Origin of the sequence: Polaromonas jejuensis NBRC 106434 (genome assembly GCF_001598235.1) — a bacterium.
Classification (GTDB): Bacteria; Pseudomonadota; Gammaproteobacteria; order Burkholderiales; family Burkholderiaceae_C; genus Polaromonas; species Polaromonas jejuensis.
In genome coordinates, this window is the sequence record NZ_BCYO01000023.1 from 1 (window position 1) to 57074 (window position 57074).

The 57074-nt window shown below is 65.6% G+C and carries 50 protein-coding genes and 1 pseudogene (1 of these 51 running past the window's edge); 25 read left to right on the forward strand and 26 right to left on the reverse strand.

Going from position 1 to position 57074, the window contains the following annotated elements; all coding sequences use genetic code 11:
* The coding region (locus tag PJE01S_RS19330; RefSeq protein ID WP_068835290.1) for an NAD(P)(+) transhydrogenase (Re/Si-specific) subunit beta at positions 1-1279 on the forward strand (1279 nt) is incomplete at its 5' end.
* A gap of 99 nt (positions 1280-1378) precedes the next feature.
* Here the strand turns inward: PJE01S_RS19330 and PJE01S_RS19335 are convergent.
* Positions 1379-1690, reverse strand: coding sequence for a DUF3579 domain-containing protein (locus PJE01S_RS19335; RefSeq protein ID WP_068835291.1), 312 nt, complete (start codon positions 1688-1690; stop codon positions 1379-1381).
* A 241-nt stretch (positions 1691-1931) separates the two neighbouring features.
* Between PJE01S_RS19335 and PJE01S_RS19340 the strand changes: the two genes are divergently transcribed.
* Positions 1932-3152 (forward strand): aspartate aminotransferase family protein, encoded by a 1221-nt coding sequence (locus tag PJE01S_RS19340; protein ID WP_068835292.1) that lies wholly within the window; start codon positions 1932-1934, stop codon positions 3150-3152.
* Positions 3149-4081 carry an ornithine carbamoyltransferase gene (gene argF, locus PJE01S_RS19345; protein WP_068835293.1) on the forward strand — a complete coding sequence of 311 codons (933 nt, stop codon included), beginning with the start codon at positions 3149-3151 and terminating at the stop codon, positions 4079-4081. The genes PJE01S_RS19340 and argF overlap by 4 nt, the downstream gene beginning before the upstream one ends.
* Before the next feature lie 141 nt (positions 4082-4222).
* On the opposite strand, the gene PJE01S_RS19350 is transcribed toward argF, so the two are convergent.
* Complete coding sequence (locus tag PJE01S_RS19350) at positions 4223-5179, reverse strand: LysR substrate-binding domain-containing protein (RefSeq protein WP_068835294.1); 957 nt, start codon at positions 5177-5179, stop codon at positions 4223-4225.
* 130 nt (positions 5180-5309) lie between these two features.
* Between PJE01S_RS19350 and PJE01S_RS19355 the strand changes: the two genes are divergently transcribed.
* The 7 genes from PJE01S_RS19355 (at position 5310) to PJE01S_RS19385 (ending at position 14217) form a co-directional block, all read left to right on the forward strand.
* The gene (locus PJE01S_RS19355) at positions 5310-6314 is read left to right on the forward strand and encodes a tripartite tricarboxylate transporter substrate binding protein (RefSeq protein ID WP_068835340.1); all 1005 of its coding nucleotides are present in this window, start codon (positions 5310-5312) and stop codon (positions 6312-6314) included.
* 27 nt (positions 6315-6341) lie between these two features.
* A complete protein-coding gene (locus PJE01S_RS19360) occupies positions 6342-7874 on the forward strand; it encodes a UxaA family hydrolase (protein ID WP_068835295.1) in 1533 nt (510 codons plus the stop codon).
* 71 nt (positions 7875-7945) lie between these two features.
* Entirely contained in the window at positions 7946-9415 is a 1470-nt protein-coding gene (locus PJE01S_RS19365; protein WP_068835296.1) for an NAD-dependent succinate-semialdehyde dehydrogenase, read from the forward strand.
* A gap of 87 nt (positions 9416-9502) precedes the next feature.
* Positions 9503-10501, forward strand: coding sequence for a Bug family tripartite tricarboxylate transporter substrate binding protein (locus PJE01S_RS19370; protein WP_068835297.1), 999 nt, complete (start codon positions 9503-9505; stop codon positions 10499-10501).
* Positions 10502-10505: 4 nt separating this feature from the next.
* Positions 10506-11465, forward strand: a complete 960-nt coding sequence (locus PJE01S_RS19375) for an NAD(P)-dependent oxidoreductase (RefSeq protein ID WP_068835298.1) — start codon at positions 10506-10508, stop codon at positions 11463-11465.
* 43 nt (positions 11466-11508) lie between these two features.
* A complete protein-coding gene (gene hpaI, locus PJE01S_RS19380) occupies positions 11509-12312 on the forward strand; it encodes a 4-hydroxy-2-oxoheptanedioate aldolase (protein ID WP_068835299.1) in 804 nt (267 codons plus the stop codon).
* A 444-nt stretch (positions 12313-12756) separates the two neighbouring features.
* Complete coding sequence (locus tag PJE01S_RS19385) at positions 12757-14217, forward strand: NCS1 family nucleobase:cation symporter-1 (protein WP_068835341.1); 1461 nt, start codon at positions 12757-12759, stop codon at positions 14215-14217.
* A 94-nt stretch (positions 14218-14311) separates the two neighbouring features.
* Here PJE01S_RS19385 and PJE01S_RS19390 read toward each other — a convergent pair whose 3' ends face one another.
* Positions 14312-15064, reverse strand: a complete 753-nt coding sequence (locus tag PJE01S_RS19390) for an SDR family oxidoreductase (protein WP_068835300.1) — start codon at positions 15062-15064, stop codon at positions 14312-14314.
* Positions 15065-15275: 211 nt separating this feature from the next.
* On the opposite strand from PJE01S_RS19390, the gene kynB reads away from it, so the two are divergent.
* Genes kynB through kynA form a run of 3 tightly spaced genes read left to right on the forward strand, consistent with a single transcriptional unit; the run spans position 15276 to position 18194 of the window.
* The gene (gene kynB / locus PJE01S_RS19395; RefSeq protein WP_281178628.1) at positions 15276-15938 is read left to right on the forward strand and encodes an arylformamidase; all 663 of its coding nucleotides are present in this window, start codon (positions 15276-15278) and stop codon (positions 15936-15938) included.
* 22 nt (positions 15939-15960) lie between these two features.
* Positions 15961-17319 (forward strand): kynureninase, encoded by a 1359-nt coding sequence (gene kynU / locus PJE01S_RS19400; RefSeq protein ID WP_068835302.1) that lies wholly within the window; start codon positions 15961-15963, stop codon positions 17317-17319.
* A gap of 2 nt (positions 17320-17321) precedes the next feature.
* A complete protein-coding gene (gene kynA / locus PJE01S_RS19405; RefSeq protein ID WP_068835303.1) occupies positions 17322-18194 on the forward strand; it encodes a tryptophan 2,3-dioxygenase in 873 nt (290 codons plus the stop codon).
* 17 nt (positions 18195-18211) lie between these two features.
* On the opposite strand, the gene PJE01S_RS19410 is transcribed toward kynA, so the two are convergent.
* The 9 genes from PJE01S_RS19410 to PJE01S_RS19450 form a co-directional block, all read right to left on the reverse strand.
* On the reverse strand, positions 18212-19129 hold the full coding sequence (locus PJE01S_RS19410) for an SMP-30/gluconolactonase/LRE family protein (RefSeq protein ID WP_068835342.1): 918 nt from the start codon (positions 19127-19129) through the stop codon (positions 18212-18214).
* Between the two features lie 17 nt (positions 19130-19146).
* Entirely contained in the window at positions 19147-20037 is an 891-nt protein-coding gene (locus PJE01S_RS19415) for an amidohydrolase family protein (RefSeq protein ID WP_068835304.1), read from the reverse strand.
* 6 nt (positions 20038-20043) lie between these two features.
* Positions 20044-21000 (reverse strand): tripartite tricarboxylate transporter substrate binding protein, encoded by a 957-nt coding sequence (locus PJE01S_RS19420; protein ID WP_068835305.1) that lies wholly within the window; start codon positions 20998-21000, stop codon positions 20044-20046.
* A gap of 169 nt (positions 21001-21169) precedes the next feature.
* Entirely contained in the window at positions 21170-22180 is a 1011-nt protein-coding gene (locus tag PJE01S_RS19425; RefSeq protein WP_068835306.1) for a tripartite tricarboxylate transporter substrate binding protein, read from the reverse strand.
* A 116-nt stretch (positions 22181-22296) separates the two neighbouring features.
* Positions 22297-23232 carry an NAD(P)-dependent oxidoreductase gene (locus PJE01S_RS19430; protein WP_068835307.1) on the reverse strand — a complete coding sequence of 312 codons (936 nt, stop codon included), beginning with the start codon at positions 23230-23232 and terminating at the stop codon, positions 22297-22299.
* Positions 23229-23915, reverse strand: a complete 687-nt coding sequence (locus tag PJE01S_RS19435) for an RraA family protein (RefSeq protein ID WP_068835308.1) — start codon at positions 23913-23915, stop codon at positions 23229-23231. The genes PJE01S_RS19430 and PJE01S_RS19435 overlap by 4 nt, the downstream gene beginning before the upstream one ends.
* A 55-nt stretch (positions 23916-23970) precedes the next feature.
* Positions 23971-24990, reverse strand: a complete 1020-nt coding sequence (locus PJE01S_RS19440) for a Bug family tripartite tricarboxylate transporter substrate binding protein (protein WP_068835309.1) — start codon at positions 24988-24990, stop codon at positions 23971-23973.
* Between the two features lie 21 nt (positions 24991-25011).
* Positions 25012-25920: an amidohydrolase family protein gene (locus PJE01S_RS19445; protein WP_068835310.1), complete on the reverse strand. Its 909-nt coding sequence runs from the start codon at positions 25918-25920 to the stop codon at positions 25012-25014.
* A 46-nt stretch (positions 25921-25966) separates the two neighbouring features.
* Positions 25967-26971: a tripartite tricarboxylate transporter substrate binding protein gene (locus PJE01S_RS19450; RefSeq protein ID WP_068835311.1), complete on the reverse strand. Its 1005-nt coding sequence runs from the start codon at positions 26969-26971 to the stop codon at positions 25967-25969.
* A gap of 207 nt (positions 26972-27178) precedes the next feature.
* Here PJE01S_RS19450 and PJE01S_RS19455 point away from each other — a divergent pair, with 207 nt between their 5' ends.
* Together PJE01S_RS19455 and PJE01S_RS19460 are read left to right on the forward strand one after the other, a co-directional pair.
* Positions 27179-27937 carry an IclR family transcriptional regulator gene (locus PJE01S_RS19455; protein ID WP_068835343.1) on the forward strand — a complete coding sequence of 253 codons (759 nt, stop codon included), beginning with the start codon at positions 27179-27181 and terminating at the stop codon, positions 27935-27937.
* 141 nt (positions 27938-28078) lie between these two features.
* Entirely contained in the window at positions 28079-28480 is a 402-nt protein-coding gene (locus PJE01S_RS19460; RefSeq protein ID WP_068835312.1) for a cupin domain-containing protein, read from the forward strand.
* A gap of 4 nt (positions 28481-28484) precedes the next feature.
* On the opposite strand, the pseudogene PJE01S_RS26325 reads toward PJE01S_RS19460, so the two are convergent.
* The 4 genes and pseudogenes from PJE01S_RS26325 to PJE01S_RS19475 all read right to left on the reverse strand — a co-directional run.
* Positions 28485-28619 (reverse strand): annotated as a pseudogene (locus PJE01S_RS26325) (EamA family transporter); the annotation flags it as partial.
* A 216-nt stretch (positions 28620-28835) separates the two neighbouring features.
* Positions 28836-30041 (reverse strand): FAD-dependent monooxygenase, encoded by a 1206-nt coding sequence (locus PJE01S_RS19465; protein WP_068835313.1) that lies wholly within the window; start codon positions 30039-30041, stop codon positions 28836-28838.
* A complete protein-coding gene (locus PJE01S_RS19470) occupies positions 30038-32974 on the reverse strand; it encodes an aconitate hydratase (protein WP_068835314.1) in 2937 nt (978 codons plus the stop codon). Before PJE01S_RS19470 ends, PJE01S_RS19465 begins: the two co-directional genes overlap by 4 nt.
* A gap of 157 nt (positions 32975-33131) precedes the next feature.
* A complete protein-coding gene (locus PJE01S_RS19475) occupies positions 33132-33545 on the reverse strand; it encodes a hypothetical protein (RefSeq protein ID WP_068835315.1) in 414 nt (137 codons plus the stop codon).
* Between the two features lie 163 nt (positions 33546-33708).
* Between PJE01S_RS19475 and PJE01S_RS19480 the strand changes: the two genes are divergently transcribed.
* Together PJE01S_RS19480 and PJE01S_RS19485 are read left to right on the forward strand one after the other, a co-directional pair.
* On the forward strand, positions 33709-34545 hold the full coding sequence (locus tag PJE01S_RS19480; RefSeq protein WP_068835316.1) for a helix-turn-helix domain-containing protein: 837 nt from the start codon (positions 33709-33711) through the stop codon (positions 34543-34545).
* Between the two features lie 58 nt (positions 34546-34603).
* Complete coding sequence (locus tag PJE01S_RS19485) at positions 34604-36814, forward strand: molybdopterin oxidoreductase family protein (protein ID WP_068835317.1); 2211 nt, start codon at positions 34604-34606, stop codon at positions 36812-36814.
* 180 nt (positions 36815-36994) lie between these two features.
* Here PJE01S_RS19485 and PJE01S_RS19490 read toward each other — a convergent pair whose 3' ends face one another.
* The 10 genes from PJE01S_RS19490 to PJE01S_RS19535 all read right to left on the reverse strand — a co-directional run bounded on the left by PJE01S_RS19490 (position 36995) and on the right by PJE01S_RS19535 (position 49771).
* Positions 36995-38575 (reverse strand): MFS transporter, encoded by a 1581-nt coding sequence (locus tag PJE01S_RS19490; RefSeq protein WP_068835318.1) that lies wholly within the window; start codon positions 38573-38575, stop codon positions 36995-36997.
* Positions 38576-39069: 494 nt separating this feature from the next.
* Entirely contained in the window at positions 39070-39432 is a 363-nt protein-coding gene (locus PJE01S_RS19495; RefSeq protein WP_068835319.1) for a DUF1428 domain-containing protein, read from the reverse strand.
* Positions 39433-39760: 328 nt separating this feature from the next.
* Entirely contained in the window at positions 39761-40864 is a 1104-nt protein-coding gene (locus PJE01S_RS19500) for an ABC transporter ATP-binding protein (protein WP_068835320.1), read from the reverse strand.
* The gene (locus PJE01S_RS19505; RefSeq protein WP_084389645.1) at positions 40861-42480 is read right to left on the reverse strand and encodes an ABC transporter permease; all 1620 of its coding nucleotides are present in this window, start codon (positions 42478-42480) and stop codon (positions 40861-40863) included. Before PJE01S_RS19505 ends, PJE01S_RS19500 begins: the two co-directional genes overlap by 4 nt.
* A gap of 93 nt (positions 42481-42573) precedes the next feature.
* Positions 42574-43611: an iron ABC transporter substrate-binding protein gene (locus PJE01S_RS19510; RefSeq protein ID WP_068835321.1), complete on the reverse strand. Its 1038-nt coding sequence runs from the start codon at positions 43609-43611 to the stop codon at positions 42574-42576.
* 230 nt (positions 43612-43841) lie between these two features.
* Positions 43842-44336: a BON domain-containing protein gene (locus PJE01S_RS19515; RefSeq protein WP_084389646.1), complete on the reverse strand. Its 495-nt coding sequence runs from the start codon at positions 44334-44336 to the stop codon at positions 43842-43844.
* A 29-nt stretch (positions 44337-44365) separates the two neighbouring features.
* A complete protein-coding gene (locus tag PJE01S_RS19520; protein ID WP_068835322.1) occupies positions 44366-46981 on the reverse strand; it encodes a bifunctional aconitate hydratase 2/2-methylisocitrate dehydratase in 2616 nt (871 codons plus the stop codon).
* 65 nt (positions 46982-47046) lie between these two features.
* Positions 47047-47637, reverse strand: a complete 591-nt coding sequence (locus tag PJE01S_RS19525; protein WP_068835323.1) for a hypothetical protein — start codon at positions 47635-47637, stop codon at positions 47047-47049.
* A gap of 26 nt (positions 47638-47663) precedes the next feature.
* Complete coding sequence (locus PJE01S_RS19530; protein WP_068835324.1) at positions 47664-48653, reverse strand: HpcH/HpaI aldolase/citrate lyase family protein; 990 nt, start codon at positions 48651-48653, stop codon at positions 47664-47666.
* Between the two features lie 131 nt (positions 48654-48784).
* A complete protein-coding gene (locus PJE01S_RS19535) occupies positions 48785-49771 on the reverse strand; it encodes a malate dehydrogenase (protein WP_068835325.1) in 987 nt (328 codons plus the stop codon).
* A 272-nt stretch (positions 49772-50043) separates the two neighbouring features.
* Here PJE01S_RS19535 and PJE01S_RS19540 point away from each other — a divergent pair, with 272 nt between their 5' ends.
* From PJE01S_RS19540 to PJE01S_RS19575, 8 genes are all read left to right on the forward strand, one after another.
* Positions 50044-50841, forward strand: coding sequence for a GntR family transcriptional regulator (locus PJE01S_RS19540; protein ID WP_068835326.1), 798 nt, complete (start codon positions 50044-50046; stop codon positions 50839-50841).
* 123 nt (positions 50842-50964) lie between these two features.
* Positions 50965-51411 (forward strand): succinate dehydrogenase, cytochrome b556 subunit, encoded by a 447-nt coding sequence (gene sdhC, locus PJE01S_RS19545; RefSeq protein ID WP_068835327.1) that lies wholly within the window; start codon positions 50965-50967, stop codon positions 51409-51411.
* Positions 51412-51427: 16 nt separating this feature from the next.
* Positions 51428-51793, forward strand: a complete 366-nt coding sequence (gene sdhD, locus PJE01S_RS19550; protein ID WP_068835328.1) for a succinate dehydrogenase, hydrophobic membrane anchor protein — start codon at positions 51428-51430, stop codon at positions 51791-51793.
* Between the two features lie 42 nt (positions 51794-51835).
* Positions 51836-53632, forward strand: coding sequence for a succinate dehydrogenase flavoprotein subunit (gene sdhA, locus PJE01S_RS19555; RefSeq protein WP_068835329.1), 1797 nt, complete (start codon positions 51836-51838; stop codon positions 53630-53632).
* Between the two features lie 35 nt (positions 53633-53667).
* On the forward strand, positions 53668-54372 hold the full coding sequence (locus tag PJE01S_RS19560) for a succinate dehydrogenase iron-sulfur subunit (protein ID WP_068835330.1): 705 nt from the start codon (positions 53668-53670) through the stop codon (positions 54370-54372).
* 22 nt (positions 54373-54394) lie between these two features.
* Complete coding sequence (locus PJE01S_RS19565; protein ID WP_068835331.1) at positions 54395-54703, forward strand: FAD assembly factor SdhE; 309 nt, start codon at positions 54395-54397, stop codon at positions 54701-54703.
* Positions 54704-54746: 43 nt separating this feature from the next.
* A complete protein-coding gene (gene gltA, locus PJE01S_RS19570; RefSeq protein ID WP_068835332.1) occupies positions 54747-56057 on the forward strand; it encodes a citrate synthase in 1311 nt (436 codons plus the stop codon).
* A 269-nt stretch (positions 56058-56326) separates the two neighbouring features.
* Positions 56327-57074, forward strand: partial view of a LysR family transcriptional regulator gene (locus PJE01S_RS19575; protein WP_068835333.1) — the 5' portion only. The gene runs 227 nt beyond the window's last position; only the first 748 of its 975 coding nucleotides appear in the window; its start codon is at positions 56327-56329; the stop codon falls past the right edge of the window.

A 57074-nucleotide genomic window follows, 5' to 3' on the forward strand; every position in this document is an offset into this window, starting at 1 on the left:
GGCACTGATCGTCGAAATCGCAGGCGGCAAGGCCTTGGGGCTGGGCTGGGTGCTGCTGGGCCTGGTGGTCGGCGGGGGCTACGGCGCCTGGCGCGCCAAGACGGTCGAAATGACCAAGATGCCCGAGCTGGTCGCCTTCTTCCACAGCATGATAGGCCTGGCCGCGGTGTTCATCGCCGTGGCGGCCGTCGCCGAACCCTACGCCTTTGGCATTGCGGCCAAGGGCAGCCCCATCCCCACCGGCAACCGGCTCGAGCTGTTCCTGGGCGCGGCCATTGGCGCCATCACCTTCAGCGGCTCGGTGATCGCCTTCGGCAAGCTGTCGGGCACCTACAAGTTCCGCCTGTTCCAGGGCGCGCCGGTGCAGTTTGCCGGCCAGCACAAGCTGAACCTGGTCCTGGGCCTGCTGACCATCGCCCTGGGCGGGGTCTTCATGTTCACCGGCAACTGGCCCGCGTTCTTCGCGATGCTGGCGCTGGCCTTCGTGATGGGCGTGCTCATCATCATCCCGATCGGTGGCGCCGACATGCCGGTGGTGGTGTCCATGCTCAACAGCTACTCCGGCTGGGCGGCCGCAGGCATCGGTTTCAGCCTGAACAACAGCATGCTGATCATCGCCGGCTCGCTGGTGGGCTCCTCGGGTGCCATCCTGTCCTACATCATGTGCAAGGCGATGAACCGCTCCTTCTTCAACGTGATCCTGGGCGGCTTCGGCGGCGAGGCCGCAACGGCGGCGGTCGGCGCTAAAGAGCAGCGCCCGGTCAAGTCGGGCTCGGCCGATGATGCGGCCTACATCCTGGGCAATGCCGAGACCGTGATCATCGTGCCGGGCTATGGCCTGGCGGTGGCGCGCGCCCAGCATGCGGTCAATGAACTGGCCGAAAAACTCCTCCACAAGGGCGTCAACGTCAAGTACGCGATTCACCCGGTGGCCGGCCGCATGCCGGGCCATATGAACGTGCTGCTGGCCGAGGCCGAGGTGCCCTACGACCAGGTGTTCGAGATGGAAGACATCAATGCCGAGTTCGGCCAGGCCGATGTCGCCATCATCCTGGGGGCCAACGACGTGGTCAACCCGGCCGCGCTCACCAAGGGCAGCCCGATTTACGGCATGCCTATCCTGGAGGCCTACAAGGCCAAGACCATCATCGTCAACAAGCGCTCCATGGCGGCCGGCTATGCCGGGCTGGACAACGAGCTGTTCTACATGGACAAGACCATGATGGTCTTTGGCGACGCCAAGAAGGTCGTCGAGGACATGGGCAAGGCGATTGAGTGATGCTTCCCATGAACGGGGCGCCGGACTGCTGGGCATTCACACCCTACGCCGCAGAACAAAACCGCCCCGGATGCCGGATACTCAAAAAAGCCCTTAGCTTTATGGATTATCCGGCAGCAGACAAGCCTCGGCCATCTGCAGGTCGTTGTCCCTGGCGAAGTTGATCGCGAAATCCCAGGCCATGGGCTCGGCATCGCGCAAGTGCGCATTGACGACCACGCACTTGACCCCATTGATGACCGTGGGGACACACCAGGGCGAGTAGGTCAGGTGGCTGCCGGGTTGCGGCCCACCGGGACGAAACTGGCTCATCACCCCGCACAACCTGTCGGCCCAGTCGCTGGGCCGGAAGGTTTTGCCATCGCGGGTGATGCCCTGAATAAAGACTTCTTTGGCGGAATTGGAGACCATCGGGGGGAGGATTTTTGGCTGCCAGGGGCCAGGATAAGGCTCCGTGCTGCAGCGCACAAGTATTCTATCTTATATAAGACTCAGAACCAACCTTTCCCCTGGCTTTCAAGGGCCAAGGCCAGTCATTGCTGTGATGCAGGAACGTCACCAAAGGCCGCGTAGTCTGCGCCTAAAATCACTTCAGGCCCGCTGTTTACCACGGTCTTTTTGTTTTTTTCGCTACTGCCCTGGAGTTTTCACCATGACCGCTGCCCTTCCCAGCCACATCGAAGCCGCCTCCCCTCACGTGATGAACACCTACGGCCGTCTGCCGATAGCGCTGTCGCACGGTCAGGGTTGCCGCGTCTGGGACGTCAACGGCAAATCCTATCTGGATGCCCTGGGCGGCATTGCCGTCAACACCGTGGGCCACAACCACCCCAAGCTGGTGCCGGCCCTGCAGGAGCAGATAGGCAAGCTCATCCACACCTCCAACTACTACCATGTGCCACTGCAGGAAACGCTGGCGGCCAAGCTGGTGGAACTGTCCGGCCTGGAAAACGTGTTTTTCTGCTCGACCGGGCTGGAAGCCAACGAGGCGGCCCTCAAACTGGCGCGCAAGTTCGGCCACGACAAAGGCATCGAAAAACCCGAGATCGTGGTCTACGAAAAAGCCTTTCACGGCCGCAGCATTGCCACGCTCAGCGCCACCGGCAATCCCAAGGTGCAGGCCGGCTTCGGCCCGCTGGTCGAGGGCTTTATCCGCGTGCCCATCAACAACCTGGACGCCCTGAAGGCCGCCACTGCCGCCAACCCGAATGTCGTTGCCGTGTTTTTGGAAGCCGTTCAGGGCGAAGGCGGCATCCACAACATGAAGGACGAGTACCTGCAACAGGTACGCCAGCTCTGCGACGAGCGCGACTGGCTGCTCATGATCGACGAGGTGCAATGCGGCATGGGCCGCACCGGCAAATGGTTTGCCCACCAGTGGGCCGGCATCAAGCCAGACGTCATGCCCCTGGCCAAAGGCCTGGGTTCGGGCGTGCCGATTGGCGCGGTGGTGGCCGGCCCCAAGGCCGCCCGCATCTTTGGCCCCGGCAACCACGGCTCGACCTTTGGCGGCAATCCGCTGGCCATGCGGGCTGGCGTGGAAACCATTCGCATCATGGAAGAAGAAGGCCTGCTGGCCAATGCCGTCAAGGTGGGCGACCATCTGCGGGCCGCACTGGTGCGCGAACTGAGCAGCGTGGCGGGCTTCAAGGAGGTTCGCGGCCGCGGCCTCATGCTGGGGATCGAATTGACCCGGCCCTGCGGCGAACTGGTCAAACGCGCCGCCGACAACGGCCTGCTGCTGAGCGTCACGGCCGACAGCGTGATCCGCATGGTGCCTTCGCTCATCATGACCACGGCAGAAGCCGATGAAGCCGTGGCCATTTTGTGCCCGCTGATCAGGCAGTTCCTGCAGGAAGGAGAAAAGGCATGAGCACCCCACCGAAACCCATCAGGCATTACCTGCAGTTCAGCGACCTGAATGCGGACGACTACGCCTATCTGTTCGAACGCGCCGCCATCATCAAGAAAAAATTCAAGGCCTACGAAAAGCACCAGCCGCTGACCGACCGCACGCTGGCCATGATTTTCGAGAAAGCCTCGACCCGTACCCGCGTGAGTTTCGAGGCCGGCATGTACCAGCTCGGCGGCAGCGTGGTGCACCTCACCACGGGCGACAGCCAGTTGGGCCGCGCCGAGCCGATCGAAGACAGCGCCAAGGTCATCAGCCGCATGGTCGATCTGGTGATGATCCGCACCTTCGAGCAGACCAAGATAGCCCGCTTTGCCGAGCACTCGCGCGTGCCGGTCATCAACGGCCTGACCAACGAATTCCATCCCTGCCAGATCCTGGCGGATATCTTCACCTACATCGAGCACCGCGGCTCCATCAAGGGCAAGACGGTGGCCTGGGTGGGCGACGGCAACAACATGGCCAACACCTGGCTGCAGGCCAGCGAAATCCTCGGCTTCAAGGTGCATGTCAGCACACCGGGCGGCTACGAGGTGGACCAGTCCATCGCCGGCATTCGCTCCGCCGACAGCTATGCGGTGTTCAAGGACCCCATGCAGGCCTGCGCCGGCGCCGACCTGGTCACCACCGATGTGTGGACCAGCATGGGCTACGAAGCCGAAAACGAGGCGCGCAAAAAAGCCTTTGCCGACTGGTGTGTCGACGCCGAAATGATGCGCGCCGCCAAGCCCGACGCCCTCTTCATGCACTGCCTGCCGGCGCACCGCGGCGAGGAAGTCGAAGCCGAGGTGATCGACGGCCCGCAATCCGTGGTCTGGGACGAAGCGGAAAACAGAATGCATGTGCAAAAGGCACTCATGGAGTACCTTTTGTTGGGCAGGCTTGGCTGAAAGCCAAGACTGACAGGCATTCTGTTTCAGCGCAGGCTAACTTTGCGCAGCAAAGTTAAGCGCAGCGGCCGCAGCTAAAACCGCATTTATCTGCAAAAGGCACTCATGGAGTTCCTTTTGCTGGGTCGGCTTGAATGAAGCTCAAGCCATGATCTTGCCAAGCCGCTGACTCGATTGGGCGCTCAGGCGCAAACAGTCCATCAGTTGCTCGCTGCTAGGTGTCAGTCGCCGCCCCCGCAGGGTGATGAGCCCGATGGGCGGCAGTTCGATGGGCACCTCGATCGGTAAAACCGCCAGCAAGCCCTCTTTCTGAAAATGCAGGCCGACCGAGCGCGCCAGAAAGCCGGCGGCGTCGCGCTCTTTGACAAACGTAGTGAGCGCCAGGAAGGACGAGGTTTCGACGATGTCGGCCGGCGGATTCAGGCCATGGCGATAGAAAGTCTGCTCGATCTTCACGCGCAGCGAAGCCCAGGGCGGGGGCAACACGCAGGGCATGCTGGCCAGATCGCTCCAGCCGGGCTTTTTCTTGCGCGTGAGTGCATGGCCGCGCTTGACCACGGCCACCATGGGTTCGTTGAACAATGCTTCGGTCACCAGGTCGGGGGCGGCATAGCCGGGCTCCAGCCGGCCAACAAACAGATCCAGCTCACCCAGGCGCAGTTTGGGCAGCAGATGCGTGAGATCCCCCTCCTCGACCAGCACCGTCGCCTGCGCCGAACGCTGCTTGAGCAATTTGACCGCGCCCGCCAGCAGCACCGGCATGGCCACCACCATGGAACCCACGCGCGTACGCCCCGCCGCACCGCTGGCCACTGCCGCAATCTCGTCGCGTGTGCGCTCATACTCGGCCAGCACCGAACGGGCAAAGCGGACAATGGCTTGGCCACTGGTCGTGGGCTCGGTGCCGCGGGTAGAGCGGTCGAACAGGACCAGGTCGAACATGTTTTCGACCTCGGTCAGCATTTTTGACACGGCGGGCTGGCTGACAGACAGGAACTCGGCCGTTCGGCCCAGATGCCGGAACTGGTCCAGCGCAACCATCAGTTGCAGGTGACGTAATTTGATGTTGGAGCGCAAGACGCGGTCAATCTGAGCCATGGGCCATGTTAACCAAACTTAACTGAAAAGCTATGAAGCGATTCCATTATTCGAATGGATTGTTATGAAGAAGCTGGCAACAATCGGCGCACAAGCCATCCAGACACGCCATTCATCCAGCGGAGACAAAATGCCCACGTCCAGTTTTCCAGCCAGCGGCAAGCGCCGCAGCCTGCTCATCGCCACCGCCGGTGCCGCCGCGGCCGCCCTGACGAGCCCCCTGCGCGCCTTTGCCCAGGGCTATCCCGAGCGGCCCATCACCTTCATCTGCCCCTGGCCTGCCGGCGGCACTGCCGACCAGTCGATGCGCGCCCTGTGCCAGGTGGCCGCGCGCACGTTGGGCCAGTCGATCGTGGTTGAAAACAAGGTCGGCGCCTCCGGCATGATTGGCACCAAGGCCATGGCCTCTGCCAAACCCGATGGCTACACCATTGGCCAGATCCCCATCTCCGTCACGCGCTTTTCGCAACTCGGCACCCTGCAGCTGGACCCCCTGAAGGACTTGACCTACCTGGCGCGCACTTCGGGCCAGACCTTCGGCATTGCCGCCCCGGCCGAGTCGCGTTTCAAGTCGCTGCAGGAAGTCGTGGCCTTTGCCAAGGCCAACCCCGGCAAGCTGACCTACGCCCATGCGGGCATAGGCGGCGCCACGCACGTGGGCATGGAAGAGTTCGCGTTGGCCGCAGGCATCCGGTTCAACAACGTCCCCTACAAGGGCGGCGCCGAGGCGCTGCAAGCCGTGCTGGGCGGCCATGTGGACCTGCTGGCCGATTCCAGCTCATGGGCACCGCACGTCGAAGCCGGCAAGCTCAAGCTGCTGGCGACATGGGGCGAACGCCGTGCGGCCCGGTTCAAGGATGCGCCCACGCTCAAGGAGCTGGGCTACAGCGTCGTGGTCGATGCGCCCAACGGCATTGGCGCCCCGAAAGGCTTGGACCCGGCCATCGCCAAAAAGCTGCGCGATGCCTTCCGCACGGCCGTGGCCAGCCCCGAGTTCAAGCAGGTGGCCGACAAGATCGATGCGCCGGTGCTCTACCTCGATGGCCCCGACTATGAGAAATATGTCGCCGGCATCTACCAGAAAGAGACCGTCCTGATCGACAAGCTCAAGCTCAAGGAACTGATGAAAAGCTGATCGCGCGCGATCTGCCCGGCCCACACCATGACCCCTAGCACCCTCAGTCCACTCATACGCCTGCACGCCAACGACAACGTGCTGGTGGCCAAAACCGCGCTGTCGCTGGGCCAGGAGCTGCCCGAGATCGGCGCCCGCGCCCGCGCACAGGTGCCGGCCGGCCACAAGATCGCGGCACGCGCCATTGCCGAGGGTGAGCGCATCCTGAAGTACGACACGGTGATTGGCATGGCCGCGCGCGCCATCGAGCCGGGCGACTACGTGCACGCGCACAACATGAAGCTGGTGGATTTTGAGCGTGACCCGGCTTTCGGCCAGGACGTGCGGCCGGTGGACTATGTGCGGGAAGCCGAACGCGCCACCTTCATGGGCTATTTGCGCCCCGATGGCCGCGTGGGCACCCGCAACTTCATCGGCATCCTGTCGTCGGTCAACTGCTCGGCCACCGTCATCAAGAACATTGCGGCCCACTTCACGCCCGAGCGGCTGGCCGCCTTCCCCCATGTGGACGGCGTGGCCGCCTTCGCGCAAACCAGCGGCTGCGGCATGTCGTCGCCCAGCGAGCACTTTGATGTGCTGCGCCGCACGCTGGCCGGCTACGCGCGCCACCCCAACCTGGCAGGCGTGCTGATCGTCGGCCTGGGCTGCGAGCGCAACCAGGTGTCATCGCTGGTGGAGTCGCAAGGTCTGGAGACCAGCAAGCTCATGCGCACCATGGTGATGCAGGAGGTCGGTGGCACCCGTGCCACGATTGAAGCCGGTATCGCCGCCATCTACGACATGCTGCCCGAAGCGAACATGGCCCGGCGCCAGCCTGTGCCGGCCAGCCACTTGAAGATTGGCCTGGAGTGCGGCGGCTCGGACGGCTTTTCGGGCATCACGGCCAATCCGGCACTCGGCGCGGCCATGGACATTCTGGTGCGCCACGGCGGCACGGCCATCCTGTCGGAGACGCCCGAGATCCACGGCGTGGAATACATGCTGACGCGCCGGGCTGTCACCCCCGAAGTGGGCCAGAAACTGCTGGACCGGCTGGCCTGGTGGGAAAAATACACGGCAGGCCAGAACGCCCAGTTCAACGGCGTGGTCGGGCACGGCAACCAGGCCGGAGGCTTGGCCAACATCTTCGAAAAATCGCTGGGCTCCGCCATGAAGGGCGGCACCACGCCGCTGCAGGCGGTGTACGAATACGCCGAGCCGATTGACCGCAACGGCTTCGTGTTCATGGATTCGCCGGGTTACGACCCCGTGGCCTCTACCGGCCAGATCGCCAGCGGCGCCAACCTGATCTGCTTCACCACAGGCCGTGGCTCGATGTTTGGCTCCAAACCCGCGCCGACCATCAAGCTGGCCAGCAATACGCCGATGTTCAAACGCCTTGAGGAAGACATGGACATCAACTGCGGCGCCATCCTCGATGGCGAGCTGGACGTGCCGCAGATGGGCCAGCGGATTTTCGAACAGATCCTGCGCCATGCTTCAGGCGACCCCACCAAGAGCGAAGCGCTGGGCCTGGGCGACCATGAATTCGTGCCCTGGCACCTGGGCATCGTCAGCTAAGATTAGCTATCAAAATAATAGCTGCTAACGCTCATTAAATATGGGCTAGAGCCCAATTTCATTCAAATTCCATGCCCCTGACCCTCACCCGCCCCGAACTGCAGCGCAGCGCCAACTTCATCGCCGGCCAGTGGCAGCCTGCCGACGGCGCCATGCTGGCCGTGACCGACCCGGCCACCGGCGATGCGATCACCCAGGTGCCGGATTCGGGCGCAGCCGAGGCGCTGGCCGCACTGGATGCCGCGCACGCCGCCTTCCCCGCTTGGCGCAAGGTGCCGGCCAAGCAGCGCGCGGCCATCCTCAAGCGCTGGAACGACCTGGTGCTGGCCCACCAGGACGACCTGGGCAAGCTGATCTCGCGCGAACAGGGCAAGCCCCTGGCCGAGGGCAAGGGCGAGGTGACCTATGCCGCGAGCTACATCGAATGGTTCGCCGAAGAGGCCACGCGCATGAACGGCGAGCTCATTCCCGCGCCCGTGCCGGGCCGGCGCATGTTCGCGCTCAAGGAGCCCGTGGGCGTGGTCGCTGCCATCACACCCTGGAACTTTCCCGCCGCGATGATCGCGCGCAAGATCGCTCCGGCGCTGGCCGCCGGCTGCACCGTGGTCTGCAAGCCGGCCGAAGACACGCCTCTCACCTCGCTGGCCCTGGTGCTGCTGGCGCACGAGGCCGGCGTGCCGCCGGGCGTGCTCAACATCGTCACCGCCTCGCGCGAGAAGACGCCCGAGGTGGTTGATGTGTGGCTGGACGACGCGCGTGTGCGCAAGATCACCTTCACGGGCTCCACGCCCGTGGGCAAGCACCTGGCGCGCCGCAGCGCCGGCACGCTGAAAAAGCTCTCGCTCGAACTGGGCGGCAATGCGCCCTTCATCGTGTTCGAGGACGCTGACGTGGACGCTGCCGTGGACGGCCTCATGGCCGCCAAGTTCCGAAACGGCGGCCAGACCTGCGTGTGCCCCAACCGCGTGTTCGTGCACAGCCAGGTGCATGACGCGTTCACGGAAAAGCTCGCCGCGCGCGTGGCGGCGCTGAAGGTAGGGCCGGCCAGCGACCCGGCCTCGCAGATCGGCCCCATGATCAACGCGCGCGCCGTGGAAAAAATCGAGCGCCACGTGCAGGACGCGCTGGCCAAGGGTGCCACCGTGCTCACGGGCGGCCGGCGCCTCCCCGACCTGGGCCCGACCTACTACGCCCCCACCGTGCTCTTGAACGCCGACGCCACCATGGCCTGTGCCGGCGAGGAAACCTTCGGCCCCGTGGCGCCGCTCACGCGCTTCACGGACGAAGCCGAAGTCATCGCGGCCGCCAACGACACCCCGTTCGGCCTGGCCGCCTACTTCTACAGCAACGACGTGCGCCGCATCTGGCGCGTGGCCGAGGCGCTGGAGACCGGCATCGTCGGCATCAATGAAGGCGCGCTGGCCGCCGAGGCCGCGCCCTTCGGCGGCGTGAAGGAGTCCGGCTACGGCCGCGAAGGCTCCACGCACGGCCTGGACGATTACCTGCACACCAAGTATCTCTGCCAGGGGCTGCTCGACTGAGCGGCCGCAGGCAAGTGGGCCGGAGGGCTGGCCCAGGCGATCGGCCTGAAGTGCCCTTAAACAAAGCAAATACAGGAGACAACGACCATGCCAACCTTCCTTCCTACCATGCGGGCCGCCCGCCGCATGCTGCTGCTTGCCGTTGTGGCAAGCTGCGGGCTGAGTCCCGCGGCACATGCCCAAAGCGACTACCCCCACAAGCCCATCACCATGCTGGTGCCCTACCCTGCCGGAGGCGCCAACGACGCCGTGGCACGTCTGGTGGGGCTGAAGATGGGCGAGAACCTCAAGCAGCCGGTCATCATCGACAACCGCCCCGGTGCCGGCACCACCATCGGTACCGCGGCGGCGGCCAAGGCTGCGCCCGACGGCTACACGCTGGTGCTGGGCTCACTGGCGAGCCACGCGGTCAGTCCTCACCTCTATGCCAAGCCAGGCTATGACGCCATCGCCGACTTCACCCCCGTGGGAATCATCGGCATGGTGCCCATGGTGCTGATCGTCGCCAAGGACTCGCCGTACACCGACCTGCGCTCGCTGGTCGAAGCCGCACGACGTCAGCCGAACGCGCTGAACTATGGTTCCGCAGGCAACGGCTCCCCGCTGCACCTGGCGGCCGAGCTGTTCAAGCAAAACGCGCATATCCAGATCAGCCACGTGCCCTACAAGGGCGGCAGTGCCCACACGATGGACCTGATGGGCGGCCGGCTCGACATGATCCTGGATACCTTGAGCAGCGCCGCGCCACTGATCAAGGGCGGCAAGGTCCGCGCCCTGGCCGTCGCAGCATCCTCCCGCCTGCCCGAGCTGCCGGGCGTCCCCACCTTTTCGGAGGCAGGCTACCCCGGGTTTGAAGTCAATGCCTGGTATGCGCTGTACGCGCCTGCCAAGACCAGCAAAGAGGTGATTGCCCGCCTCAGCACATCGCTGGTGAGCGTGCTCAAGCAGCCCGACGTTCTGGAGAAGTTCAGCAACCTGGGCGTCCGGACCCAGCCCGGCTCACCGCAAGATCTGGCCCGCTTTACCCAAGACGAATGGAACCGCTATGGCAAGGTCATTCTCGCCAGCGGCATCCGCATCGACTGACCGCATGAACGCCACCTTCCAGGTTCTCGTCACCGCGCCCCACTGGGCCCCCTCTGCGCAGGACATCGTGCGCGGCGCGGGTGGGCAGATCACCTTCCTGCCCGATCCCGTTACCGAAGACGTGCTGGCAGCGCAGTTGGCAGCCACAGGCGCGCAGGCCGTGGTGCTGCGGGGCTCCAAACCCATTTCGGCGCGCGTTCTGGCCGCCGCCCCAGCGTTGAAGATCATCGCCAAGAATGGGGCGGGCGTGGACAGCGTGGACCTGGCTGCCGCTCGCCAGCGCGGCGTCGCCGTCGCCGTGGCGCCCGCCGCCAATGCCGATGCCGTGGCCGAGCACGCGCTGGCGCTCATGCTCGCACTCACACGGCAGTTGCCCTTGCTCGATGGCATGGTGCGCGGCGGCCGCTGGGCCGACAGCACCTGGCAAGGGCGTGATTTCCGCGGCGCCGTGGTCGGCATCGTGGGCTACGGCAGCATAGGCCGCAGTACGGCGCGGCTCGCCGCCGCGCTGGGCGCCCGGGTGCTGGTACTGCGCCCCCATGGGCAGGCTGACAACCATGCCACGGAACCCGACCTGGACCGCTTTCTGGCGCAGATCGACATCCTGAGCCTGCACTGCCCGCTGACCGAACGCACACACGGCCTGATCGGCCAGCGCGAACTGTCACTCATGCGGCGCGGCAGCCTGCTCATCAATACGGCGCGCGGCCCCGTCGTGGACGAAGCGGCGCTGTTGCAGGCCTTGCGATCCGGCCATCTGGAGGGCGCCGGGCTGGACACGTTCGACACCGAGCCCCTGCCCGCTGGCCACCCGCTGCTGGCACTGCCCAATGTGCTGCTCACGCCGCATGTCGCAGGCGTCACCCGCAACGCGGCACTGCAAGTGGCGAACATCACTGCCCGCAACATCGTGGACTACCTGGCCACCGGCACCTTGCCCGCCCATCATCTCGTGACGGGCTGAGCCGGCCCGCCACGCCATTTTCCCTGGACCCAACACTTCCGCCATGCCTGCCAATAATCCATTCAAAACCGCCCTCACCGGCCACCAGCCCCAAATCGGCCTGTGGCTGTCCATGGCCGATCCGTATCTGGCCGAGGTCAGCGCCACCGCCGGCTTCGACTGGCTGCTGATCGACGGCGAGCATGCGCCCAACGATTTGCGCAGCACGCTCGCTGCGCTTCAGGCCGTCGCCCCCTACCCCTCGCAACCCGTGGTGCGGGCTGTGGCCGGCGACGTGCCGCTGATCAAGCAACTGCTCGACATTGGCGCACAGAACCTGCTGGTGCCCATGGTCGACACCGCCGAGCAAGCCCGTGCCCTTGTCAGCGCCACACGCTACCCGCCCCTGGGCATTCGCGGCGTCGGCAGCGCCGTGGGCCGCGCATCGCGCTGGAGCGCACGTGCAGACTACCTGGACAAGGCCGACGGCGAGGTCTGCCTGCTGGTGCAGGCCGAAACCGTGACCGCATTGAACAACCTGGAAGCCATCTGCGCCGTGGACGGCGTGGACGGTGTTTTCATCGGCCCGGCTGACCTGGCCGCTTCCATGGGATACCGTGGCAAGCCCGGCCATCCGGAGGTGCAGGCCGCGATCGAGCAGGCCATGAAAACCATCATCGCCTCCGGCAAGGCCGCAGGCACACTCACCTCGGACCCGGCGCTGGCGCGGCGCTACCTGGCCCTGGGCTGCACCTTTGTGGCCACAGGGGTGGACGTTCTGGTCTATGCCAACGCCGTCCGGCGCATGGCGTCGGACTTCAAGTCGTCCAGCGCCGTGCCGCCTGCAGGCCCCAGCGCGGCCTATTAAACCGGCGAAGCGGCCCGCTTCTGCAGCATCCAGCATGGGCTGCGCGGCCGAGACTCTGTTTCAGCGCAGGCTAACTTTGCGCAGCAAAGTTATGCGCAGCGGCCGCAGCTAAAACAGGATGCATGCGCAGAAGGCACTCATGGAATACCGGTTGCCTGGCCGGCTCGGCCAAGAACCGCACACCGCGACAGCCCCTCCGCGTTAATCCGGACGCACGCTCCAACACGCCAAGGCCGTTCCCCCCGCCAGGCGGCAGGGACATGCACGCCTTGGGCAAATGGCACGGAACATGCCGCAACTGCGCGCAAAACCATCGCGGGTAAACCCGCGAATCGAAGTTGCTCCTACCGAGTACAGTTCTGTATACAAAATTGACCGGCGCTCTTGGTCAATCCTGATTTGAGCCTTGGCCCCGGGCACCCACCCTACGCATTGGAGATCACCATGGACATTCGTGACCCATCGATCGGTCTGTACAACGAAGACCTCGCGCCGGCGAAAAAGCGGAACTGGGGCACCTTCAGCATCTTCAATGTCTGGACCTCAGACGTGCACAGCCTCTGGGGCTATTACCTGGCGGCCAGCCTGTTCCTGCTGTGCGGCAGTTTCACCAATTTCCTCCTCGCCATCGGGCTGAGCTCGCTGGTGATTTTTTTCCTGATGAACCTGGTCGGCTATGCGGGCGTGAAAACCGGCGTGCCCTACCCCGTGCTGGCGCGCGCATCCTTCGGCGTCTGGGGCGCCAACCTGCCCGCGCTGGTGCGGGCCGTGGTGGCCTGCTTCTGGTACGGCGCACAGACGGCCGCAGCCTCGGGCGCCATCGTGGCGCTGCTTACGCGCTCCGACGCCATCATGGCGTTTCACAAATCGGCGCACCTGCTGGGCCATTCCGGCCTTGACGTGATCTGCTTCGTGGTCGTCTGGATCCTGCAGTTGCTCATCATCCAGAACGGCATGGAAACCGTGCGCAAGTTCCAGGATTGGGCCGGCCCGGCCGTGTGGGTGGCCATGCTGGTGCTCGCCGTGGGCCTGTGCGTGAAGGCCGGCGGATTTTCGTTTGACCACGGCATTCCGCAGGATGTGCTGCTGGCCAAGACCAAGGATGCCGGCGTGCCGGGCGAGCCCGGCACGTTCTGGGCCCTCATGGCCGCAGGCGCAACGTGGATCACCTACTTCGCGGCGCTGTACCTGAATTTTTGCGACTTTTCGCGCTACGCCAAAGACAAGGCCACCGTCAAAAAAGGTAACCTCTGGGGCCTGCCGATCAACCTGCTCCTGTTCTCGCTGGTGGCAGGCGTCACCACCATTGCCGCCTTCAAGGTATACGGCGAAGTGCTGCTGCACCCTGAGCAGATCTCCGCCAAGTTCGACAGCTGGTTCCTGGCGCTGCTGGCCGCGCTGACCTTTGCGGTGGCGACGCTGGGCATCAATGTGGTGGCCAACTTCGTCTCGCCCGCCTTTGACTTTGCCAACGTGTTCCCGCACAAGATCAGCTTCAAGACCGGTGGCTATATCGCCGCCGGCATTGCGCTGGTGCTCTACCCCTTTGCGCCCTGGGAAGGCAACGCGGCAAGCTTTGTCGGCGCCATCGGCGCGACCATGGGGCCGCTCCTGGGCATCATACTGGTGGACTACTACCTGATCGCCAAAGGCCAGGTCAACGTCGAAGCGCTCTACCACGAGGACGGCGAATACCGCTACCAGGGCGGCTGGAACACCAACGCCCTCATCGCCACCGTCATTGGCGCGCTGTTTTCCAGCATCCTGCCCAACTTCACCAGCCTGCTGCCGGCGTGGTGGGGCATTTATGGCTGGTTCTTTGGGGTGGCGATTGCGGGGCTTGCTTACTACGTGCTGGCCACGGTCATGCCACGGACGGCCGGTGCGGTGCCGGCCAAGGCCTAGAACCCGGCGTCGCCGCCGGGGCGTTCTCCCCGCGCCAGCCAAGCCCGATCGCGTGGGATGAAACGAAGAACCGCACGGGTGCCGGCCCGCCCCCTCAGCCGCGCCCTACGAACGGCATCTTCGTCGCCATGATGGTCATGAACTGCACGTTGGTGGACAGCGGCAAGGCCGCCATGTGCACCACCGCATCGGCCACTTCCTTCGCGTCCATCATGGGCTCGACAGCGATCTCGCCGTTGGCCTGGGGCACGCCCTTGGTCATGCGTGCCGACAGCTCCGTCAGGGCGTTGCCAACGTCAATTTGACCGCAGGCGATGTTGTACTTGCGGCCGTCCAGCGAGATGGATTTGGTCAGCCCCGTGATGGCGTGCTTGGTGGACGTGTAGGCCGCCGAATTGGGGCGCGGCGCGTGGGCAGAGATCGATCCGTTGTTGATGATGCGGCCGCCCTGCGGCACCTGCTCTTTCATCAGCCTGAAAGCGCCTTGTGCGCAGAGGAAGGAGCCCGTCAGGTTGATGTTGACCACGTTTTGCCATTGCTCAAACGCGACCTCTTCGAAAGGGACACCCAGTCCGCTCACGCCGGCGTTGTTGAACAGCACATCCAGGCGCCCGAACTCGGCCTTGACCCTGGCAAACAGGGCGTTGACGGATTCAGGGCTGCTCACATCGGTGGCCACCGGCAGCGCGCGGCCGGTGCCGGACTCCTGCGCCACGTCATTGAGCGGCTCGATGCGGCGCCCGACCAGCACGACGCGATAACCGGCCTGCAACAGCGCCAGCGCGGTGGCTCTGCCAATGCCGGTGCCCGCGCCGGTAACCAGTGCAACCTTGTCGTTCGAATTCATGTTTGATGCCTTTGTCTCTGTAGGTAGGTAGATGAGTATGTGAAGCAGACTATCACTGCCCACCCTGTAGATTCTGCCCGAGCAGCACAGGCATCGCTTGCTCCCAGCCTCTGCGCCAGGCTTGCCCGCAAGTACTTTAGGTTTCAACTATTTTCAGATTTGTTGGAAATAACCGACACCACGGCATTTTCAGCGGTGCTACCTTTGCAGCATGACTACCAGCGTTCCTCGCCACATGGCCGAGACGCCCCGGAAAATCCGGGACATTTCGCCTGCCGTCCATCCCGGCACGCCGGTCTTCCCCGGCGACACACCCTACCAGCAGCAGTGGTGCGCCACCATCGCGCCGGGCTGTCCGGTGAACGTGAGCAGCATCACCCTGTCGCCGCATGTGGGCGCCCATGCCGACGCGCCGCTGCACTACGACGCGCAAGGCGCAGCCATAGGCGCGGTGGCGCTGGAGCCCTTTATAGGCCCCTGCCGCGTGATCCATGCGATTGGCTGCGGCCCGCTCATTGAATGGCGCCATATCGCCCATGCGACGGCCCACCTGCCTCCGCGCGTGCTGGTGCGCACCTATGCACAAGCGCCCGTTGACCAGTGGGACGGCGCGCTGAGTGCCTACGCACCCGGCACCATCGAACGCCTGGCCGCGCTGGGCGTGCGGCTGGTGGGCATAGACACCGCTAGCATAGACCCGGCCGACAGCAAAACGCTGGACAGCCACCAGGTCATTCGCCGCCTGGACCTGCGCGTGCTCGAAAACCTGGTGCTCGACGACGTGCCCGAAGGCGACTACGAACTGATCGCCCTGCCCCTGAAACTCACCGCCGCCGATGCATCGCCCGTGCGGGCCGTGCTGCGCGATCTATAGCTTTTTTCCTCTGCCCACCACCATGACCACTTTGCAAGACTGCCGCGCGCTCGACGCGCAAGACCCGCTGCGCCCCCTGCGCGATCATTTCACCCTGCCCGAAGGCGTGATTTACCTCGACGGCAACTCGCTCGGCGTGGCGCCCAAGGCTGTGGCCGCGCGCGTCGCCGACGTGGTGCAGCGCGAATGGTCGCAAGACCTGATCCGCGCCTGGAACTCGGCCGGCTGGGTGGACCTGCCGCAGCGCCTGGGCAACCAGCTCGCGCCCTGGATAGGCGCCGGCCCCGATGAAGTGGTGTGCACCGACACCACCTCGATCAACCTCTACAAGGTGCTCAGCGCCGCGCTCAACATCGCGCGCGAAGATGCCCCGCAGCGCAAGCGCGTGCTCAGCGAGCGCAGCAACTTCCCCACCGACCTGTACATCGCTGAGGCGCTGTGCCGGGAGCGGGGTCTGGAACTGGTGCTGCTGGAACCTGAGGAAATCGCCGCCGCGCTGCAGGATGACGTGGCCGTGCTCATGCTCACCCATGTCAACTACCGAACCGGCGCCATGCACGACATGGCCGCGATCACCGCCGCAGCCCATGCGCGCGGCATTTTGACCATCTGGGACCTGTGCCACAGCGCGGGCGCCGTGCCTGTCCACTTGAACGCCGCCAATGCAGATTTCTCGATCGGCTGCGGCTACAAGTACCTCAACGGCGGCCCCGGCGCCCCGGCCTTCGTCTGGGTGCACCCGCGCCACACCGACCGTTTCTGGCAGCCGCTGGCCGGCTGGTTCGGCCATGCCGCCCCCTTCGAATTCACGCCCGAGTACCGCCCCGCCCCCGGCATACGCCGCTACCTGTGCGGCACGCAGCCCATCATCAGCCTTTCCGCGCTGCAGTGCGGGCTCGCCGTGTTCGACGCGGCCACACCGCTGGGCGGCATGCAGGCGCTGCGCACCAAGTCGCTCGCGCTCACGGACCTGTTCATCCGGCTCGTGGAAGAACGCTGCGCGGGCCATGGCCTGGGCCTGGCGACGCCGCGCGCGCATGCGCAGCGCGGTTCGCAGGTCTGCTTGACACGCGAATATGGCCCCCACGCTCCGCCGCTGCGCGGGTCGCTGCCCCCCGAGGGGGCTGTCACCGCCTTGGGGCGGCCCGGCGGCGGTGACTCCGGCGCCTACGCCATCGTGCAGGCGCTGATCGCGCGCGGCGTGATTGGCGACTTCCGCGCCGGCGACAACGGGAAGCACCTCGACATCCTGCGCTTCGGTTTCACACCGCTCTACATCGGCTTTGAAGACGTATGGAACGCCGTCGAGCATCTGAAGCAAGTGCTTGACACCGGTGAGTGGCAAAGAGCCGAATTCAACCAGAAACAGGCGGTGACCTGATCATGTGCCCCCACGCCCCCAAATCCCCCAGCCCCCGAGCCACGCCTGAAGGCATCGTCCACGACGAAAAAGCCCAGTTGGACTTCAGCCAGTCCATGAGCTATGGCGACTACCTGCAGCTCGACGCGATTCTGAACGCGCAAAAACCACTCTCGCCCGCGCACGACGAGATGCTGTTCATCGTCCAGCACCAGACCAGCGAACTCTGGATGAAGCTCATGCTGCACGAGCTGCGCGCGGCGATCCGCTGCGTCGCGGCCGACGAACTGGGCAGCGCGTTCAAGATGCTGGCACGCGTGAGCCGCATCATGGAGCAGCTGGTCCACGCCTGGGACGTGCTGGCCACCATGACGCCGCCCGAGTACAGCGCGATGCGCCCCTACCTCGGGGCGTCGAGCGGCTTCCAGAGCTACCAGTACCGCTGTATCGAATTCGCCCTGGGCAACAAGAACGCCGCCATGCTCCAGCCGCACGCGCACCGGCCCGACTTGCTGGCGCAGGTGCAGGCCGCCTATGAAGCCCCTTCGCTCTACGACGAAGCCCTGCGCCTGCTGGCGCGCCGCGGCCTGGCCGTGCCGGCCAGCCACACCGAACGCGACTGGACCCAGCCCTACGCCGAAAACGCAGCAGTCGAACAGGCCTGGCTGGTCGTCTACCGGGACCCGAAACAGCACTGGGACCTCTACCAACTCGGCGAAGAACTCACCGACCTCGAAGACGCCTTTCGCCTCTGGCGCTTTCGCCATGTCACCACGGTCGAGCGCATCATCGGCTTCAAGCCCGGCACCGGCGGCACGAGCGGCGTGAGCTATCTGCGCAAGATGCTCGACGTGGTTCTGTTCCCGGAAATCTGGAAGCTGCGCACGGATTTATAAGGAGAATGAGCCTCTGGCTATGGCTTCCCATGCAGAGCCAGCCCCGGCACGCCCAGCGTGGCGCGCAGGATGCGCCCGTGCGTGGAGTCGGTCACGTACAGCGTGCGGCCATCCGCGCCGCCGAAGGCCAGGTTGGTGGTGGAGCTGCCGGGCGCGCCGCGCAGGACCTCCACGGGCTCGGCGCGGCCGTTGAGCACCCAGACACAGCCCAGGCCCGGGTTGGCGACCAGCACACGGCCCTCGGCATCCACGGCCAGGCCGTCGGGGCCGCTCGGGCCGTAGGACGTGAAGAACTGCCCCACCTTGGCCACGCTGCCATCGGGCAGCAGCGGCACGCGCCACACGCAGTTGCCGCGCGTGACGGCCAGGTACAGCACGCGCTCGTCGGGCGACAGCGCCACGCCGTTGGGGCTGGGCACGTTGGCCAGCAGCAGGTCGAGCTGGCCGTTGGGTCGCAGGCGGTACAGGCGCCCGCTCGGGTCGTGCAGGCCGCTCTGCCCCTGGTCGGTGAAATAGAGGTTGCCCGCGCGGTCGAACACGAGGTCGTTCACGCCCTTGAAGCGCTCGCTGTTGCGGCGCTCCAGGTACGGGGTGACACGGCCCGTGGCCACGTCGAGGCGCACCAGGCCGTTCTTGTAGTCGGTGATGAGCAGCGTACCGGCATCCTGGAACTTCATGCCGTTGGGCTCGCCGTCGTATTCGGCCACCAGCGTCCACGCGCCCTGCGGGTCGATGCGGAAGATGCGGCCCCAGGGAATGTCGGTCACATAGAGGTTGCCGGCGTCGTCGAACACCGGGCCTTCGAGGAACGAATCGGTGACCGCCCCGCCCCGGTTGGCATCGGCCCAGTCGCTGCGCGCACGGCGGCGGAAGGACTCGGGCATGGACGTGAACGGCTCCAGTTCGCGGACCTGGGGGGCTTGCAGCAAAAACATCATGGGGAGCTCCTTTCTCAAAAGTCGTACAGGTCCGCGGGGTTGTCCACCAGGATGCGGTCCATCGCCGCATCCGCGCCGGCCCAGGCCCGCAGCAGGTCCACCAGATCGGCATCGTTCACCGTGCCCGGCGCCTCGGTGGTGTGAGGCCAGTCGCTGCCCCACACCAGCCGCTCGGGCGCGGCCCGCACCAGTGCGCGGCCCAGGGGCAGCATGTCGGCATAGGTGGGGCCGTGCATCGCCGAACGCATGTACGCGCCCGACAGTTTGACCCAGGTGTTGCCGCCGTCGAGCAGCCGGCGCAGCACGCCATACGCGGCGGCGGATGGCCCTTCGGCCGGGTCGATGCGGCCCAGGTGGTCGATCACCAGCGGCACGGGCAGGGCCTGCAGCACGGGCGCCAGCGCGACGATCTGCCCGGGGTGGGCGAAGACCTGGATGTGCCAGCCCCCACATGCACGATGGCGAGCGACCTTGCGCACCAGCGTGGTCAGCATCTCCGGCGTGGTCTCGCCCCAGGACTGCGGCGAGACGAAGTTCACCCGCAGCCCCCGCACACGGTGCGCGGCCAGGCGGTCCAGCTCGGCATCGGCCACATCCTGCGCCACGACGGCCACGCCGCGCGCGCTGTCGCCGAACTGGTTGAGCGCATCCAGCGTGCAGGCGTTGTCGGTGCCGTAGGTGGACGGCGTCACCACCACCGTGCGCGCGGTGCCCAGGCGCTGCTGCAGCTGCCGGTAGGCGGCCACGGGCGCATCGGGCGGCGTGCGCTGCCAGTGCGGCGACGGCGCGAAGCGCGGATCGAAGATGTGCATGTGGCTGTCGCACGCCAGTGCAGGCAAAACGCGCGATGGCCGGTTCACGCCCACGGAATGCGGCACGGGTGCGGAAAGCGGAGGCAAGGCCATGGGTACTCAGTCCAGCTTGATGTGGCCCTTGCGCACCACCTCGCCCCACTTGGCGTCTTCCTTCTTGAGGAACGTGGCGAACTCGGCCGGCGTGGAACCCACGGGCTGGGCGCCCATGTCGGCCAGGCGCTGCTTCACCTCGTCCTCCTTCATCACGTCCTGCACCGCCTGGCGCAGTTGGGCCGCGATGGGCTCGGGCGTACCGGCGGGCAGGAAGACGCCGTTCCACTCGTAGGCCTCGTAGCCGGGGATCACCGTCTCGGCCACCGTGGGCACATCGGGCAGGCGCCTGGAGCGCTCGGGCGCCGACACGGCCAGCGCGCGCAGCTTGCCGCCCGACACATGGGGATAGGTGGCGGCCACGGTGCCGAACATGAAGTCCACCTGCCCTGCCATCACGTCGGTGATGGCCGGGCCGCCGCTCTTGTAGGGCACGTGCACCATGTCCAGGTGGAGCTGTTGCCGGAACAGCTCGGCCGCCAGGCGCTGCACCGTGCCGCTGCCGCCCGAGGCGAAGTTGAGCTTGCCCGGCGCCGCCTTGGCCCTGGCGATCAGGTCGTTCACATTCTTGAGAGGTGAATCGGCCTTCACGATGAGCACGTTGGGTGCCAGCAGCACCAGCGACAGCGGCTGCAGCGCTGTGCTGGCATACGGCATCTTGGGGAACAGGTGCGGGTTGATGGAATACGGCGTGGCGTCGTACAGCATGGTGTAGCCGTCGGCCGGGGCCTTGGCCACGTAGCTCGCGCCGATGGTGCCGCTGGCGCCCGCCTTGTTGTCCACGATCACGCTGGTGCCCAGCCTGGCGCCCAGGCGCGTGGCCAGCACGCGCGCCACCGCGTCGGCGGCACCGCCCGGCGCATAGGGCACGACGATGGTGATGGGCCGCTCGGGGAACGCGGCGTGCGCCACGCCGGCAGCCAGGGCGCACGCGGCGATCAGGGGTTGGAGGAAGCGGAACATGAAATCTCCTGGGTTCAATCGATGAAAAACGAATGCGGGGTGGGCGGCGGCGCCGGTCAGTCGGCCCGCAGGTCCAGGTCCCTGGTGGATGCTATGAATAGCGTAGCTGCCAGCGCTTGATGGACAAGGGCTACAGGCCATTTTTGCTTGAACATATGCTGTGTCTCCTTCAATCCAGGCGGATGCCGCTGGTGCGGATCACGCCCGCCCACTTGGCGGTTTCGGCCTTGACGAAGGCCTCGAACTCCTGCGCGCTGGAGCCCACGCCCTGCACGCCCAGTTCGGCAAAGCGTTTCTTCATCTCGGGGCTGGCGACGATGGCGCGGGTCTCGGACTCCAGCCGCTCCAGCACCGGGCGCGGCGTGCCGGCGGGGGCGAACAGGCCGTTCCACTCATTGACCTGAAAGCCCGGCACGCCCGCTTCGGCCACGGTGGGCACCTGTTCCCAGCCCTCGGTGCGTTTCGCCGAGGTGATGGCCAGCGCGCGCAGCTTTCCGCCCTTGACGAAGGGACCGCTGGCCGTAGTGGCGCTGAACATGATGTCCACCTGCCCGCCGATCAGGTCGGTGAGCGCCGGCGCGCCGCCACGGTAGGGGATGTGTGTGAGCGAGATCTTTTGCCCCTGCTTGAACAGCTCGCCCGCCAGATGCTGCGCGCCGCCGTTGCCGGCCGAGGCATAGGTCAGGTGCCCGGGCCTGGCGCGCGCGGCCTTCGCCAGGTCGGCCACCGACTGAAAAGGCGACGCCGCGGGCACCACCAGCAGCAGCGGCACCTGCATCACGAGCGAGATGGGCGCGAAGTCCTTGGCGGCATTGAACGGCAGCTTGGCGAACAGGCTGGGGTTGACGGTGAAGGCCGTCGCATCGAGCAGCAGCGTGTAGCCATCGGCCGGCGCCTTGGCCACGGCCGCCGCGCCTATGGTGCCGCTGCCGCCGGGCCGGTTGTCCACCACCACCTGCTGGCCCAGGCGGCTGGACAGCTGCGTAGCCAGCAGGCGGGCCGTGTTGTCGGCATTGCCGCCGGCCGGGTACGGCACGACGAGCTTGATGGGCTTGTCGGGCCAAGTGCCCTGCGCCTGGGCGGGCAGCACGCCCGCCGCACCTGTCACTACCAAACTGATAGCTGCCAGCGCTTTACTGATAAGCGCTACAGCCGATTTTTTCTTCAAATCTTTGTGCATTGTCTGTCTCCTGTCGTGGGCCGCACGGACTGCGGCCTCGTCATGGCCGGCACCCTGGTTCTGCACCCAGGCACCGGTGCGGAGGGCACGCAACGCTGGCGTGCCCTGCCCTTCCGTTATGCAGCAGCAGCCGCTGGAACGCGGGCCAGCACCTCCAGCAGGTTCCTGGCCGCGCCCACGCCCATGTTCACGTAGGCGTCGCTGGTCACGCCGCCGATGTGCGGGCTCAGGATGAAGTGCTTCTCGCCCTGGAACGGGTGGCCGGCCGTCATGGGCTCCACGGCAAAGCTGTCCAGCCCCGCCGCCATCACCTGGCCGGATCGCACGGCGGCCAGCAGCGCCGCTTCGTCGATGAGTCCGCCGCGCGCGGTGTTCACCACGATCACGCCGCGCTTGCACTGGGCCAGCGTGGCGGCGTTCAGCATGCCGCGGTTCTCTTCGGTCAGCGGGCAGTGCAAAGAAACAGCATCGGACTCGCGCCAGATCGTCGCCAAGTCCACGCTTTGCACATAGGCCGGCAGGTTCCTGGCGAACGGATCGAAGCCGATCACGCGCAGGCCCAGCGCATCGGCCATCCGGGCGAAGCGCAGGCCGATGGCGCCCAGGCCCACGACGCCCACGGTGCGGCCGCCCAGTTCCAGGCTCTTGTGCGTGGCCTTGTCCCAGTGGCCGGCGTGCATGCGCGCATCGAGCGCCACCACCGACTTGGCGCAGGCCAGCAGCAGCGCCAGCGCCTGCTCGGCCACCGCCGCCGCATTGGCACCCACGGCGGCCACGACCTCGATGCCGCGCGCCTGGGCGGCCACCTTGTCGATGGTGTCCGTGCCGCTGCCGTGCTTGGAGATCACCTTGAGCGACGGGGCGGCGTCCATCACCGCCGCGCCCACCTTGCCGTAGCGCACGATGATGGCCACGGGGTCGTGCTGCTGGCAGAGGGCCACCAAGTCGTCCTCGGTGGGCGTCTTGCCGGCGTAGACGATCTCGAAATCCTTGAGCAGGTCCAGCGCCTGCTGCGCCAGGTCGGCGCCCGTGACGATGATGGAGGCGCTCACAGCGTCTCTCCTTCCTTCAGCACACCGGCGGCGCGCAGCGCGGCGGGCAGCCACTTCGATGCCGTGTCGCCGCGCGCGATGGCCTCGATGCGCGCGGCCTCGTCGGCCACCTTCCTGTCGGCCAGGGCCATCATGGCCGGCGCCTTGGCGCGTTCGATGACGACCACGCCGTCGGCATCGCCCACCACCAGGTCGCCCGGGTTCACCACGGCGCCGCCGGCGGAGATGGGGTGGTTGATGCGGCCGGGCACGTACTTGGTCGGGCCTGCGGGGTTGAAGCCGGCGCTGAACACGGGAAAGCCCAGCTCCAGCAGTTCCAGCTTGTCGCGGATGGCGGCGTCCACGATCACGCCAGCCAGGCCGCGCTTCTTGCAGGCACTGAGCATCAGCGTGCCCATCAGCGCGGCGGTCTGGTCGCCCTTGCCGTCGATCACCAGCACGTCGCCCGGCTGGGCCAGGGCGATGGCGGCGTGGATCATCAGGTTGTCGCCGGGGCGCACTTCGACGGTGAAGGCGGGCCCTGCCACCTTCATGTCCTGGTGCACGGGCGCCACGCGGCCGTGCATGGTGCCACGGCGGCCGGCCACGTCGGCCAGGATGGCGGCCTGGAAGGTCGCGGCTTTGCTCACGACCTCGGCGCTCACGCGCTCGACGTCACGGATGATTTCGGGTAGTTGGCTCATGGTGGTTCTGTCCGGTTGAGAAAAAGAAAGGGATGGAATGGGAGCGGATGCGGCCTCACTCGGCCTTGATGTTTCCGTCCTTGATGACCTTGGCCCACTTGGCGGAGTCGGCCTTCTGCAGGTCGCCCAGCTGCCGGGGCGTGCCGCCGACGAGCGTCACGCCCAGCTTGTCGGCCAGCGCCACCACGGCCGGGTCCTTGAGCGCCTTGTTGATTTCCTGGTTCAGGCGCTGCACGACGGCGGCGGGCGTCCTGGCGGGCGCGAACGCGGCCTGCCACTGCTCGACGACAAAGTCCTTCATGCCGACCTCGCCCATGGTGGGCACCGCAGGCAGGGCTTTGAGGCGCTGGGCGGAGGTGACGGCCAGCGCGCGCAGCTTGCCGGACTGCACATGCGGCAGCGCGGCGGCGGCGGGCGCAAACATGAACTGCACCTGTTCGGCCAGCGTGTCCTGCAGCGCCGGGGTGTCGCCCTTGTAGGGCACGTGGATGAAGCGCGCGCCCGTCTGCTGCTGCAGCAGCTCGCCCTGCATCTGCAGGATGGTGCCGTTGCCGCCCGACGCGAACGCCAGCTTGCCGGGCTGCGCCTTGGCGGCGGCGAGCAGGTCGGCCACCGTCTTGAACGGCTGGTTCGCGCCCACCACCAGGATGTGGGGAATGGTGCCGAGGGTGACCACCGGCTCGAATGCGGCGATGTGGTCGTACGGCAGCTTGCCCATGAGGTGCGGCGCAATCGCCTGCGGGCCGATGGACGTGCCCAGCAGCGTATAGCCATCCGGCGCCGCCTTGGCGACGAAGGCCGCGCCTATGGTGCCGGTAGCGCCCGCCCTGTTGTCCACGATCACGTTGGTGGCGAGCGCCGCGCCCAGCCGCGATGCAATGTTGCGGCCCAGCACGTCGGTGCTGCCGCCCGGCGGGTACGGCACCACCCAGGTGATGACCCGGCCGGCGGGCCAGTCGCCCTGCGCCAATGCGGGAGCGGCCAGCAGCGGGCCGAGCAGCGCGGCGCCCGCCACGGCGAAAAGGCTGCGGCGCGCAAGGCCGGAGGATGAAGGGGTGGTCGTCGATGCAGTCATGGGACTTGTCTCGCTGTGTCGTTAATGGGTCGGGGAAATCGGTGTGAAGCCGTACAGCGCCTGCGGGTTGTCCACCAGCACGCGCTGCAGCGTGGCGGTGCCGCCGGCCTCTGCCGTCCAGTCGGCGAGGCGGTCGACCTGGCGGGCGTCGTCCGGCATGGGCTGCACGCCGGCGGAAGCGGTGGCGTGAGGCCAGTCGCTGCCCCAGAGCACGCGCCCGGGCGCGCAGCGCAGGTAGCTCGCGGCCAACGCGTCGAGCGCCGGGTCTTCCACCGAGTGGCGTTCGCTCACGATGTAGCCGCCGGACAGCTTGATCCACGCCTGACCGCGCTGCAGCAGGTCGAGCAGCAGCGCATGCGCGGCGTGCCGCCCAACCTGCGCGGGCGGAATGCGGCCGAAGTGGTCGAACACCAGCGGCACGGGCAGCTGCCGCAGCACATCGCCTTGTGCCACCAGCAGGTCCGGCGCCATCAGCAGTTGCAGGTGCCAGCCCAGCGGCGCGATGCGGCGGGCCAACGGCATGAGCGCGTCCGCCGTGCCCGACACGCCCAGCGACAGGTTCAGCCGCACGCCGCGCACGCCAGTGTCGTGCAGGCGCAGCAGTGCGGCGTCGCTCTCGCTGCCGTCGATCACCGCCACGCCGCGCGCCTGCGGGCCCAGCGCGGCAAGCCCTTCCAGCATGCAGCGGTTGTCGGTGCCGTAGGTGGAGGGCGTGACCAGCACGGTGCGTGCGGTGCCGATGCGCCGCTGCAGCGCGAGGTAGTCCTGCGCCGAGGCGTCCGGCGGTAGCAGCCGGGCGCCCGGCGCGGCCGGAAAGCGGCTGTCGTAGACATGCACATGGCAGTCACAGGCGCCGGCCGGCAGCGCGGTGCGCGGCGCGGCGGTGCCGGCCGAGAAACGCACGGGCGTGGCAAGGCTGTCGCGGTACATGGCGAGGGCTCTGTGGGCGTGGGGAAGCGATGCTGCGGGTCGCGCGTCAATCCAGGCTCGCGCCCGAGTCCTTGACGATCTTGCCCCAGCGGGGCACTTCGGCGCGCAGCAGCGTGCTGAACTGCTCGGGCGTGCCACCCAGCACGTCGCCGCCCTCGGAGCGCAGCTTGTCGGCCACGTCGGGCTGCACCAGGGCCTGGTTGATGGCCTTGTTGAGCTGCTGCACGATGGCTGCGGGCGTGCCGGCCGGCGCCAGGATGCCGAACCAGGTCACGGCCTCGAACCCCTTGTAGCCCGATTCCGCCAGGGTGGGCACGTTGGGCAGCTGGGACGAGCGCTTGGCCGATGTGATGGCGATGACCTTGAGCTTGCCGTTGCGCACCTGCCCCAGCAGCGTGGGCACGGAGGACATGTACAGGTCGATCTGCCCGCCCACCAGGTCCGTCATGGCCTGGGCCGCGCCCTTGTAGGGGATGTGGCGCAGCTTGATGCCGGCGGCGTTCTCGGCCAGTTCACCGGCCAGGTGGGCCACGGTGCCGTTGCCCGAGTAGCCCAGGGTGAGCGCGTCGGGTTTGCCCTTGGAGGCCGCGATCACGTCCGCAAAGGTCTTGTAGGGCGAGTTCACGGGCGCGGCCATCACGATGGGCGAGGACGACACCAGCGCCACGGGCACCAGGTCCTTGAGCGGGTCGTAGGGCAGCTTGGCGTAGAGCGAGGGGTTGATGGCCAGGTTGCTGGTCTGGCCCATCACCAGCGTGTAGCCATCGGGGGCGGACTTGGCCGCGGCGTCCACGCCCAGGTTGCCCCCGGCGCCTGGGCGGTTGTCCACGATCACGTTCCACTTGTGCTGGTCGGTCAGCTTCTGGGCCACGGTGCGCGCGATCATGTCGGTGCCGCCGCCGGGCGGGAACGGCACGATCAGCCGGATCGGCTTGGACGGGAAGGCGGCTTGCGCCATGGCGTTCGCGGCGGGCACGGCGGCGGCCGCGAGGCCGAGCACGGCGGCGCACAGGCGCGCGGGCAGGGAACGCGGGAGCGTGGGGAAAGGCATCGGTTGTCTCCTTGTGAACTTATGGGGAAGCGGCTGCCTGGGCTTGCATCTCGGCATTGGGATGCGACTTTAAGAAAATGTTTCAATCCATACAATGACGTTTCACACAATGCAACCAATTGCACCATGAGCAACCAACGCCCTCCCCTGGCAGTTCCGGCACCCGCCACCCGGCCCCACCGCGCGCGCGCCGCCACGCCAGAGCCCATGCCACCCGCACCGCCGGCCGAAGCCGGTGCACGCGATGGCGGCGTCATCGCCGTGACGCGCGCGCTGCAACTGCTCGAGGCTTTCGCGCTCGGCGAGTCGCACCTGTCGCTGGCCGAGCTGAGCCGCCGCTGCGGCCTGCACAAGACCACGGTGCTGCGCCTGGCGCGCACGCTCGCGCTGTCGGGCTACATGGTGCAGCGCGACGACGGCGAGTGGCGCCTGGGCCCGGCTGCGGGCTGGCTGGGCGCGCGCTACCAGGCGGGCTTCGACGTGCAGAACGTGCTGGAGCCCGCGCTGCGCGAACTCACGCAGGCCAGCGGCGAGAGCGCGGCCTTCTACGTGCGCGAGGGCAATGTGCGCACCTGCCTCGTGCGCGTGGAAGGCCCGCAGGCGCTGCGCCACCATGCGCGCATGGGCGAGGGCCTGCCGCTGGACAAGGGCTCGCCGGGCCGCGTGATCCTGGCCTTTTCGGGCGAGCCCGGCGAGGTCTATGAACAGATCCGCAAGCAGGGCTACCACTGGTCGATCGGCGAGCGCGAACAGGGCGTGGCCACGGTGTCGGCGCCCGTGTTCGGCATGCACTGGCGGCTGCTGGGCTCGGTGTGCATCTCGGGGCCGGCGTCACGCCTGCCGCCTTCCGCGCTGGAATCGCTGGCGCCGCTGGCGATGGCCACCGCCCGCCAGCTCTCCTATGCGCTGGCGGGCAAAGCTTCGGCGGTACCGGCCGCCTTGCCGCCGAGCCGCTGGCATCCGTGATGCCGTTGCCACACTTCCATTGCATGCACGATTGAGCCTTCCGTAAGCAATCATCTCCCGGCAAAGCCGGGACTTTCAAATCTTGCGTCACTCTGAATTCGGAAGTTAAATTGCGGTCCGACGATCTTTTCGGAGACTCAGATGGAACGCTCTTCTCGCGTGGCGCCGCAGCGCTTTGTCATCAGCCACCACAACGAGGCCGACTTCAAGACCGGTGGCCTGCGGGACTACTCGGCTTACCGCGACCTGGGCGTCGCGGCTGCGACCCATGGGTTGGCCAAAGCGCATGTGATCCGCATGATCGCGCCGTTCCGCACCGAACTCAGCCTGCGGCATCACCACAATGTGCAGTTCCAGCTGGTCTACTGTCTGAAGGGCTGGTTCCAGACAGACTTCGAGGGCATCGGACCACAGCGGCTGGTCGCAGGGTCGTGCTGGGTCCAGCCACCCGGCATCCGCCACACGGTCGTCGGCTGGTCGGATGACTGCGAGCTCCTCGAGATCCTCATTCCCGCTGAACACGAAACCATCAACGATCCCTGAAGCCTCAGCGCTGAGTCTGGCGACCGCTGATCAGTGCCAACGCAATGCCACCCAGGATGGCCGCGGAGGCAGCCGCCAGGCGCGGTGTCATCGCTTCCGACAGGAACAGCACGCCGCCCAATGCGGCGATCAGCGACACCGGCCGCATTCGCGTGAACCTTGCCGGCGAAAAGCAGGCTCAGCACCAGAGCGAACGGCGCCGCCCGCGCGAAGTCGCCCGCCGGGGCGGTCCCGGCCTCGTCATGAAAGCCCACAGAGCCAAGCATCAAAGACGGCTTCTAGCAACCAATCCAAAACAAATACGGCTCCAACCCAATTAAATAGGGTGCCATCAGCTATCTTTTCAATAGCAAATTCACAACCCCCTGGGCACCGCGCCATACAGCCACGGCATATCCAGCAGCTTCCCGCCCAGCAGCTTGAGCGAGGCATCGCGGCCCCAGCGCAGCAAGCCCTGGGCGTGAAATATCTGCCCGTTGCGCAAGGCCCGCGCCTGCACCCTGGCGTTGCGCTGCCAGCGGTTGAGGGCATAGCGCTGCAGCATGGTCGACACGTCAAAAACCGGATCCAGCGCCTGGGCCAGCGCATGGCCCAGCTCGGCCGCGTCCTCAATCGCCATGCCGGCGCCTTGCGCCAGGTAGGGCAGCATGGGGTGGGCGGCATCGCCCAGCAGGGCCACCCGGCCCACGGCCTGCTGGTGCCTGCCCTGCATGGGGGCGCGGTCGTGCAAGGCCCACAGGCGCCAGCGGTCCATGGCCGCTACCCGCTCCTGCAGCGCCGTGCAACTGCCGGCCAGCAGGCGGGCCAGGTCGCAGGCATGGGCGCTGTGGTCCCAAAGATTCGGCTCACCGGTGGTTTCCCCCTCCACGATGGCCACCACATTGAGCCACTCGCCACGGCGCACGGGGTAGTGCACCACATGCATGCGCGGACCCAGCCAGGCCGTGACATGCTGGCTGCGGAGCCGTTTGGGCAGCTGGGCCTGCGGCATCAGCGCGCGGTAGGCCAGATGGCCGGTGCGCCGTGGCAGGCCATCGCCCAGCAGTTGCTGGCGCACCGTGCTCCACAAGCCATCGGCGCCTATCAGCGCATCGCCTTCGACTTCGGGACCGCTGATGGCCTTGACCGTCACGGCCTGTTCATTCTGGCTGAAGGAAATCAGCGGACGCTCCAGGTGCAGCTTCGCATCGGTCTGCTGCTGAACCGCCGCCAGCAGCAGGCCCTGCAGGTCGGCGCGATGCACGGTGACATAGGGCGCGCCGTAGCGCTCGACCATCGCCCCGGCCCGGCCGCCCAGCGGCAACTCGCCCAGTGTCTGGCCCGACACGGCGCTGCGCACCTGCAGGCGATCGGGAAAGGCCGCCACCTCCTGCAGCGCCTGTGCCAGCCCCCAGCCGTGCAGCACCCTGACGACATTCGGGCCCAGCTGAATGCCGGCGCCAACCTCGCTGAAGGCCGGTGCGCGTTCAAACAGGCGCGCATCCCAGCCGGCGCGCGACGCGGACAGTGCCGCCGCCAGGCCACCTATGCCGCCACCGGCAATCAGGGCCTGCCGGATCATGCAGCGAGCAGTTGCCTGAGCACGTAGGGCAGGATGCCGCCGTTGCGGTAGTAATCCACTTCAATCGGCGTGTCCACGCGCAGGATCACCGTGACTTCCTGCTGCGAACCATCGGCGCGCCTGATGACCAGCTTGGCCTCGCTTTGCGGCTTGAGTTCGGGGTGCGGAATCACGTCAATCAACTCGGAACCCGTGAGCTTCAGGGTCTGCCAGGAATCGCCCGGCTTGAACTGCAGCGGCAGCACGCCCATGCCGACCAGGTTGCTGCGGTGAATGCGCTCAAAGCTGCGCGCCACCACGGCCTTGATGCCCAGCAGCTGCGTGCCCTTGGCGGCCCAGTCGCGTGACGAGCCGGTGCCGTATTCCTCGCCCGCAAAAATCACCGTGGGCGTGCCTTCTTCCATGTACTTCATGGCGGCGTCGTAAATCGGCATTTTCTGGATCACGCTTTCGGGCGTGCGGTGGTGCGGGTGGTACAAGGTCACACCGCCCTCCTCGCGCGAACCGTCCTTGCCGGCCGGGATCATCAGGTTCTTGATGCGCACGTTGGCGAAGGTGCCGCGCATCATCACGTCGTGGTTGCCGCGGCGCGCGCCGTAGCTGTTGAAATCGGCCTTCTGCACGCCGTGCTCCTGCAGCCACAGGCCGGCCGGCGAGCTGGCCTTGATGGAGCCTGCCGGCGAGATATGGTCGGTGGTGATGGAGTCGCCAAACAGCGCCATGATGCGCGCGCCCTTCACGGAATTTCCATCTTTTTGGCCTGCAGCGCCCGCTCCATTTGCGGAAGGCGCTTCTATTTCCATAGCAAAGTCCTTGAAGAACGGCGGCTCGGCAATGTAGGTGCTGACCGGCCAAGTGTAGGACGTGCCCGTGACGCCCTTGATTTTTTCCCAGAGCTTGCCCGGTTTGGTCTTGACCTTGGCGTAGTTGGCGCGGAAAGCCTTGCCGTTCATGGCGTACTTCATGAGCTTGTAAATCTCGTCGCTGGTCGGCCAGATGTCGCCGAGGTAGACATCCTTGCCACCCTTGCCCTGGCCGACCGGCTCGGTCATGAGGTCGCGCGTCACCGTGCCGGCAATCGCATAGGCCACCACCAGCGGCGGGCTGGCCAGGAAGTTGGCCTTGAGGTTGGGGTGGATGCGGGCCTCGAAGTTGCGGTTGCCCGACAGCACAGCGGCGCACACCAGGTCGCTCTTGGTGATGGCTTCGTTCAGCTCGGGCGTCAGGTCGCCGGCGTTGCCTATGCAGGTGGTGCAGCCATAGCCGGCCAGCGCAAAGCCCAGCTTTTCCAGGTAGGGCAGCAGGCCGGTTTCCGTCAGGTACTCGGTCACGATGCGCGAGCCGGGCGCCAGCGAGGTCTTGATGTGCGGTGCTACCCGCAGCCCCGCCTTCACCGCCTTCTTGGCCAGCAGGCCGGCGGCCAGCAGCACGCTGGGGTTGGAAGTGTTGGTGCAGCTGGTGATGGCGGCAATCAGCACGTCGCCGTTGCCCACGGTCAAGGCTTTGGCCTTGTCGTTCGGCAGTTCGCACACCGCGACTGGATCGCGCCCTGCGACTTGCGCGGTGGCCAGCGTGGGGCGGTTGCTGACCATTTCCACCACATCGCGCGCGGCGCCCAGCTGCGGCGGCGGTGCGTCATCAGCCGGACCGCCTTCGCCGACGCCAACCCGATAGCGCTGCGACAGACGTTCGGCCGGCTGGTTGAAGCCGTTGTCGGCAATCGGCTTGCTGTACAGGGACGCAAACTGGCGCGCCACATCGCCCAGCTCGATGCGGTCCTGCGGCCGCTTGGGGCCGGCCAGGCTGGGCGTGACATCGCCCAGATCCAGCTTGACCACCTGCGAATAGTCAATCTCGCCGGCCCTGGCCACGCCAAACAGGCCCTGCGCCTTGAAGTAGGCCTCAAAGGCTTCGATCTCTTCCTTGGTGCGTCCCGTGCCCTTGAAATAGTCTATGGTTTTCTCATCGACCGGGAAGAAGCCCATGGTGGCGCCGTACTCGGGCGCCATGTTGCCAATGGTGGCGCGGTCGGGCAAGGCCAGGGTGCGCGTGCCTTCACCGAAAAACTCGACAAACTTGCCGACAACTTTTTCGCGGCGCAGCTGCTCGGTCACGCGCAGCACCAGGTCGGTGGCGGTCACGCCTTCGCGCAGCTGGCCGGTCAGCTCAAAGCCCACCACGTCGGGCGTGAGGAAATACACCGGCTGGCCCAGCATGGCGGCCTCGGCCTCGATGCCGCCCACGCCCCAGGCCACCACGCCGATGCCGTTGATCATGGTGGTGTGGCTGTCGGTGCCGACCAGCGAGTCGGGGTAATACACATCGTCCTGGCCCTTGTGCACACCGCGCGCCAGGTATTCCAGGTTGACCTGGTGCACGATGCCAAAGCCCGGAGGCACCACGCCAAAGGTATCAAAGGCCTGCATGCCCCATTTCATGAATTCGTAGCGCTCGCGGTTGCGCTGGAATTCGAGCTTCATGTTCAGGTCCAGCGAATCCTTCTGGCCGTAGTAGTCGACCATGATGGAGTGGTCCACCACCAGGTCCACCGGCACCAGTGGCTCGATCGATTTCGGATTCTTGCCCAGCTTCAGGGCCACGCTGCGCATGGCGGCCAGATCGGCCAGCAGCGGCACGCCGGTGAAGTCCTGCAGCACCACGCGCGAGACGACAAACGGGATTTCTTCGCTGCGCTTGGCCTTGGGCGCCCAATTGGCCAGCTGCTCCACATGCTCCGCCGTGACCTTCTTGCCGTCGCAATTGCGCAGCACCGACTCCAGCACGATGCGGATGGACACCGGCAGGCGCGCCACCTTGGGAAACTGCTTGGCCAGCGCCGGCAGGGAGTAGAACTTCCCTGTTTTTCCTGACGCGGTCTTGAAGGTTTTGCGGGTGGATGCGAAAGCGTGGACAGGGGCAGACGACTTGGCCATGGCAGACTCCTTTTATTTAAACCGACAGCCTCCATTCTGGCAGGCGCTGGGCGAGTACGGGAGCCTTTGGCAACAAACCCTGCGGGATGGCCCGAGCTTTTGGCCTTCGCCCGGGGCGCAAGCCCGGCAGCCCCGCGGCGCCGGGCCTGGCACCCCTTCACCAGGCCGGCCGGGGCGCCGAGCGGCGCAGGCCGAAAAACTGCAGCTCGGCCAGCACGGCCACGGTCAGGGCCTGAACCACGACATAGGCCAGGCCCAGCATGGACGGTGACACGCGGCCGCTGACCAGCAGCAGCACGCAGCCGGCGGCCCAGGCCAGGTTGCCGGCCACCAGGGCCCAGACCAGCGACCGCGGCACGGGCTTGCGCGTGGAAATGAAGGCCACCGCCGCCGCATACATCAGCAAGAACTCGCCGGTGTAGGCCAGCAGTGTTTCCGGCAAACCCAGCAGGCGGGCCATGGTACCGGTCAAAGCGACCTGAAGCAGACCGCAGGCCACGCACGAGAGCGCATCGACGCGCAGCACATTGCGCAGGAAATTCGGGGACGAGATGAACGAAGTGGAAGACATTGCAAATTCCTGGGTTGCGACAGCCGGCCAAGTGAGTCAAGTCAGCCAGCGCACCGGGCTGTCAGTCAGTGCGGCAGGGAATGAATCATTGCGCCGGCCCAGCGGCCAGTCGATGACCTGGGAGGTCATGGAGCGCAGACCCGTCCGGCCTTAGGATGGCGTCATGACTGCCAGCACCCACCACCCCAGCCGCCCGGTGCCGCGAAACGCGCCCCTGCCCTTCGGCGAGCACCTGCGCCACTGGCGCCAGCACCGGCGCCTGAGCCAGCTGGACCTGGCCGACGAGGCCGACATCTCGACGCGCCACCTGAGCTTCATGGAAACCGGCCGCTCCGTGCCCAGCCGCGAGATGGTGCTGCGCCTGACCGAGCGGCTGGACATTCCGCTGCGCGAGCGCAACGCCCTGCTGGTGGCGGCCGGCTACGCCCCCATGTACCGCGAGCGGCCGCTGAGCGACCCGGCATTGGCCTCGGCCCGCCAGGCGGTGGAGCTGATCCTCAAAAGCCACGAGCCCTTTCCGGCCTTGGCGCTGGACCGGCACTGGAACCTGGTGGCGGCCAACGCCGCCCTGCCCCAGCTGCTGGCCGGCGCCGACCCCGAGCTGCTCAAACCGCCGGTCAACGTGCTGCGCCTGAGCCTGCACCCCGGGGGCCTGGCCGGAAAGATCGTGAACCTGGTCCAGTGGCGCACCCACCTGTTCGAGCGCCTGCGCCAGCAGATTGCCGCCACGGCCGACCCGGTGCTGGCCGATTTGCTGGAAGAGCTGCGCGCCTACCCCGTGTCCGAGGGCGCCGCAGACACGCACCTGGACGGCGAACACCTGGGCGTGGCCATGCCGCTCAAGTTCCGCACCGGGCACGGCGTGCTGAGCTTCATCAGCACCACCACGATCTTTGGCACGCCGGTGGATGTGACCTTGCAGGAGCTGATGCTGGAGACCTTCTTCCCGGCCGACGCCTTCACCGGCGAGGTGCTGCGCCAGGTGCTGTCGCCTGCGTGATCGCGTTGCCGCACCGCTTCGCGCAGGATAAAGACCCTGGAGACACATGGAGACACGCATGACCGAAACCATCCACCACCGGATCTGTCCCCTGTGCGAAGCCTGCTGCGGCCTCGAGCTCAAGGTGCGCGAGGGCCGGGTCATCAGCATCCGGGGGAACGACAGCGACGTCTTCAGCGCCGGCTACATCTGCCCCAAGGGCGTGGCGCTGAAAGACCTGCACGAAGACCCGGACCGGCTGCGCACGCCGCTGATCAAGCGCAACGGCGAGTTTGTCGAGGCGAGCTGGGATGAGGCCTTTGCCGAGATCGAGCGGCGCCTGCCGCCCCTTCTCGCGCAGCATGGCCGCCAGGCGGCCGCCCTCAGCGTGGGCAACCCGTCGGCGCACAAGATCGGCCTGCTGCTGTATTTCTCGCGCCTGGCCAAGGCCCTGGGCTCGCGCAATGTGTTCTCGGCTTCGACGCTGGACCAGATGCCCAAGCAGCTGTCCAGCGGCCTGCTGTTCGGCCACTGGCTCAGCGTGGCCGTGCCCGACATCGCGCGCTGCGACTTCCTGCTGATGCTGGGCGCCAACCCGCTGGCCAGCAACGGCAGCCTCTGGACCGTGCCCGACTTCAAGGGCAAGGCCAAGGCCATGCAGGCGCGCGGCGGCCAACTCGTGGTGGTCGACCCGCGCCGCACCGAAACCGCCGCCATGGCCGACGCCCACCACTTCATCCGCCCCGGCGGCGATGTGTTCCTGCTGCTGGGCCTGGTGCACACGCTGTTTGACGAGCAGCTCGTGAAGCTCGGGCGCCTGGCGGAGTTCGTGAACGGCATTGAATCGCTTGAAGCCGCAGTGCAGGGTTTCAGCGCCGAAGTCGTGGCAACGCGTTGCGGCATTGATGCCACCACCATCCGCAGCCTCGCGCGCCAGCTGGCCAACACGCCGCGGGCCGCGGTCTACGGCCGCATCGGCACCTGCACGCAGGCCTACGGCACGCTGGCGAGCTGGCTGATCGATGTGCTCAATGCGCTGACCGGCCACCTCGACGAGCCCGGCGGCGCGATGCTCCCCAAGGCTGCCGCCTTTGCCAGCAACACGGCCGGCCAGCCCGGCAACGGCCGCGGCATCACGACCGGGCGCCACAACAGCCGGGTCAGCGGCGCGCCCGAAGTGTTCGGCGAGCTACCCATGACCTGCCTGGCCGAGGAAATCGAAACGCCGGGCGAAGGCCAGGTGCGCGCGCTGATCACGGTGGCCAGCAACCCGGTGCTGTCCTCCCCCAACGGCGCGCGGCTGGCCCGGGCGCTCGACAGCCTGGACTTCATGGTCAGCATGGACGTCTACCTCAACGAAACCACGCGCCATGCCGACGTGATCCTGCCCGGCCTGTCGCCGCTGGAAGACATGCACTACGACGTGGCCTTTCCGCAGTTCTCGTGGCGCAACCATGCACGCTACAGCGCGCCGGTGTTCGAAGCCCCCGCAGGCCAGCCCTCGGAGTGGGAAACCCTGCTCAAGCTGGCGGCCATTGTGCAGGGCAAAGGCGCGGCGGCCGATGCGAAGCGGATCGACGACGAGAACTTCGCCGAGGACGCGAAGAAGCTGTTTGGCGAGCACGCACAAGCCGTGATCGACGCCACGCGGGGCCTCAGCGGCCCGGACCGCCTGCTCGAACTCGCGCTGCGCACCGGCCCCTATGGCGACCAGTTCGGCCGCAAAGCCGAAGGCCTGACGCTGGCCAAGGTGAAAGCCGCGCCCGATGGCATCGACCTCGGCGAACTCACCTCGCGCATTCCCGAGATGCTGCGCACCCCAACGGGCAAGGTCGAGCTGGCGCCGCCCGCGCTGCTGCAGGACCTGCAGCGCGCCGCCGGCGACCTCGCGCAGCCGGTGCCCGACATGGTGATCGTCGGCCGGCGCGACGTGCGCTCCAACAACAGCTGGATGCACAACCTGCCGGTGCTGGCCAAGGGGCCGTTTCGCTGCACCGCACTGGTGAACCCCGCCGACGCGCAACGCCTGGGCCTGGCCGACGGCTCAGTCGCGCGCATCAGCGGCAACGGCCGCAGCATCGAGGCCCAGGTGCAGCTCAGCGACGAGATGATGCCCGGCGTGGTGAGCCTGCCCCACGGCTGGGGCCACGGCCTGCCCGGCGCCCGCCTCTCGCTGGCCGCCGAGCGCCCCGGCGTGAACCTCAACGCGCTGCTCGACGAAGACTGGCGCGACCCGCTGTCGGGCAATGCCGTGCTGAGCGGCGTGCCGGTGCAGCTGGCGGCTGTCTGAGGCCGAATTTGCAAGATTTCTTGAGAAGAATCTGGCTCAAGCCCTTGTATTTACTGCGCAATAAGCTATAAAATTAATAGCAAATCATTGGAGAGGCGACCGTTGCATGGGGGGCACACATAATGGCCAGGTCCAGTCATTGCTGACTGCTCCTCCGTCGCCGGTCCGGCAGCCGTCGCCTCAACGCTCGGCAATATAGTGCGACATGCGCACGCTTTCGCCGTGCGCCAGGAAGGCGCGCACCTCGGCTTCCAGCGTGTGATCGGCCACGGTAGCGCGAGCGCGCTGGTGCAGGTAGTCGGCCCATGAGGTCACCAGGAAACGCTCCACGTAGCGGGACGGTTCGCCCAGGTCCTTGTAGACGCGCCAGAAGGTGGCGCCATCGCGCCGGCGCGGCGCCTTCATCTGACCAATGGTGTCGAGAAAGGCGTGGTCCTCCCCGGGGCGGATGCGGTAGGCCACCTCCACCGCCACCGGGCCGGCCTCGGGGCTGGGTTCGGCCTCCACGAACAACTCTTCCCAGGGCGTGCCCTGCGTCACTTCGTGGGCGGCTCCCACGCGCAACGGAAACGGGCGCGCCAGCAGTAGGCCGGCGGCCATCAGCAGGCCGGCCGCGACCAGAGCGGCTGTCAGACCGGCTATGTCGGACAACGCGCCCCAGAACGCCGAGCCGAAGGCGAAGGCGCCCAGCGAGGCCACGATATGCAGCGCCACCGCGCGCGAGCGCACCCACGGCGGCGCGCTGGACTGCGTGGCGGTGTTGAAGGTCGACATGGCCGCCATCCACGCGGCGCCGCCCACCGCCATGGCGCCATAGACCAGCAGCGGCACACGGACCCACGCGGCGAGCAGCATGACGGCAGAAAACGCCACGCAGCTGGCGCCAACGACGGCGTCGAGTCCGAAACGCGCGCGCATGCGACCGATGACCAGTCCGGTGGCCACCGCGCCCGTGCCCATGCAACCCATTAACAGGCCGAAGCCTTGCGCGCCGGTGCCCAGCTGACGCTGTGCAATCACAGGCAGCAGCGCCCACAGTGCCGAGCCGGCCGCACTGTAGGCCATGGCCCGCACCAGCTGCGCCAGGATCATGCGCGAGTGCCAGGCAAAACGCAGCCCGCTGAGCGTACCGCTCCACAGGCGCTCGGCCGGCAGGCGCGACGGCGGGTGAGCGCGTGGCGGCCATCGGCGGATCGATTCCCACATGACCAGCGTCGTCAATACCGTGACCGCGAACACCCAGCCCGCACCCAGGCGTGCAAACAGCAAACCGGCGAGCGTGGGGCCGATAGCGCGCGCCACGTTGTAGGCAATGCTGACGACGGTGATGGCCTGCGGCCATTCGTCCCGAGGAACCGGCTCCACCACGGACGAGTTCCAGGCCGGCGTCAGCACCGCCGTGCAGCAGCCACACACAAACACCAGAAAAAGTACCGATGCCGGCCCACCCCAGCCCCCCAGCACCAGCAAGGCCAGCAGCGCGCATGCGGCCACCTGCGCCAGCAGCGCGCTGGCGATCAGGCGCCGGCGATCGCTGGTGTCGGCCAGCACGCCCGCGGGCAGCGCCAGCAGGAACATGGGCAGGAAAACCGCGGTCTGCACGAGCGCTGCGATGAAGGACGAACCGGTCAGCTCGACCATGAGCCAGGCAGCCGCCATGGACTGCATGCCGTTACCAAGAAAAAAGACGCCGCCGCAAAGCCAAAGCCCGCGAAAGGCGGGCTGGCGCAGGGGAGTCCAGATAGAGTGGCTGATCGACATAGGATCATTATTTCCCAGAACGAGTCGCTGTCAGCCGACTATCGCGCATGGCCGAGTTACAGCGCCCGCAAACGACGCTGTGCAGTGATCCGAGGTGAATTCCCGACAGACAGCATTGGGTTTGCGGATTCAGCCATTCGCTCTACCGGCCCCCCACATGGTCGCGGCTTCCGCAATAACCGTTTTCATCTCTGAACGACATCCACAAAAAAGCGGACCGAAGGCCGCCTTGTCAGCCAAGCACGAAAGGCCCGCTCAGACCGTCACTTCCTTGGCCGTCTGCGCGTACGCCTCGATCTGGTCGAAATTCATGCAGCGGTAGACCTTGGCGGGGTTTCAGGGTGATGTCTATGCCGTCCGCCTTGGCCGCCACCGCATCGGCATGCCTGCGTACCGCGTCTTCGTCGAGCGCATCAAGCTGCGCCGCTTCCGCCGTAAATCACGGCCACCTTGCCTTCAAGCAGCCTGTTTTTCGCCCTCGTGCCGGATGGCTGTCAGAGTTCGATCAGGGTCTTGAAGCCGCCCCAGAACATGCGTTTGCCGTCAAACGGCAGGGCCTTGGGGTCCATCATGCTGGCCAGGCGCGGGTCGCTCATCACCTTGGCATTGACGCTGTCACGGTGCTTGCGCGACTTGTAGGTGATCCACGAAAACACCACCACTTCCTCCGGCTTGAGCTTGACGCTCTGCGGAAAGGAGGTGTGCTTGCCGGGCTTGACGTCATCGGCGATGCATTCGGTGTATTCGAGTGCGCCGTGTTCGCGCCATATCTTGCCGGCCTTGCGCGCCATCTTCCGGTAGGCGTCAACGCTCCTGGCAGGAACAGGCACCACAAATCCATCAACGTAGCGGCTCATGGGAAGTCTCCTCGCGTGGGTGGTTAGAGGTCCAAAGATCGCCTGAGCACGGGAAGCGGAGAAGCTCCGCGGATCTTGTGTACGGCGCGCACAAGATACTAGCAAAGGAGATGGACAGCGTCCACATGAACGCCGGCAAGCCATGCGGCCCGCGCCCGCGGCGGCGCGGCGCCCCACAGTCCCCAAGCCTGCGCATCGGCAGCGCGCGAGAGGCCCTCAAGCGCTACCTATTTAATAGCTGATTACGCCCATGGCTATTGGGCCAGAGCCATTGTTGATGCGTATTTCCGCTGAATTTCCGTGGCGCAGGGCCGCCGGGCCCTGGCGCTCAGCCGCTGAAAACGTGCGCCTGCCCCGCCACGCTGATGCGTACCATGTCGCCGGTCGCCGGCGCGTGCAGGCCAGGGCTGTGCACCAGCAGCGGCGCGTCCCACGCCTCGCCATCCCGGGAGGCCAGCGGGACCGCGCCAGGGCCGCGCAAGAGCCGCACCGACAGCACACAGACTGACCCGCCAAAATCGGCATCGATCACTGCGCCGTAGCACGCCCCCGTGTCCGTTCCGTGCACCGCCACCTCCGCCGGGACCTGGACGACCTGCAATTGCTCGGGCCGCAGCATGATTTGCGCCGCACCGCTGCGCTGGCCGTCATTGACCGCAATGCGCCCCAGCGCGCAGTCGGCCCAGCCGCCCGCCAGCTGCGCCGGCAGCACAATGGTTTCGCCCAGAAAGCTGGCAATCGCCGCATCCCTGGGCCGCAGATACAGCTCAAGCGGACAGCCGGCCTGCACCAGCTGCCCCTCGCGCATGACGGCCACCTGGTCGGCAAACGACAGGGCTTCGGACTGGTCGTGGGTCACCAAAATGGTGGTGATGCCCGCGTTGCCCAGCAGCTGCGCCACGGCCTTGCGGGTGCTGGCGCGCAGGCCGGTGTCCAGCGCCGAAAAAGGCTCGTCCAGCAGCATCAGCCGGGGCCGCTGCGCCAGCGCCCGCGCCAGGGCCACGCGCTGCTGCTGGCCGCCGGAAAGCTCGTGCGGCCGGCGTGCCAGCATGGCGATGTCCAGGGCCACCATGTCCATCAGCTCGGCAATCCGTTCGGCGCGCTGCGGCGTGTTGCGGGGCAAACCAAAGCCGACGTTGTCGGCGACCGTCAGATGCGGAAACAGGGCGCCATCCTGCGGCACAAAACCAATGCCGCGCCGGTGCGCCGGCACCATGCCGGGCCCATCGGCCAGCAGCTGGCCGCCCAGGCTGACGCGGCCGGCGTCGGGCGCCTCAAAGCCGGCAATGATGCGCAGCAAGGTGGTCTTGCCCGAGCCCGAAGGCCCGACGATGGCGGTGCGGCTGCCGGCGGCCACGCTGAGGTCGATACCGCCCAGCACGGCCACCGGGCCGTAGTGTTTGTGTACCGCGTGAAGTTCAAGGGAGGTCATCGTCCGGCGGTCCGTTTTGATTGGGTGTAGAGCAGCCAGGTCATGGGCAGGGAAAGCAGGATCATGATCAGGGCATAGGGCGCGGCAGCGGCGTAGTCGATCTCGCTGCTGTAGGCCCAGAACGAGGTGGCCAGGGTGCGCGTGCCGTTGGGCGCCAGCATCAGGGTGGCGGTGAGTTCGTTGGTGATGCCCAGGCCGACCAGTGCCGCGCCGGCCGCGGCGGCCGGCGCGGCCAGGCGCAGGGTGACGGCCCACAGCGCCCGGGCCGGCGTATGCCCCAGGCTGCGGGCGGCATGCTCCAGTTCCACCGGTGCCTGGGCAATGCCGGTGCGCAGGCTGATCAGCGCGCGCGGCAAAAACATCAGCGCATAGGCCAGCAGCACCGTGACCGCCGTCTGGTAGATCGGCATGGCCACGCGCACCGTGACCGTCACCAGGGCCAGCGCCACCACCACGCCGGGCAGCGAGCCCACCAGGTAGTTGCAGGCCTCCAGCACGCGCTGCAGCCGCCCGGGTGAGCGAATCGAGAGCCAGGCCATGGGCACGGCGGCCAGCGTGGTCAGCAGCGCGCCGGCCAGCGCCAGCGCCAGCGTCTGGCCCACGGCGGGGACCATCTCGCCCAGCCGCCAGACCCCGGCCCCGCCGGCCGCCAGCCAGCGCACCAGCGTGACCAGCGGCACACCCAGCGCCAGCGCCGTGGTGAGGGCCGGCAGCAAGAGGCAAAGCCACGTGGCGCCGCCCAGGCGCCGCCGCTGCGGCAGCCGGGCAGCGCCGGTGCCGATGCGGGCGTAGCGTTCGTTGCCGCGGGCCGCCGACTCCAGCCCCAGCAGCGCAAAACAGCAGAGCACCAGCACGCCCGACAGCATGTTGGCCGCCACACCGTTGTAGGTGGACTGGAACTGGTCGACGATGGCGGTGGTAAAGGTGTCGAAGCGGATCATCACGTACAGGCCGTATTCGGCCAGCAGGTGCAGGCCGATCAGCAGTGAGCCGCCGCAAACGGCCAGCCGCAGCTGCGGCAGCACGACACGAGAGAACACGCCCCAGGGCCCCAGACCCAGCGAGGCCGCCGTGTCTTCCATGCCCGGGTCCAGCCGGCGCAGCGCCGCCGCTACCGGCAGATAAAGAAAGGGGAAATAGGCGATCACCGACACCAGCACGCCGCCCCACAAGCCATGCAGGCCGGGCACCACGGTGACCCAGGCATAGCTGTGCACAAAGGCCGGCACGGCCAGCGGCGCCACGGCCAGCCAGGCCCAGGTGCGCGCGCCGGGCAAATCGCTGCGCTCGGTCAGCCAGGCCAGCGCCACCGCGAGCAAGACGCATAGCGGCACGGTCAGGGCCACCAGCAGCCCCGTGTTGACCAGCAACTCGCCCACGCGGGGCCGGAAAATCAGGGCAGAGACGGTCTCCCACCCGGTCTGGAAAGCCACCCAGACCACAAAGCCCAGCGGCACCAAGGCCAGCAGGGACACGAGCAGCGCCGTGCTGGCCACCCACGACAGGGGCCAGCCGCGACGCGGCGTGCTGCGAACCAGCGGCAGGGTTTGGCTGAATACTGCGCCCGGCCCCCGGACGGCGGCATCGGCACTGGCAGGGAGGGGAATGGCACTCACAAAAAAGACAGTCAGGACGGGTAGGAGATGTTTTTTAAGCCTGCGCTGCGCCGACCACGAATGTCGGCGCAGCGCAGGGGGTGGCGTTCAGCTTCAGAGCAGGCCGGCCTGGGTCATCAGATCGGTGACCTTCTTGCTGTTGAGCTTGGACGGTTCGACCTTGGGGGCCTGCAAATCAGCCAGCGGCAACAGCTTGGGATGGGACTGTGCACCGACACCGACGGCGTACTCATAGGAGTCGCCGGTTTTCAGGATCTCCTGGCCGCCCTTGCCGGCCACCCATTGCACAAAGGCCTGGGCTTCGGGCTGGTGCTTGCTGGAAGCCAGCACGCCGGCGCCGGAGAGGCTCACGAAAGCGCCCGGATCCTGGTTGCGGAAGTAATGCACTTCGGTGTTGTTGCTGTTCTCGCCGGTCTTGGCCTGGTCGCCGACACGGTAGTAGTGGTAGATCACCCCGCCCTCGATCTGGCCCGCGTTGACGGCTTTGAGCACGACACCGTTGCCCTTGTAAAGCGTCGCATTGTCCTTCATGGCCTTGAGCCAGGCGGCGGTCTGCGCCTCGCCCTTGAGCTCAAGCAGCGCGCTGACGATGGCCTGGAAGTCGGCGCCGGCAGGCGATGCCGCCCAGCGGCCTTTCCAGCTCGGGCCGGCCAGGTCCATCATTGATTTGGGCAGCTGGGCCGGCGTGAGCTTGGCCTTGTTGTAGACGAACACGGTGCTGCGCGCGGCAATGCCCGTCCAGCGGCCATGCGAGGGACGGTAGTTGGCAGGCACCTCGTTCAGCGTGGCGGGGTTCAGCGGCGCAAACAGGCCGGCCGCATCGACGAGCGCCATCGCGGGCGAGTTTTCGGTGAGGAAAACGTCGGCCGGCGTGGCCTTGCCTTCCTGCACGATCTGGTTGCCCAGCTCGGTGTCGCCGCCATTGCGCAGGGTCACCTTGATGCCGGTCTCCTTGGTGAAGGCCTCGGCCCAGGCCTTGGTCAGGCTGGCGTGCTGCGCGTTGTAAACCACGATGCCTTCGGCGCTGGGCGTCGCGGCCGGCGCGGTTTGGGCCGAGGACGCCAGCGGCGCCCCCATCAAGGCCGTGCCCAGTGTCACGGCACTCGCAAGAGATGTAAAGGAAAATTTCATGAAATACCTTTGTTGTTAACCAGGATGGATCGGACGCATTGGGCAATTCGACTGACAGGCCCCGGCAACATCCGGGAAAGGCTGGAGCACCGCCATTAATGCGTAATACAAATACGAATTACTTGCATCTGTATCTTAACCGCTCCGGCGCCCAGATGTAAGCATGGATTCATGCCGCGGCGACCATTGGCCCGCACTGACAGTCGGAGTCAGGCGAAACAACAGGCAGGCTACTTTTCGCGGGGCTGTGCCGGCACATACCTCAAAGGCTCGTCGCCCACACGCAAATAGTTGACGACGCCCATGACATCGTCCACCAGCCAGACCGCCTGCTCCAGCGCCTGCGCCTGCTCGCGCGACTGGACGCAGCCCTTGAGCAGCACCAGACGACGTTCGCCCTGCACCCAGACGCTGGTGTCGTCGAAGCGGCCATCCAGGCGTATGTATTGGGCCACCCTGGGGATGATTTCCTGGTCGTACAGGTAGGAGTTGGCAAGCCGGCAGCGCCCGACGCGATAGCAGCTGCCACCGTGCTGCGTCCGCACATGGCCCGCTTCGCGCACCTCTTGCTCGGTGTACAGCGGCCCCTCGGGCACCGGGCACTGGGCGATGGCCGAGGTGACCTGAAGAAAGGGATCGTTGAATGCATTGGTGCGCTGCTCCTGAGCACTCAGGGGCAGCGCGCCAATCGCCGCGCACAGGAAGGTGAAAACGGATTTCTTCACGGAGTCACCTCCTGTGCGTCAACCGGGCTTCAAGCCAGCGCGCCGTCCTTGACCGTATCCGCCATATCGGTGTAATCCTTGACCTGGTCAAAGTTCAGGTACTGATAGATGGTGTCGCTGGCAGCGGTCAGCACGCCCATGTCGGTCAAGTACTCTTCACGCGTCGGTATGCGGCCCAGCTTGGAGCAGATGGCCGCCAGTTCGGCGGAACCCAGGTACACATTGGAGTTTTTACCGAGGCGGTTGGGGAAGTTGCGGGTGGACGTCGAGAACACGGTCGCGCCCTCCTTCACCTGCGCCTGGTTGCCCATGCACAGGCTGCAGCCGGGCATTTCCATGCGCGCGCCGGCGGAACCCAGCACGCCGTAGTGGCCTTCTTCGGTCAGCTGCTTGGCATCCATCTTGGTCGGCGGTGCCATCCAGAGCTTGACGGGAATGTCGCGCTTGTTTTCGAGCAGCTTGGAAGCGGCGCGGAAGTGGCCGATATTGGTCATGCACGAGCCGATGAACACTTCGTCGATCTTCGCTCCGGCCACGTCGCCCAGGGTCTTCACATCGTCCGGGTCGTTCGGGCAGGCCACGATGGGTTCGTGGATGTCGGCCAGGTCGATTTCGATCACGGCCGCGTATTCGGCATCCGCATCGGCCTTGAGCAGTTGCGGGTCGGCCAGCCAGGCTTCCATGGCGGCGATGCGGCGCTTGATGGTGCGCACGTCCGAGTAACCCGTGGCGATCATCCACTTGAGCATCGTGATGTTGCTGTTGATGTACTCGATGATGGGTTCCTTGTTCAGGTGCACCGTGCAACCACCGGCCGAGCGTTCTGCGGAAGCGTCGCTCAGCTCAAAGGCCTGTTCGACCTTCAGGTCCGGCAAGCCTTCGATTTCGAGAATACGGCCCGAGAAAATGTTCTTCTTGCCCTGCTTGGCCACTGTCAAAAGACCGGCCTTGATAGCGTAGAGCGGAATCGCATTGACCAGATCACGCAAGGTAATGCCGGGCTGCATTTCGCCCTTGAAGCGCACCAGCACGGACTCAGGCATGTCCAGCGGCATGACGCCGGTCGCTGCACCGAAGGCCACCAGGCCGGAACCGGCCGGGAAGCTGATGCCGATGGGGAAACGCGTGTGGCTGTCGCCGCCGGTGCCGACGGTGTCGGGCAGCAGCATGCGGTTGAGCCAGCTGTGGATGATGCCGTCACCGGGGCGCAATGGAATGCCGCCACGGTCGCTCATGAACTCCGGCAACTCGTGGTGCATCTTCACATCGACGGGCTTGGGATAAGCCGCGGTGTGGCAGAAGGACTGCATCACCAGGTCTGCGGAGAAGCCCAGGCAGGCCAGGTCCTTCAGCTCGTCGCGCGTCATCGGGCCGGTGGTGTCCTGCGAGCCCACAGAGGTCATCTTGGGTTCGCAGTAGGTGCCGGGACGCACGCCCTGGCCTTCCGGCAAGCCGACCGCGCGGCCCACCATTTTTTGCGCCAGGGTGAAACCACGGCCGTTGCTGGCCGGGTCCTGGGGCAGCCGGAACTGCGTGGAAACCGGCAGGCCCAGCGCCGCGCGTGCCTTGGCGGTCAAGCCACGGCCGACGATCAGGGGAATACGGCCACCGGCGCGCACTTCGTCAAACAGCACGTCACTTTTGAGCTTGAACTCGGCGATGACCTGGCCGTTCTTCAAGGCCTTGCCTTCGTAGGGACGCAGCTCGATTTCGTCGCCCATGGCCATCTGGCTCACGTCCAGCTCGATCGGCAAGGCGCCGGAGTCTTCCATGGTGTTGTAGAAGATCGGGGCAATTTTGCCGCCCAGGCAAACGCCGCCAAAGCGCTTGTTGGGCACGAAAGGAATGTCTTCGCCGGTGAACCACAACACGGAGTTGGTGGCGGACTTGCGCGAAGAGCCGGTGCCGACCACGTCGCCCACATAGGCCACGAGGTTGCCCTTGGCCTTGAGCTCTTCAATGAACTTGACCGGGCCGCGCTTGCCGTCTTCTTCGGGCGTCACACCGGGGCGGGCGTTCTTGTGCATCGCCAGGGCGTGCAGCGGAATGTCGGGGCGGCTCCAGGCGTCAGGCGCAGGCGACAAGTCGTCGGTATTGATTTCGCCAGCGACCTTGAACACGGTCAGCTTGATAGCTGCAGGCACTTCAGGGCGGCTGGTGAACCATTCGGCATCGGCCCAGCTTTGCAGCACGGCCTTGGCGTGCTTGTTGCCCTTGTCGGCTTTTTCCTTGACGTCGTGGAACTGGTCGAACATCAGCAGGGTGTTTTTCAGGCCGCTGGCCGCCTGCATGGCGACGCTGTCTTCGGCGTCGTCGAGCAACTCGATCATCGGGCTGATGTTGTAGCCGCCCAGCATGGTGCCCAGCAGCTGCGTGGCCTTTTCGCGCGAGATCAGCGCGCACTTTTCAGTGCCGTGCGCCACGGCGGCGAGGTAGCTGGCCTTGACCTTGGCCGCGTCATCCACGCCGGCCGGCACACGGTAAGTGATCAGTTCCACCAGAAACGCTTCTTCGCCCTGGGGCGGATTCTTCAGCAGCTCGATGACTTCACCGGTTTGCTGGGCCGTCAGCGGCAGCGGCGGAATGCCCAACAGCGCGCGTTCGGCGACGTGGTTGCGGTAGGTTGGCAAGAATTCAGACGACATGCGGGCTACTCCAGTGTTCAAAATTATTGGAAATTATGGGGAATCGTGGGGGTGAAAAATAAGACTTACTTGGCGGCAGCGGCGGGCTTGGGCGCATCCAGAATGCTGGGCGCCGGATTGAGCTTCAGGGCTTCGGCCACGGTGGCTTGCGCGGGGCTCATGCACTCATCGGCCAGGCGTATGCCCTGCTTCTGGTTCATCAGCATGGATTTGTTGGCCAGTTGCAGCCACACCGCGCCCGCCTTCTGGTCTTCCAGGCGGATGGCACCCGTGGAAGTCGCCACCGGGAACATGCGGTAGCGGAAATTCTTCCCCTGCATGTCGAAGTAGCCGGGGTTCTTGGGATCGGCGGTCAGCGTGATCGAGGCGCCGAGTTCGCAAGGCATATGGCCGACCTGCACGCGCTCGGCGATCGCCAACTCGGCGGGGGTCAGTGCCGCCTCGGCGGCCTCAATGCCTGCGGCCACGTTCTTGGCGGCGCTCTTGAGGTTGGTGCGGTTTGCGTTAACGGCGGGTTGCTTTTTGGCAACCGGCTTGGTGGCCTTGGTGCCGGCAGCAGCCGGTTTGGCGGTGTCGGTCGTGGTTTGCGCCATGGCCAGGCTGGAAGCGGCCACCAGGATGGTGGCGGCCAGGGTTGCGGTAAGGGTGGATTTCATACGGCTCTCGGGGGGTTGGTTGAAGCTCATTGAAGAGCGGCCTGAAAATACATCTGGGCCTCGGCAGGAAGCTGACGGCCCGTCTGGTGCGCGCGCTCCAGCACCTGCCAGAAATAGCGGTAACTCGCGCGGTCGTGCAACTTACCATCAAAACTAATGGGAGCCCAATCGGAACGGGCGGCGGCAGCTATTATTTTTGTAGCATCTTCGATCTCAGCCTCGCTGGGCGCAAACGCCTCCAGAATGGGACGGATCTGGTTCGGGTGAATGCTCCACATGCGGGTGTAGCCCAGTTCGCGGGCGGCACGGCGTGCGGCGCCGGTCATGGCCGCGGCGTCATTGAACTCGGTGACCACGCAATGTGAAGGCACCTTGCCGTGGGCATGGCAGGCCGAAGCAATCTCCAGCTTGGCGCGCAGCACCAGCGGATGGGTGAACTGGCCCTGGCTGCTCATGCCGTCGGCCGGAATCGCGCCACCATGGGCGGACACGAAATCCATCAGGCCAAAGCTCAGCGACTGCACCCGGGGGTGCGCGGCGATCTCGAAGGCGTTGCGCACCGCAAGCGGCGACTCGATCAGCACATGCAGCGGCAGGTTGCCGGCCGATGCGGCAAGCAGCGCCTGCTCGGCCCTGATCACGTCATCCACCGATTCCACCTTGGGAACCATGATGTGCGAAAGGTGGCGCGCCAGCTTTCCGGCAATGACGGCCATATCGGATTCGAAGGCGGGGTGGTCCACGGCGTGCACGCGCACGGCCACGCGGGCCTTTTCGCTGGCCAGCGCCGCCAGCGCCACCACCATGGCCGCATGCTCGGCTTCGCCACCGACAGGCGCACCGTCCTCGCAGTCCAGCGTCACGTCAAAAACGCAGGCGCCAAACTCTTGCATCATTTCGGCCTGCAATTGCAGGCTCTTGCGCATCCGCGCCTCCACACCGCTGTAATGGTCACAAACAGGCAAAAAAACCGTTGCGGCCTGAGCGCCAAGAAGGACTTCACGCGGATGTTTCATTAAATAAACGCCATCATTCAAATCGAGGCCAATAACTCAGTAACTTTCAGCGCCAGCCCAGGAGGGCATCCCTGGCAAGACACGGCAAGGCGCCTCGCAAAGCATGCCCGCCCAAACTGGCGCCGCCGGGATTACAGCAGATGCTTGACGCCGTCTTGCTCGCCCTGCAACTCGGCCAGGGTCTTGTTGATGCGCTCCTGGCTGAAGGCGTCGATCTCGAGACCTTCGACCAGCTTGTATTCGCCGTTCTCGCAGGTGACCGGGAAGCCGAACATGGTGTCCTTGGGAATGCCGTACTGGCCGTCCGAAGGGATGCCCATGGTGACCCACTTGCCATTGGTGCCCAGCGCCCAGTCGCGCATGTGGTCAATGGCGGCGTTGGCCGCCGAGGCAGCCGACGACAGGCCACGCGCCTCGATGATCGCGGCACCGCGTTTGCCGACGGTCGGCAGGAACACGTTGGCGTTCCATTCCTGGTCGTTGATCATCTTGGCCACGCTCTCGCCCTTGATGGTGGCGAAGCGGTAGTCGGCGTACATCGTGGGCGAGTGGTTGCCCCAGACGGTGAGTTTCTCGATGTCGGCCACGGCCTTGCCGGTCTTGGCGGCGATCTGGCTCAGGGCGCGGTTGTGGTCCAGGCGCAGCATGGCGGTGAAGTTCTTGCGTGGCAGGTCGGGCGCGCTCTTCATCGCGATGTAGGCGTTGGTGTTGGCCGGGTTGCCGACCACCAGCACCTTGACATTGCGGCTGGCGACGGCGTTGAGTGCCTTGCCCTGCGCCGTGAAAATGGCGCCGTTGACGGCCAGCAGCTCGGCACGCTCCATGCCGGGGCCGCGGGGACGCGAACCGACCAGCAGCGCGTAGTCCGCATCCTTGAAGGCGGTCATCGGGTCGCTGTGGGCTTCCATGCCGACCAGCAGCGGGAAGGCGCAATCGTCGAGCTCCATCATCACGCCCTTGAGCGCTTTTTGCGGGCCTTCAACAGGCACTTCGAGCAATTGCAGGATGACGGGCTGGTCCTTGCCCAGCATTTCGCCAGAGGCAATGCGGAACAGCAATGCGTAACCGATTTGGCCTGCGGCACCGGTGACGGCAACACGGACGGGTTTTTTGCTCATGACGAAACTCCAGGAAGGTTAAAAATCGGTTGAATCAGTGTGGTGAGGCAGTGGGCATTGGCCAGGGACTTTTCGGGACAGATACCGGCAGGTTATTCACCTGCATAAACACCCCGAAGCGAACCGGCTGCGCCGTGGGCTCAGCCGAAGATTTTACGCTCGAAAAACGCGGCGCGTCAATTTGTCTTATGTCTTATATAAGATATGATAGGAACAGGCTCTTCCGCTGCGCCACTGGCGCGCCAAAGCACCATTTTTAACCCGCTTTACGCATGGCAACCACCCCCTTCCCACTGACCGACACCCTCGCAACCGCCGGCGAGACCGGTACGGTTGCGGGCGTGACGCCGGCCTTCAGCCCGCTGTACCAGCAGATCAAGGTCCTGATTTTGCAAAGCCTGCAGGCGGGCGAGTGGAAACCCGGCGAATTGATTCCCAGTGAGATGGACCTGGCTGCGCGTTTTCGCGTCAGCCAGGGCACGGTGCGCAAGGCGATCGATGAACTCGCTGCCGAAAACCTGGTGGTGCGCCGCCAGGGCAAGGGCACCTTCGTCGCCACCCACGCCGAGCACCATGTGCAATACCGCTTCCTGCGCCTGATGCCCGACAGCGGAGACGCCAACAGCGAAGGGCCGGCCGAACGCCAGATCATCGACTGCAAACGCCTACGCGCGCCGGCAGACATCGCCCGGCCGCTGGCCCTGCGCACCGGCGATGCCGTGCTGCAATTGCGCCGCGTGCTGGCCTTTCAGGGCACGCCCACCATTCTGGAAGACGTCTGGCTGCCCGGCGGCCCCTTCAAGGGCATGACGGCCGAGCGACTGGCCACTTACCGCGGCCCCATGTATGCCTTGTTTGAAACCGAATTTGGCGTGCGCATGGTGCGCGCCGGAGAAAAAATCCGCGCGGTGGCCGCTGACGCAGCTTCCGCCGAACTGCTGAAGGTGCCGGTGGGTGAGCCGCTTTTGAGCGTGGAACGCATCGCCTACACCTACAACGACCTGCCCATGGAACTGCGCCGCGGGTTGTACCGCACCGATACCCATCATTACAAAAATGAGCTTAGTTGACGGGAATTCTCAAGATGCACAATCGGTTCCTCAGCCGCTTGCTGCATTGCAATAGAATTTGAAGGTTTTAGCTGTAATTGCAATTCCCGGTTACCACCCAGTTACACCCACGAAAGTCCAAAAATGACAGAGCTGGCATCCAAACAGCGTCCCAAGCGGCCTGAATTCCGCAACATCAACGCCTTCACCGACCTTCCCGGTTACCGCCTCCCTCTTGCAGGCATTGTCTCCATCCTCCACCGCATCAGCGGGGCCATCATGTTTCTCCTGATGCCCTTCATCATCTGGATGTTCGACACCTCGATTTCTTCTGAAATCTCGTTTGCCAAATTCAAGTCGGCTTTCAACATCGGCATGCTGGGCCTGCCCGGCTTTCTGTGGAAGCTGGTCGCGCTGGCCTTGATCTGGGCGTATCTGCACCACTTCATCGCCGGCCTGCGCCACCTGTGGATGGATACCAGCCACGCGGCCGTCAGCAAGGAGTTCGGCAAATCGTCGGCCGCCTTCACACTGGTCGTCAGTGTGGCCCTCACGCTCATCCTGGGCGCGAAACTGTTTGGCCTTTACTAATTAGAAGAAGCACACCATGTCTGTTAACTACGGATCCAAACGCATCGTTGTCGGCGCTCACTACGGTTTGCGCGACTGGCTGGCCCAGCGCGTCACCGCGGCCCTGATGGCCCTCTTCACCCTGCTCGTTCTGGCCCAGGTGATTTTCAGCAAAGGCCCCATCGGCTACGACCAGTGGGCCGGCATTTTCTCGGCCCAGTGGATGAAGGTGCTGACCTTCACCGTCATCCTTGCCCTGCTCTACCACGTGTGGGTCGGCATGCGCGACATCTGGATGGACTACATCAAGCCTGTGTGGCTGCGGTTGCTCCTTCAGGTCTTTACCCTCGTCTGGCTGGTCGCTTGCGCTGGCTGGGGCATTCAGGTCCTGTGGCGCCTCTAAGCCCCCTCTGGCCGCATCCCACTATCGAGACTCCCAAACATCATGACCGCTACTTCCAAACTTCCCAAGCGCAAATTTGACGTCGTCATCGTCGGTGCCGGTGGCTCCGGCATGCGCGCTTCGCTGCAACTGGCCCGCGCCGGCCTGAACGTGGCCGTGCTCTCCAAAGTGTTCCCGACACGCTCGCACACCGTCGCCGCGCAGGGCGGCATTGGCGCCTCCCTGGGCAACATGTCCGAAGACAACTGGCACTACCACTTCTACGACACCGTCAAGGGCTCCGACTGGCTTGGCGACCAGGACGCGATCGAATACATGTGCCGTGAAGCGCCCAAGGTCGTGTACGACCTGGAGCACATGGGCATGCCTTTTGACCGCAACCCGGACGGCACGATTTACCAGCGCCCCTTCGGCGGCCACACCGCCAACTACGGCGAAAAGCCCGTCCAGCGCGCCTGCGCCGCGGCTGACCGCACCGGTCACGCCATGCTGCACACGCTGTACCAGCAAAACGTCAAGGAAAAGACCAGCTTCTTCGTGGAGTGGATGGCCATGGACCTGATTCGCGACGCCGATGGCGACGTGGTCGGTGTCACCGCCATTGAAATGGAAACCGGCGACGTGCATATTTTCGAAGCCAAGACCACCCTGCTGGCCACCGGCGGTGCGGGCCGTATTTTTGCCGCGTCGACCAACGCCTTCATCAACACCGGCGACGGCCTGGGCATGGCGGCACGCGCCGGCATCCCCCTGGAAGACATGGAATTCTGGCAGTTCCACCCCACCGGCGTGGCCGGTGCCGGCGTGCTGCTGACCGAAGGCTGCCGCGGCGAAGGCGCCATTTTGCGCAACAGCAATGGCGAACGCTTCATGGAGCGTTATGCGCCCACCCTGAAAGACCTGGCGCCACGCGACTTCGTGTCGCGCTCCATGGACCAGGAAATCAAGGAAGGCCGTGGCTGCGGCCCCAACAAGGATTACATCCTGCTGGACATGACCCACCTGGGCGTGGACGCGATCGCCAAGCGCCTGCCGTCGGTGCTGGAAATCGGCCACAACTTTGCCAACGTCGACATCACCAAGGAAGCCATTCCCGTGGTGCCCACCATCCACTACCAGATGGGCGGCATTCCGACCAACATCCACGGCCAGGTGGTCACGCAAAACGCCAACAACGAAAGCGTTGTCGTCAACGGCCTCTACGCCGTGGGCGAATGCTCCTGCGTGTCAGTGCACGGCGCCAACCGGCTGGGCACCAACTCCCTACTCGACCTGCTGGTGTTTGGCCGCGCGGCCGGCAACCATATTGTTGAATTCAACAAGACCAACGCCACGCACAAGGCCCTGCCAGCCGATGCGGCTGACCAGACCCTGGCCCGCATCGCCCGCCTGGACAACGCCACCGGCGGCGAATACGCCCAGGACGTGGCCAACGACATCCGCGCCGCCATGCAGCAGCACGCTGGCGTGTTCCGCACCCAGGCCATCATGGACGAGGGCGTGGCGAAAATCGCCGAACTGCGCGAGCGCGTCAAGAACATCGGCCTGAAGGACAAGTCGAAGATCTTCAACACGGCACGCACCGAGGCCCTGGAAGTCGAAAACCTGATCGAAGCCGCGCAAGCGACCATCGTGTCGGCCGCCGCCCGCAAGGAAAGCCGTGGCGCGCACTCGGTCGATGACTACGGCGATACGCCCGAACATCCCAACGGCCGCAACGACACCGACTGGCACAAGCACACCCTGTGGTACAGCGAAGGCAACCGCCTGGCTTACAAACCCGTGCAGATGAAGCCGCTGACCGTCGAGTCCGTGCCGCTGAAAACGCGTACGTTCTAAACACGGCCCTGCGACGAAAAGAAGCGAGAACCCACATGACCAAACGCACATTCCAGATCTACCGCTACGATCCAGATACCGACGCGAAGCCGTACATGCAAACCATCGAGGTTGAACTCGACGGTCATGAGCGCATGCTGCTGGACGCCCTGATGAAACTCAAGGCGCAAGACCCCACCATCAGCTTCCGCCGCTCCTGCCGCGAAGGTGTTTGCGGCTCGGACGCCATGAACATCAACGGCAAGAACGGTCTGGCCTGCCTGACCAACATGCGCACGCTCAAGGGCACCATCGTGCTCAAGCCGCTGCCCGGCCTGCCGGTGGTGCGCGACCTGATCGTCGACATGACGCAGTTCTTCAAGCAGTACAACTCGATCAAGCCCTACCTGATCAACGACAACCTGCCGCCCGAAAAAGAGCGCCTGCAAAGCCCCGAAGAGCGCGAAGAGCTCAATGGTCTTTACGAGTGCATCCTGTGCGCCAGCTGCTCCACCTCCTGCCCCAGCTTCTGGTGGAATCCCGACAAGTTCGTGGGCCCGGCCGGCCTGCTGCAGGCCTACCGCTTCCTGGCGGACAGCCGCGACGAAGCCACCGAGGAGCGCCTGGACAACCTGGAAGATCCGTACCGCCTGTTCCGCTGCCATACCATCATGAATTGCGTCGATGTTTGCCCCAAGGGCTTGAACCCGACCAAGGCAATCGGCAAAATCAAGGAGATGATGGTCCTGCGGACGGTCTGATCGCGCTTTCTCACACGCTCTCATGAACACCACCGACGAGCTGCTCGACGAGCGGGGTTTAAGCAAGCTGAAGTGGCGTTGCCGCCGCGGCCTGCTGGAAAACGACCTGCTGATCGAAAGGTTCTTTCTTCGTCACGAGGCCACACTCAGCGTCAGGCAGGCCAAAGGCCTCAATGATCTGATGGACTTGTCTGACAATGATTTGCTGGACCTTCTGTTAAAAAGGAAGGAACCCGGCCAACTCTCTGATGCAGAAGCACAGACCTGTGCCTCTACGTCGGAGGCGCTTGAAGTTTTAGACTTGTTGCGCCCCGCAGCACCGGCCCGCTGAGTCCGTGCTTGTGCCAATTTGATATGAAAGAAAGAAGCGAGAAATGAAGCTAGCTGACAACAAAGCCACCCTGTCCTTCAGCAATGGCAGCCCCAGCGTCGATTTGCCGGTGTATCACGGCAGTGTGGGCCCGGATGTCGTGGACATTCGCAAGCTGTATGCCCAGACCGGCATGTTCACCTATGACCCCGGTTTCCTGTCGACGGCGGCCTGCCAGTCCGCCATCACCTACATCGACGGCGACAAGGGCGAACTGCTGTACCGCGGCTACCCCATCGAGCAACTCGCCACCAACTGCGACTACCTCGAAACCTGTCACCTCCTGCTGTACGGAGAGCTGCCCAATACCGACCAGAAAAAAGATTTCGTCCACCGCGTGACCAACCACACCATGGTCAACGAGCAGATGCAATTCTTCCTGCGCGGTTTCCGCCGTGATGCGCACCCCATGGCCATCATGACCGGCCTGGTCGGCGCCCTGTCGGCCTTCTACCATGACAGCACCGACATCAACAATCCGGAGCACCGCGAAATTGCGGCCATCCGCCTGATTGCCAAGATGCCTACGCTGGTCGCCATGGCCTACAAGTACACCGTGGGCCAGCCCTACATGTACCCCAAGAACAACCTGAGCTACGCCGGCAACTTCCTGCACATGATGTTTGCCACGCCCTGCGAGGAGTACAAGGTCAACCCGGTGCTCGAGCGCGCACTGGACCGCATCTTCATCCTGCACGCCGACCACGAGCAGAACGCGTCGACCTCGACGGTGCGCCTGTGCGGCTCGTCGGGCACCAACCCGTTTGCCGCCATCGCGGCCGGCGTGGCCTGCCTCTGGGGCCCGGCGCACGGCGGCGCCAACGAAGCGGCGCTCAACATGCTGGGCGACATCCAGAAAAACGGCGGTGTCGAGAAAATCGGCGACTTCATCAAGCAGGTGAAAGACAAGAACTCCGGCGTCAAGCTGATGGGCTTTGGCCACCGTGTGTACAAGAACTACGACCCGCGCGCCAAGCTGATGCAGGAAACCTGCAAGGAAGTGCTGCAGGAGATGGGCCTCGAAAACGACCCGCTGTTCAAGCTGGCCATGGCCCTGGAAAAGATTGCATTGGAAGACGATTATTTTGTCTCCCGCAAGCTCTACCCCAACGTCGACTTCTACTCCGGCATTGTGCAGCGCGCCATCGGCATTCCCGTGCCGCTGTTCACCGCGATCTTCGCGCTGGCCCGCACGGTGGGCTGGATCGCCCAGCTCAACGAAATGATTGGCGACCCCGAGTACAAGATCGGCCGTCCGCGCCAGCTGTTCACCGGCTCGACGCCGCGTGACGTGAAGCCCATGGCCCAGCGTTAAGCCGTCCCGGTAGTTAGCGCTTGACCCAAGCCCGCCAGATGGTCACATCGGCGGGCTTTTAAACGTCTGAGCGCTATGGTTTCAATAGCTGACTGCACCCATCTGGCTTAGGCCGAACCCATAAAACATCCAGAATATTCCGAAAACCCTTTCCGGGCTCGGCAGCAGACAGCCATTCCGGCAAGTCAGCCATCTCGCTTTGCGATGACAAAATCGGGAATAAAGGCTCAAAATAGCAATCCATCGCCAAATGCGATGACGTTACGCCCATGCCCACCAAAAGCTCAGAACGCAATTTCGCCCGCCGCATCGACCTGACCTCGCTTCAGCTCTTTGTGGCCGTGTGCGAGCTCGGCAGCATAGGCAAGGCGGCGGAGCGCGAGTTCATCGCCGCCTCAGCCGTGAGCAAACGCCTCTCCGACCTGGAAGCCACGCTGGACACGCCGCTGCTGTATCGCCACACGCGGGGCGTTGACCTGACCCCGGCCGGCGAAAGCCTGCTGCACCATGCGCGCTCGGTGCTGTTCAGCCTGGAAAAAATGCAGGGCGAGCTCAGCGAATACGCCGACGGCGTGCGCGGCCATGTGCGCGTGCACGCCAGCATCTCGGCCATCGTGCAGTTCCTGCCTGAAGACCTCGGCGCCTTTATCCGCCGGCACGCCGAAATCAAGATCGACCTGGAAGAGCACCTCAGCACCGAGGTGGTCCGCGCCGTGCAGGAGGGCGCCGCCGACCTCGGCATCTGCAACACGGCGCACGGCACGGGCGAGCTGCAGACACAGCCCTACCGCAGCGATAAATTGGTGCTGATTGTGCCCAGAGGGCACGAGTTGTGCGGGCAAGGTGCTATTAATTTTGCAGCGGCGCTGGATTACGACCAGGTCGGCCTGCATTCCAACAGCTCGATTTACCTGGCCATGCGGCAGGCCGCCGCCGCCGTCGGCCGAACCATCAGGCTGCGCATCCACGTCACCGGCCTGGACGCCATGTGCCGCATGATCCACAACGGCCTGGGCG

Coding starts and splice junctions, on each gene's coding strand:
- PJE01S_RS19335 (WP_068835291.1), bottom strand. CDS start 1,690: ATGGTCTCCAATTCCGCCAAAGAAGTCTTTATTCAGGGCATCACCCGC.
- PJE01S_RS19340 (WP_068835292.1), top strand. CDS start 1,932: ATGACCGCTGCCCTTCCCAGCCACATCGAAGCCGCCTCCCCTCACGTG.
- argF (WP_068835293.1), top strand. CDS start 3,149: ATGAGCACCCCACCGAAACCCATCAGGCATTACCTGCAGTTCAGCGAC.
- PJE01S_RS19350 (WP_068835294.1), bottom strand. CDS start 5,179: ATGGCTCAGATTGACCGCGTCTTGCGCTCCAACATCAAATTACGTCAC.
- PJE01S_RS19355 (WP_068835340.1), top strand. CDS start 5,310: ATGCCCACGTCCAGTTTTCCAGCCAGCGGCAAGCGCCGCAGCCTGCTC.
- PJE01S_RS19360 (WP_068835295.1), top strand. CDS start 6,342: ATGACCCCTAGCACCCTCAGTCCACTCATACGCCTGCACGCCAACGAC.
- PJE01S_RS19365 (WP_068835296.1), top strand. CDS start 7,946: ATGCCCCTGACCCTCACCCGCCCCGAACTGCAGCGCAGCGCCAACTTC.
- PJE01S_RS19370 (WP_068835297.1), top strand. CDS start 9,503: ATGCCAACCTTCCTTCCTACCATGCGGGCCGCCCGCCGCATGCTGCTG.
- PJE01S_RS19375 (WP_068835298.1), top strand. CDS start 10,506: ATGAACGCCACCTTCCAGGTTCTCGTCACCGCGCCCCACTGGGCCCCC.
- hpaI (WP_068835299.1), top strand. CDS start 11,509: ATGCCTGCCAATAATCCATTCAAAACCGCCCTCACCGGCCACCAGCCC.
- PJE01S_RS19385 (WP_068835341.1), top strand. CDS start 12,757: ATGGACATTCGTGACCCATCGATCGGTCTGTACAACGAAGACCTCGCG.
- PJE01S_RS19390 (WP_068835300.1), bottom strand. CDS start 15,064: ATGAATTCGAACGACAAGGTTGCACTGGTTACCGGCGCGGGCACCGGC.
- kynB (WP_281178628.1), top strand. CDS start 15,276: ATGACTACCAGCGTTCCTCGCCACATGGCCGAGACGCCCCGGAAAATC.
- kynU (WP_068835302.1), top strand. CDS start 15,961: ATGACCACTTTGCAAGACTGCCGCGCGCTCGACGCGCAAGACCCGCTG.
- kynA (WP_068835303.1), top strand. CDS start 17,322: ATGTGCCCCCACGCCCCCAAATCCCCCAGCCCCCGAGCCACGCCTGAA.
- PJE01S_RS19410 (WP_068835342.1), bottom strand. CDS start 19,129: ATGTTTTTGCTGCAAGCCCCCCAGGTCCGCGAACTGGAGCCGTTCACG.
- PJE01S_RS19415 (WP_068835304.1), bottom strand. CDS start 20,037: ATGGCCTTGCCTCCGCTTTCCGCACCCGTGCCGCATTCCGTGGGCGTG.
- PJE01S_RS19420 (WP_068835305.1), bottom strand. CDS start 21,000: ATGTTCCGCTTCCTCCAACCCCTGATCGCCGCGTGCGCCCTGGCTGCC.
- PJE01S_RS19425 (WP_068835306.1), bottom strand. CDS start 22,180: ATGCACAAAGATTTGAAGAAAAAATCGGCTGTAGCGCTTATCAGTAAA.
- PJE01S_RS19435 (WP_068835308.1), bottom strand. CDS start 23,915: ATGAGCCAACTACCCGAAATCATCCGTGACGTCGAGCGCGTGAGCGCC.
- PJE01S_RS19440 (WP_068835309.1), bottom strand. CDS start 24,990: ATGACTGCATCGACGACCACCCCTTCATCCTCCGGCCTTGCGCGCCGC.
- PJE01S_RS19445 (WP_068835310.1), bottom strand. CDS start 25,920: ATGTACCGCGACAGCCTTGCCACGCCCGTGCGTTTCTCGGCCGGCACC.
- PJE01S_RS19450 (WP_068835311.1), bottom strand. CDS start 26,971: ATGCCTTTCCCCACGCTCCCGCGTTCCCTGCCCGCGCGCCTGTGCGCC.
- PJE01S_RS19455 (WP_068835343.1), top strand. CDS start 27,179: ATGCCACCCGCACCGCCGGCCGAAGCCGGTGCACGCGATGGCGGCGTC.
- PJE01S_RS19460 (WP_068835312.1), top strand. CDS start 28,079: ATGGAACGCTCTTCTCGCGTGGCGCCGCAGCGCTTTGTCATCAGCCAC.
- PJE01S_RS19465 (WP_068835313.1), bottom strand. CDS start 30,041: ATGATCCGGCAGGCCCTGATTGCCGGTGGCGGCATAGGTGGCCTGGCG.
- PJE01S_RS19470 (WP_068835314.1), bottom strand. CDS start 32,974: ATGGCCAAGTCGTCTGCCCCTGTCCACGCTTTCGCATCCACCCGCAAA.
- PJE01S_RS19475 (WP_068835315.1), bottom strand. CDS start 33,545: ATGTCTTCCACTTCGTTCATCTCGTCCCCGAATTTCCTGCGCAATGTG.
- PJE01S_RS19480 (WP_068835316.1), top strand. CDS start 33,709: ATGACTGCCAGCACCCACCACCCCAGCCGCCCGGTGCCGCGAAACGCG.
- PJE01S_RS19485 (WP_068835317.1), top strand. CDS start 34,604: ATGACCGAAACCATCCACCACCGGATCTGTCCCCTGTGCGAAGCCTGC.
- PJE01S_RS19490 (WP_068835318.1), bottom strand. CDS start 38,575: ATGTCGATCAGCCACTCTATCTGGACTCCCCTGCGCCAGCCCGCCTTT.
- PJE01S_RS19495 (WP_068835319.1), bottom strand. CDS start 39,432: ATGAGCCGCTACGTTGATGGATTTGTGGTGCCTGTTCCTGCCAGGAGC.
- PJE01S_RS19500 (WP_068835320.1), bottom strand. CDS start 40,864: ATGACCTCCCTTGAACTTCACGCGGTACACAAACACTACGGCCCGGTG.
- PJE01S_RS19510 (WP_068835321.1), bottom strand. CDS start 43,611: ATGAAATTTTCCTTTACATCTCTTGCGAGTGCCGTGACACTGGGCACG.
- PJE01S_RS19520 (WP_068835322.1), bottom strand. CDS start 46,981: ATGTCGTCTGAATTCTTGCCAACCTACCGCAACCACGTCGCCGAACGC.
- PJE01S_RS19525 (WP_068835323.1), bottom strand. CDS start 47,637: ATGAAATCCACCCTTACCGCAACCCTGGCCGCCACCATCCTGGTGGCC.
- PJE01S_RS19530 (WP_068835324.1), bottom strand. CDS start 48,653: ATGAAACATCCGCGTGAAGTCCTTCTTGGCGCTCAGGCCGCAACGGTT.
- PJE01S_RS19535 (WP_068835325.1), bottom strand. CDS start 49,771: ATGAGCAAAAAACCCGTCCGTGTTGCCGTCACCGGTGCCGCAGGCCAA.
- PJE01S_RS19540 (WP_068835326.1), top strand. CDS start 50,044: ATGGCAACCACCCCCTTCCCACTGACCGACACCCTCGCAACCGCCGGC.
- sdhC (WP_068835327.1), top strand. CDS start 50,965: ATGACAGAGCTGGCATCCAAACAGCGTCCCAAGCGGCCTGAATTCCGC.
- sdhD (WP_068835328.1), top strand. CDS start 51,428: ATGTCTGTTAACTACGGATCCAAACGCATCGTTGTCGGCGCTCACTAC.
- sdhA (WP_068835329.1), top strand. CDS start 51,836: ATGACCGCTACTTCCAAACTTCCCAAGCGCAAATTTGACGTCGTCATC.
- PJE01S_RS19560 (WP_068835330.1), top strand. CDS start 53,668: ATGACCAAACGCACATTCCAGATCTACCGCTACGATCCAGATACCGAC.
- PJE01S_RS19565 (WP_068835331.1), top strand. CDS start 54,395: ATGAACACCACCGACGAGCTGCTCGACGAGCGGGGTTTAAGCAAGCTG.
- gltA (WP_068835332.1), top strand. CDS start 54,747: ATGAAGCTAGCTGACAACAAAGCCACCCTGTCCTTCAGCAATGGCAGC.